Origin of the sequence: Staphylococcus sp. HMSC13A10, from assembly GCF_001808005.1 — a bacterium.
Lineage (GTDB): Bacteria > Bacillota > Bacilli > Staphylococcales > Staphylococcaceae > Staphylococcus > Staphylococcus pasteuri.
Window position 1 is genome coordinate 1 of the sequence record NZ_KV791856.1, and the last position, 42,221, is coordinate 42,221.

The window sequence follows — 42,221 nt, forward strand, 5'->3', positions numbered from 1 at the left end:
ATATCCAATACTTCGTATTGTATGGCTACGCTATGCCCAACTTGCTTTGCTTGTAGAAACTGATTTAATCAGTTTCTCTGTGTTGGGTCCCTTCCGATGGTACAGTTTCAGCCAGAAATTCTACACAGATAAATCTGTGGGAATTTCTAAGGTCTTCAACTTGTACTGTTCCCTCAGGAGTCTTGCCATAAATACTACGTATTTATATGTAATTTTACGCTAATATACTCAAAAAAACTCTTTCGTATAATTTAGTAAACACAACTAAACTTAATTAACGAAGAGTCTTCTGTATAAAGACTAAAACAAGACTCAACTTACATTACCAATGGGAACTTCAATTATTATTCCCACACATGAGTCTAATTAATTGGTAATCATAGATGAATTTAATCAAACATCATTGATAACTTATGGCATGTTTATTAAAGGTAAAGCTAAAAATATAAAAGTTACATGTTTAATACTCAAAATTGGGACTATAACGAAAGTAATCTATAGTCAAAGGAAAATAGATGTAGAACCATTTTTTGGATTAATGTAGTAGCTCAACGAGCTGAAAATAATCAAAAAAACAATGAAAAAGGTAATTTCTATATTATTTCAATAGAAATTACCTTTTTTCATTTGTCCAAGAACTTTATGTCCCGGACCTTTTTTGCATTTTATAAACTGTTAATCAGAGTACGGTGTCATTACTTTAGTGCTTTATTACCAATATCGTTTCTATAGAATAAATTATCACTATTAATTTTTTCAACATTTTTATAGGCTTCTTGTTGTGCTTTAGCTAAATTGTCTCCTTGTCCTATAGCTAATATGACACGACCTCCTGAATTAACGTATTGATTATTTTCTTTTTTCAAGCCACTTACATAATAGTTCTGATTCAATTCGAATCCACTTACTTTATGCCCTTTTTCATAATGACCTGGGTAGCCTTTAGAGGCTAACATCACACCAACTACAGATTCATCTTTCCATTCTAAATGAATCTCGTCACCTTTATCTAGAGCGATGATATGATCCATCAAATCACTTTTCATACGTGTTAATAATACTTGTGCTTCTGGATCGCCAAATCTTGCATTAAATTCAATGACTTTTGGTCCATCTTCGGTAAGAATAGCTCCGATATATAACAAACCGAAGAAATGATAACCTTCTTCAGCCATTGCATTAGCAATAGGTTGAGCTATTTCATCATTCGTTCTTTTTATTATATCTTGGTTAATATGTGGTACTGGACAATATGCACCCATACCACCCGTATTAGGTCCTTCGTCATTATCATATGCACGCTTATGATCTTGCGCAATACAATCAAAAGGTATAGCTCTTTTACCATTAACAAAGGTCATGACTGAGAACTCTTCACCTTCTAAGAACTCCTCAAATACTACTGTACCAGAGTCCTCACTAAACATTTGATTCACAGCTTCTTTAGCATCATTTCGATTGGTAGCTATAACTACCCCTTTACCAGCTGCTAAACCATCTTTTTTAATCACAATTGGTAAATCGCAATGATTAACATATGTTAATGCCTCGTCTTTATTATCAATTTCTCTATATTGAGCTGTTGGAATATGATATTTATCCATAATTCTCTTTGCAAAAGACTTAGATCCTTCTATTTGAGCAGCATCACTATTAGGCCCAAATACTTTAATTTGATGTTCTCTTAATAAATCAGGCAGACCATCAATCAGTGGTTGTTCAGGCCCAATCACGACCCATTCAATTTGATGTTGAGTTACAAATTCTAAAATACCTTCATTATCATTTTCCTTAATATCTGTATGAATTTGTGCAACATTTACCATAGCTTCATTACCAGGTATAACATGCACCTGATCAACTAATGGAGATTGATTTAATTTATTTGCTAATACATGTTCACGACCACCAGCACCTATAACGAGTACGTTCATGAATTTACTCCCTTCATGTTTTAACTTTTAGTGTTTAAAATGACGCATACCTGTCATTACCATTGTAATTCCATATTTATTTGCCATATCTATCGACTCTTGATCTTTAATTGAACCACCAGGTTGAATAATTGCTTTAATGCCATTTTTAGCAGCTAATTCTACTGTATCGTCCATCGGGAAAAAGCCGTCAGATACTAAAGCTACATTCTCATTAATTTCTATTGCTCTTTCTAATGCAATTTTAGCTGATCCAACTCGGTTCATTTGGCCCGCACCAATACCTACTGTTTGTTTTTCATTACTTAAGATAACAGCATTACTTTTAACAGCACTTACAACTTTCCAACCTAATAACATTGCATTCCACTGCTTTTCTGTGGGTTGAACTTCAGTTGCAACCTTCATGTCTTCACGACTAACTTCGTAATTATCTTTATCCTGTACTAAATATCCACCAGATACTGATACAAATTCCTCTTCTCTACTATCAATCGTAGTATCTATTTCTAATAATCGAATATTTTTCTTTTGAGTCAAAATTTCTAGCGCTTCATCTGTAAATTTTGGTGCGATAACTACTTCTAAAAAGATTGAATGTAACGTTTGAGCTAATTCTGCCGTCACTGCACGATTTAGCGCAATAATACCACCGAATATCGATTGATTGTCTGCATCAAATGCATTTTGAAAAGCAAATTCTATAGATTTTCCAATTCCGACGCCACACGGATTCATATGTTTAACAGCTATTGTAGCTGGTTCTTCAAATTTCTTTACTAATGACAGTGCTGCATCTGCATCTTTAATATTGTTATAACTTAATTGCTTACCATGTAATTGTTTAGCACCTGCAATAGTATGTTTAGCATTAGATGTTCTTACAAAATAAGCTGATTGTTGTGGATTTTCTCCGTAACGTAATGTTTCTTTATTATCTTTGAAGAAATTAACAATTGCTTCATCATATTGAGTCGTATGTTCAAATACTTTAATCATTAGTGATTTACGGTATGCTTCATCCAATTGGTTGTTTTTTATTCTATTAATCACTTCATTATAGTCTGACGGATGAACAATTGTAGTGACATGTTTGAAATTCTTAGCTGCAGCTCTTAACATCGTCGGACCACCAATATCTATATTTTCGATTGCATCATCTTCCGTTACATCAGGATTTTCAACTGTTTTTTGAAATGGATAAAGATTAACAACAACTAAATCTATAAGATCAATATGTTGCTCTTTTAATTGATCTAAATGTTCTTGTTTATCTCTATCAGCTAATATGCCTCCGTGAACTGCAGGATGCAATGTTTTAACACGACCATCCATGATTTCAGGAAATTGTGTGAGTTCTGAAACAGATTTCACATCAACTTGAGCTTCTTCTAAAATTTGTTTTGTACCACCTGTTGAATAAAGTTCATAGCCTAAAGAGTGTAATGATTTTGCAAATTCAACAATATCGCTTTTATTTGAAACACTTAAAATTGCTTTTTTCATTGTTTTGTAATACTCCTCTATTGAATGATTTTTGCAATAACGCTCGGATATAATTCGTATTCTAATTGTTTAACTCTTTCTTCCAAGTCTTCTTTAGTATCGTCCGTTTTAATATCACATTGTCTTTGTTCAATAATTTCTCCCGTGTCCATACCGCTATCAACATAATGTACTGTAGATCCTGTTACAATATCTCCACTACGATATGCCTGTCCTATTGCATCAATCCCCTTAAATTTCGGCAATAATGAAGGATGGATATTTAAAATTTTATGTGGAAACGCATTTAATATATCTTGTCCTATTAATCTCATATAACCTGCTAATATTATCCATTGAACCCCTTCTTCAGATAATAATGTCAGTAAGTGTTTTTCATATTGTGATTTAGATTCAAAGTCTTTCGGTTCATTGATATGTACTTTGATGCCTAATGCTTTCGCACGATCGATGCAGTATGCGTCATTATGGTCTGTATATAGTGCTGAAATTTCAATATGCGATAAATTTCCATTTTGTACTTGTCGTACTATATTTTCAAAATTGCTACCAGAACCAGAAGCAAAAATCGCTACTTTAATCACATTTATACCCCCTGAATGTGAATTGGTTTACGGTCATCTTTGATAATACGACCAATCTCATACGCATCTATATTTTGTTCTTTTAACACTTTTAAAGCCTGCTCTTTGTCATTTTCATTCACAATGACAGTGTAGCCAATACCCATGTTAAAAATGTTATACATTTCATCTGTACTTATATTTCCTTCTTTTTGCAACCAGTCAAAAATAGCTGGCGTTGGAAAAGCATGACTATCTATGTCCGCTGCAAGTCCTTCAGGTAATGATCGTGGAATATTTTCATAGAATCCACCACCTGTAATATGATTCATGGCTTTAATTGAGACATGTTTCTTCAATTCAAGAATCGGTTTAACATATAATTGAGTAGGAGCTAAAAACGTTTCTAAATAGGTACTATCTCCAAACGAATCGTTTAAATTAATACCTGACTTTTTGATTAATTGTCTAACAAGACTATAACCATTTGAGTGTATACCATTCGAAGCTAACCCGATGATGACTTGTCCAGGTTTGACTGCTGATCCATCAATATAATCTTCTTTTTCAACTGCACCAACAGCAAATCCGGCTAAATCATATTCACCTTCGTGATACATTTCGCCCATTTCAGCTGTTTCTCCACCTATTAATGCTGTATTGGTTTCTTCACATCCATCGCTGATACCTTTTACTATTTGTTCAATAATTTCAGGCACGACTTTATGTGTTGCAATATAATCTAAGAAGTATAGTGGTTCGGCACCCGTTGTTAAGATATCATTGACACACATTGCAACTGCATCTATTCCAATAGTGTCATGTTTGTCGTTGTCGATTGCTAATTTTAATTTGGTACCAACACCATCTGTACCCGATACGAGTACAGGTGCTTTCATATTAAGTTGGGACAAATCAAATGTTGCACCGAAACCACCCAATCCTCCAATAACTTCTTTACGCAATGTTCGTTTAACATGACTAGACATTCTTTCTACCGCTTCATAACCTGCGTGAATATCAACACCTGATTGTTCGTATGCTTTAGACATTTATATTTCCCTCACTATCAAAATAATGTTTATTTTTAGTAATATATTCTTTTTGGCGTTTACTTAAATGCTTTTTATAATTTTCTTCATAATCAAACAATCCTGCTGGATAATCTCCGGTGAAACTTTCTACACATAAGCCATGATATGGTGCATCATAATCTAAACCAATAGATTCAATTAATCCATCTACGCTAAGATAAGCAAGTGAATCAGCACCAATATACTCACAAATTTCTTCAGGTGATTTACTAGCTGATATGAGTTCAGCAGTTGTTGACACATCAATGCCATAAAAACTTGGAAACATGAATTCAGGAGAAGCAATTCTGACATGGACTTCATTTGCACCTGAATCTTTTAACATTTTGACAATTCGTTTAGATGTAGTACCTCGTACGATTGAGTCATCGACTAATATAATATTTTGACCATCTACGATATCTTTAACTGCAGATAATTTAACTCTTACACCTTGCTCACGTAATTGTTGGGTAGGTTGTATAAACGTACGAGCAACATATTGATTTTTTACAAGTCCCATTTCATATGGAAGTCCAATTTCTTCTGCATAACCAGTAGCTGCTGACAATGAAGAATTAGGTACACCAATAACCATATCTGCTTTTACAGGACTTTCTTGTGCTAAACGCTTACCAGATGCTTTACGAACGGCATGAACATTTTTTCCAGCAATAGTAGAATCTGGTCTTGCAAAATAAATATATTCCATAGCTGAAATAGCCGTATTAGTGTGTCGTGTATAAGATTTAACATGAACCCCTTCATCGTTAATAATGACGTATTCTCCTGCATGTATATCTTGAACAAATTCAGCACCAAGTACATCAATGGCACATGTTTCGCTAGCTATAATATAAGTATTATCCTGCATTTTCCCAACTACTAACGGTCTAATTGCATTAGGATCAACAGCCCCATACAATCCATCTTTCGTAAGGATAGCAAAAGTGAATCCACCCTTAATTTGACGTAAGCTTTCTTTAAGTGCTTCTTCGAATGTTGGTGCTTTACTTCTTCGTATTAAATGCATGATTACCTCTGTATCAGAAGAAGAATGGAATATCGCACCATGTTTTTCTAAATTTTGTCTTAAAGATTTAGCATTAATCAGATTACCGTTATGACATATCGCAACACTCATATCATAAAAGTGATATAAAAATGGTTGTATATTTTCAATGCCTTTATTTCCAGAAGTTGCATATCTGACGTGACCTATGGCGTGATTATAGTCTTTTAATCTAGCTAATTGATTATCTTTAATTGCTTCCGTTAGTAAGCCAAGACCTCTTTCACCAACTAATTTTTCGTGATTAGAAGCTACAATACCGGCGCCTTCTTGTCCTCTATGTTGTAAACTATGCAGCCCCATATAAGTTAATTGTGCTGCATCAGGATGATCCCATATGCCAAAGACACCACATTCCTCATTTAATCCTGAGTAGTTAAACATTGGTGAATTGCTCCTTCCCAAACATGTTTAATATCCGTTACTTCTTTGGTAATTTTAGTTTGTTCATTTGATACGTTAAATTGATTTGTATGTGTTAACTGACCAATTTCAATAGCACCATCAATATTTAAAGATTGATTTGCTTTAACCGCTACAATATATCTACCTTGAGATTCACTAAATAATTGTGGATTAGATACATTTACATGAGCTTCAAGTCCTAAATCATAATAAGCACTCATTTTAGCTAATGTAATTAATAGGCCACCTTTACCTACTGTTTGCACATGTGATGCAATTCCATTTCTAATGGCTTCTTTAATGGCTTCTCCTTTTTCAACTTCTTTACTTAAATCGATAGATTCAAATTCGTGATTGACTGAACCATATATTAATTTTTCAAGTTGACTGCCACCAAAATCATTACGGGTTTCTCCAACTAAATAAAGTTTATCTCCAGCTTGAGGTTTAAAATCAGTTAAGTAATCAATATTTTCAATTAAACCAACCATACCTACTACAGGTGTTGGGAATATAGAGGTACCTCTAGTTTCGTTATAAAGAGAAACATTTCCTGATACAACTGGTGTATTTAATACGTCACATGCTTCTGCCATACCTTTAGTAGAATCAATTAATTGTTGATAAATTTCTTTTTTCTCTGGTGAACCATAATTCAAGCAATCTGTCATAGCTAATGGCGTCGCACCGACAGCAATTAAATTGCGATACGCTTCAGCAACCACCATTTTCCCGCCTTCATAAGGTTGATTGAATACATAGCGTGCTTCCCCGTCAATTGTTGAAGCAATGGCTTTATTCGTTCCTTCTACTCTAACAACTGAAGCTTGTAAACCTGGCTTAACAATCGTATTTGCACCGACTTGTTGATCGTATTGTTCATACAAATGTTTTTTTGAAGCAATTGTAGGATGATTTAATAATTGATTGAATGTAGATTCAACATCAATTTGACTGTAATCATTTTTAGAAGTGTTGTATTCCTTTTCTTCACCTTCAAGTACATAAACAGGAGCTTCATCAGATAATGGTTGAACAGGTATATCCGCAAATACTTCATCTTCATACGTTAATACAAAACGATCAGTGTCAGTTACTTCTCCAATAATTGCACTATCCAATTCATGTTTTTCAAATAAATCTAGGAATTTTTGTTCTGTTCCTTTTTCTACAACTAGTAACATTCTTTCTTGTGTTTCAGATAGCATCATTTCATATGGAGAAATACCTGGTTCTCTTGTGGGAACTTGATCCAATTTTAAATGAAGACCGCTTCCACCTTTAGCAGCCATTTCTGAAGATGATGAAGTTAATCCAGCTGCACCCATATCTTGTATACCAACTAATTCATCAAAAGTGATAGCTTCTAAAGTTGCTTCCATTAATTTTTTACCAACAAATGGATCGCCAATTTGTACAGATGGTCTTTTACTTTCACTTTCTTCTGTCAATTCTTCAGACGCAAATGTAGCACCGTGTATACCATCTCGTCCTGTTTTCAATCCTACATAAATAACAGAATTTCCTACACCTTTAGCTGTCCCTTTTTGCACCATGTCATGATCGATAATACCTACACACATCGCATTAACTAACGGGTTGCCATCATAGCGATCATCAAATTCAATTTCTCCGGCAGTCGTTGGTATCCCAATACAATTACCGTAACCACCAATACCACTAACGACACCTTTAAGTAACCTTTGATTTTGTTTATTTGATAATTCACCAAAACGTAAACTATTTAATAAATTAATTGGACGAGCGCCAATGGAAACAATGTCTCTGATGATGCCACCTACGCCAGTTGCTGCACCTTGATACGGCTCTATAGCAGATGGATGGTTATGAGATTCAACTTTAAATACTACTGCTTGTTTGTCACCAATATCTACAACCCCTGCACCTTCACCCGGTCCCATTAATACATGTTCACCTGATGTTGGGAATTGTTTTAAAAATGGCTTCGAATGTTTGTATGAGCAATGTTCACTCCACATAACTGAAAAGATACCTGTCTCAGTAAAATTAGGTTCTCTACCTAAAATCTCACAAACTTTATCATATTCTTTATCGCTTAATCCCATATCTTGGTATAACTTTTCTAACTTAATCTCTTCAATACTTGGTTCGATAAATTTAGACATTTTGTTCCCTCCAACTATTTACCATTGCTTCAAATAATTTGACGCCACTATCAGTACCTAATAATAATTCCATTGCTCTTTCTGGATGAGGCATCATACCACAAACATTTCCTGCTTTATTAACTATCCCTGCTATATCATCATATGACCCATTAGGATTATCAGTATATTTCAAAATAATCTGATTATTTTGGCTTAAATCCTTATAAATTTCTTCATTACAATAGTAATGTCCTTCTCCATGTGCCACAGGATAAACAACAATTTCGTCTTCGTTATATAAATTAGTGAAGGGTGTTTGATTATTAACTACACGTAGTGATTCATTTCTGCTAACAAACAAATGTGAATCATTATGAAGTAATGCACCAGGTAGTAAACCAATTTCAGTTAGAATTTGGAAACCATTACATACCCCGAGTACTGGTTTACCTTCATTTGCTAATCTTTTCACTTCATTGATGACTGGAGCTACACTTGCCATAGCACCTGATCTTAAATAATCTCCAAAAGAGAATCCACCAGGAATAAGTACACCATCGAACCCTTCTAAAGAGGTAGTTCTATAATCAACATATTCCGCTTCAACACCTGATTTAATTGCAGCATTATACATATCTCTATCACAGTTTGACCCTGGAAATACAAGAACAGCAAATTTCATGTTATGCATTCTCCTTTTCATCAATCACTTTATAGCTATATTCTTCAATAACTGTATTAGCAAATAATTTTTCACTTAATGTTGTAATAATGTTATCAACAGCCTCATCAGTTGCTTCATCGACAGTCATATATAATAACTTTCCTACTCGAATATCATTCACTTGGTTATAACCTAAATCATGAACAGCTCTGTTTAATGCTTGTCCTTGTGTATCTAATACCTGTGGTTGTAACGTTACGTGTAATTCAATAGTTTTCATTATTTTAAATCCTCCAATTTATTTAAAAATGATTGATATGTTTCAATTAGTGATCCAGTGTCATTTCGATATACATCTTTGTCAAAATTTGTATCAGAATATTTGTCCCATATTCTGCATGTATCTGGGGAAATTTCATCAGCTAATAAAATATTTCCAGTTTCTGTAATGCCAAATTCAATCTTGAAATCAACAAGTCTTAATTCCATTTCATTCATTAATTTAGATAATATTGTATTAATATCTAATGCCATTGATTTTAAAGTGTCGATTTGTTCGTTATTAGCAATATGCATTAATTTAATGTGATCCTCAGTGATAAGCGGATCATTTAAATCATCATTTTTATAGAAGAATTCGACTAATGGCTCATCAAAAACGTAACCTTTTTCAAAACCTAATCTTTTAGTAATTGAACCTGCTGCTATATTTCTAACTACGACTTCTAATGGAATAATTTTTACTGATTCTACAAGTTGCTCTGTTTCTGATAATTGTTTTATAAAATGACTTTTCAATCCATTTTCGTTTAAATAATTAAATATAATAGAAGTAATTTGATTGTTTAATTTCCCTTTGCCTAGCATCGCATCTTTTTTAGCACCATTACCGGCAGTGACCTCGTCTTTATATTCCACTCTTAATTCATTAGGTTTATCAGTAGAATAAATTCGTTTTGCTTTACCTTCATATAGTAATGACATTAACCTTCTCTCCCCTCAAAACGCTTTAACATATCTTTTTCAGTTTCATCGATATCATTAGTTAGTATTGTCATATGGCCCATTTTTCTATTTGGCTTACGTTCAGATTTACCGTATATATGTACATGCCATTCTGGATGTTCTCCAAATTCATGTTCTAATAAATCTAAATCTTTACCTAATAAATTCATCATTACTGCTGGTTTTAAAACTTCAATTTGCTGGGGTAATGATTGTCCAGTTACTGCTAATATATGTGTATCAAATTGTGAATAATCACATGCTTCAATAGAATAATGTCCTGAATTATGTGGTCTAGGTGCAATTTCATTAACATATAAGTGATTGTTTTCATCAATGAAAAATTCAACAGTAAAAGTGCCGACAAAGTGAACTACGTTAGTTATCTTCTCTACTTCTCTCTTTGCACTTTCAGTTTTATCAGATCTTGCTGGAACAATTGTTTTAAATAAAATTTGATTTCTATGTTCATTTTCTTGTAGTGGGAAATAAGTGATTTGTTGATGATTACCGATTGTAACAGTAAGTGAAACTTCTTTATCAATTTCCAGAAATTTCTCAGCTACACATTCTTGTTTCGATATGATAGTTTCTGCTTCTTCTAAATCTTCTTCTGTCTTGACCAATACTTGTCCTTTTCCATCATATCCACCAAAACGCGTTTTAACTATAAATGGATAACCTAATTCTGATACGGCATTTGATAAATCATCTTTATTTTTTATAGAGGTATAAGGAACAATTTGTGTGCCCGCTTGCTCCAAAGTTTGCTTTTCAGTTAATCTATCTTGAAGTAATTCAATCGCTTGATAACCTTGAGGAATATTATATTTATCTGTTAGCGATTTAAGTTGGTTAGCTGATATGTTCTCAAATTCATAAGTGATGACATCTGCACTATCTCCAAGTTGTTGTAACGCTTTTTCGTCATCATACTCAGCATGTATAAATTCATGGGCAACATATCTACATGGACAATCAATATTAGGATCTAAAACAATAACTTTATATCCCATTTTTTGTGCTGATTGTGCCATCATTTTACCTAGTTGGCCGCCTCCGATGATGCCAATAGTAGCGCCAAATGATAATTTATTGAAGTTCATTTTGCATTTCCTCCACTTTTTGTACGAGAGATTTTTCATAATTTTCCAAATTTTTACGAACTGAAGAATGACTAATACCGAGAATTCTCGCTGCTAATATACCTGCGTTTTTAGCGCCAGATTTACCAATTGCTGTTGTCGCTACTGGAATTCCACCAGGCATTTGAACAATTGATAGTAAAGAATCTAAGCCCTTTAAACTTTTCGATTCTATAGGTACGCCTATAACTGGCAATGTAGTCATTGAAGCAACCATACCTGGTAGGTGTGCTGCTCCACCTGCACCAGCAATAATTAAGTCGTAGCCGTCATTAACAGCATGACTTGCAAAATCTACCATTAAATGTGGCGTACGATGTGCTGAAACTACTTTCTTTTCATACGGAATTCCAAATTCTTCAAGCATATTGCAACTTTCTTTCATAATTTCCCAATCGGAAGAACTACCCATAATGACTGCAACTTTCACAATGTACACCCTTTCAAAACTTTGGATTTATTTGTCTTTAAGTTGTATATTACAGATATAGCATAACAATCATTATATGCTTTTTCAATCAAAAATCGAACTTTGATTGAAAATTTTAATTAAATTTACGTCTTTTAGCTATTAAATGACGTATTATTAATGTTAAAGTTAAGTTATTAAATTATTAGGAGGAGATATTGTGGTAGCAAAGCTATTAGATGGTAAACAAATCGCAAAAGATTATAGACAAGGATTAAAAGAACAAGTGGAAGAGCTTAAAACAAAAGGTTATACACCAAAATTGTCTGTAATAATAATTGGTAATGACGGTGCCAGCCTAAGCTATGTGAAATCAAAAAAGAAAGCCGCTGAAAAGATTGGTATGATTTCTGAAATTATTCATTTAGATGAAGATACATCTGAACAAGACGTGTTATCTGAATTAGAACGTTTGAATAATGATGATTCTGTCAGTGGCATTCTTGTTCAAGTCCCTCTTCCAGAGCAGGTAAGTGAACAAAAAGTATTAGAAGCTATTAATCCTGAAAAAGACGTAGACGGTTTCCACCCTAGTAATATTGGTAAGTTATATATTGATGAACAAACATTTGTACCATGTACACCACTTGGTATTATGGAAATTTTAAAACATGCAGATATTGATATTGAAGGCAAAAATGCAGTAGTAATCGGTAGAAGTCATATCGTTGGTCAACCTGTTTCTAAACTGTTATTACAACAAAATGCTACAGTGACTATTTTGCATTCTAGATCAAAAGATATGGCAAGTTTTGTTAAAGATGCAGATATTGTCGTAAGTGCAGTTGGTAAACCTGAATTAGTAACAAAAGATATGGTTAAAGAAGGTGCTGTCATCATCGATGTAGGTAATACACCTGATGAAAATGGAAAATTAAAAGGCGATATCGATTTTGAAGAAGTTAAAGAAGTTGCTGGCGCTATTACTCCAGTTCCAGGAGGCGTTGGTCCATTAACAATCACTATGGTATTAAACAACACTTTATTAGCAGAAAAAATGCGCCGTGGTATTAAATAAGTTTTGACTTTTAACATATAAATAAAAGCCGAAGAAAATGTTTCTTCGGCTTTTTTAATGTTTTGTTTTTATTAATATTTTATACTTGGAAACTTAATTTAGGGATAAATGTTTCATAGTGAATTTTATTTGTGTCTATATCAAGTTCTTTTATAGATTTAATAATTGATTGAATGAATGATTTACCACCACATACATATATTTCTGTATTTTCATCGATCCATTCTTTTAAATCTTCGCTACCAATATATCCATTTTTAGTTTTATCATGTAGCATATATGTTGCATTGTCACTGCCATTAGCAATTGTTTTTAGTACAGAAGAGAATGGCGCATCATTAATATCATTTGTAACTTGTACAAAACGAGTAGTGCTATCATTATTAACTACTTCATTAAACATAGATACTAGTGGTGTTACACCAATTCCTGAACCTAAGAATAATTGTTTATTGTCTTTTTCAACTACGTGGAACGGACCAACTGGTGCAGATAAATTGATGTCGTCGCCTTCTTTAAATTCGTCATGTAATATAGTAGAAACTTCACCTTCATGTTCAGTAGTTACATCACGTTTAACTGCAAATGTTAAATAATTTTCGTCACCTTTAACTATTGAATAGTGTCTTTTTGCTCTATATGGCATTTTTTCACTACCTACATCAACAGTAATATATTGACCAGGTACAAATTGGCTTAAATCATAGTCTTTTGAAGATACTGTAAATGCTTTAATATCAGAAGAAACTTCTTCAATTGTTTCAACTTTAAATGGTTGGAATCCATCCCATAACATTTCTGCATAAATATCTTTTTCAACTGAAATAAACACATCTGCAATTTCTTGATATGCTTTTTTCCATGTTTTGATAATTTCATGATCATCATCTAGACCAACAACTTGTTTAATTGCTTCGATCAAATTTTCACCAACAATATCATATCCAGCTGGTGGTACTTGTAAGCCACAGTGTTTATAGGCAATTCCTTTAACTACAGGTAAAATAGCTCCAAGATTATCTATATTTACAGCTGCTGCTAATACAGATTGAGCTAATGCAGTAGATTGTAATCCTGTTTTTTGGTTTGTTTGGTTAAACATATTTCTTAATTCTGGATGTTGATTTAACATACGACCATAAAATTTCGAAGTAATTTCTGTACCTTTATCCTGCAATACAGGCACCGTTTCTTTGACGACTTCTTTTTCTCTTTCACTTAACATAATTTCCACTCCCACTAATCTAGAATTAAAATTAATTCAATTTGCATATTCATTCTAATCCTATGTTAATTGTATATGCAATATAATGTAGAAATGTTCACATATCGTTCAATTTACAAAAGCTTAATTAAATTTTTTCTTATTATATGTTTTAAATAATTAATCAATCAGGTATATTAAGACTATAGTATGATGTATTATTCTGAAAATTAAGGTATATTATAAATAAATCATAGTCGACTAATATTCGGAGGTTACTTTATGAACAAACTAATACAGTCATTATCAGCTATCGGAGTATCTGCTACTTTAGTCACACCGAATTTAAATGCCGAAGCTACAACTAATTCTGAACCTCAACTTAGAGGTGTTAATGATATGATTATTGAACAAGGCGAAGATTATAATTTATTAAAAGGAATTAGTGCTTATGACAAAGAAGATGGCGATTTAACTCATAAAATTAAAGTCGATGGCGATATTGATACTAATAAACCTGGTACATATAAAGTTAAATACAAAGTTACTGATTCAGATGGAGCACAAAATACAACAGTTAGAAATATCAAAGTTAAATAACAAGATACTTAAGTTGAGATTATTTCTCAACTTTTTTTATTTTTCTGAATTATTGCTTTTTTAGACTAAAAACGCTTTTATTTATTGTATTTTCACAAATTTGTCCTTTTTCACAAAATGTACACATAATTTTAACAAATCTTACAATCCCCGTCATATCTCAAACTTTTTAAAATTTTTGGCTTATATTAATAATTTTTTTCTTCTAGGTACTTGTAAATATTGTGTAATAACTTAAAATTAGTGGTAAGCCCTACATTTGTAGTATTAGGAGGTCAAAAAAAGTGTCAAAATTTAAGTCTTTGCTTCTAATGGTCGGAACCCTAATTTTACTTAGTGGTTGTTCGAACATTGAAGTTTTTAATGCAAAAGGGCCAGTAGCAAGTAGTCAGAAGTTCTTGATCATCTATTCAATTATCTTCATGCTTGTTATTGTTGTCGTTGTTCTTTCCATGTTTGCATTCTTCATCTTTAAGTACAGTTATAGTAAGAATGATGAATCTGGTAAGATGCACCACAATTCTTTAATTGAAACAATTTGGTTTGTGGTACCTATCATTATCGTTATTGCTTTAGCAATTCCAACTGTTAAAACATTATACGATTATGAAAAACCACCAGAGAAAGACAAGGACCCACTTGTGGTTTACGCAGTAAGCGCTGGTTACAAATGGTTCTTTGCCTACCCAGATCAACACATCGAAACTGTTAATACGTTAACAATTCCAAAAGATCGTCCAGTAGTATTCAAGTTACAATCTATGGATACTATGACAAGTTTCTGGATTCCACAATTAGGTGGTCAGAAATATGCCATGACTGGTATGACTATGAATTGGACATTAACAGCAGATCAAACAGGTACTTTCAGAGGTAGAAACTCTAACTTCAATGGTGAAGGTTTCTCACGTCAAACATTTGATGTAAACTCTGTAAGCCAAAGTGATTTCAACAAATGGGTGAAAAAAGCTCAAAGTAAGAAAACGTTAGATCAAGATACATTTGATAAACAAATCTTACCAAGCACACCTAACAAAGAATTAACGTTTAATGGTACGCATATGGCGTTCGTAGATCCTGCAGCTGATCCTGAGTATATCTTCTACGCATACAAACGTTACAATTACGTTCAAAAAGATCCTAACTTCGTTGATGAAAAAGATCTTTATAAAGACGTAAAAGATAAACCAGTCAAACCAGCTCGTAAGGTTACAATTTCAAATGCTAACTATAAACGTCACGGTATGACACCAATGATTCTTGGCAACAATGAAAAATACGACAATGAATTCAAGAAGAAAGAAAAACACAATTCTAAGGAAATGGAAAAAATTTCCAAAGAAGCTAAAGACGGTAATGCGTCTAAAAACAAAGAAAATGATGATCATGGAGGTGGACATTAATGAATTTTCCATGGGATCAATTACTAGTTAAGGGTAACTGGATGATTACGATGGCACAAATCGGTGCACCATTCTTAGTTATCGGCCTTATCGCAGTAATTACTTATTTCAAATTATGGAAATATCTTTATAGAGAATGGTTCACATCCGTAGACCATAAAAAAATCGGTGTTATGTATTTAATCTGTGCCGTATTAATGTTCGTCCGTGGTGGTATTGATGCGTTAATGCTTCGTACTCAATTAACTGTTCCAGATAACACATTCTTAGAATCTAACCACTACAATGAAGTATTTAGTACACACGGCGTTATCATGATTATTTTCATGGCTATGCCTTTCATCTTTGGTTTATGGAATATTGTTGTTCCTTTACAAATTGGTGCACGTGATGTTGCCTTCCCTGTAATGAACAACGTAAGTTTCTGGCTATTCTTTGCTGGTATGATTTTATTCAACCTATCATTTATCGTAGGTGGATCTCCAGCTGCTGGTTGGACAAACTATGCACCACTTGCTGGTGAATTTAGTCCTGGACCAGGTGTCAACTACTATCTAGTTGCTATCCAAATTTCCGGTTTAGGTACGTTAATGACCGGTATTAACTTCTTTGTAACGATTTTAAGATGTAAAACACCTACAATGAAGTTTATGCAAATGCCAATGTTTACTGTAACTACATTCATCACTACATTAATCGTTATCTTAGCCTTCCCTGTTCTTACAGTGGCTTTAGCGTTAATGACAGTCGATAGAATATTCGGAACAGCGTTCTTTACAGTAGCTGATGGCGGTATGCCTATGTTATGGGCTAACTTCTTCTGGGTATGGGGGCACCCTGAAGTATATATCGTTATCTTACCTGCATTTGGTATTTACTCTGAAATTATTCCAACATTTGCGCGTAAACGCTTGTTCGGACATCAAAGCATGGTCTGGGCAACTGCTGGTATCGCGTTCTTAAGTTTCTTAGTTTGGGTTCACCATTTCTTCACAATGGGTAATGGTGCTTTAATTAACTCATTCTTCTCAATTTCTACAATGTTAATCGGTGTACCAACCGGAGTTAAGCTATTCAACTGGCTATTAACATTGTATAAAGGTAGAATTACTTTCGAGTCACCTATGTTATTCTCATTAGCATTTATCCCTAACTTCCTATTAGGTGGGGTTACAGGTGTAATGCTTGCGATGGCATCAGCTGACTATCAATATCACAACACTTATTTCTTAGTAGCTCACTTCCACTATACATTGGTTACTGGTGTAGTATTTGCCTGCTTAGCTGGTTTAATATTCTGGTATCCAAAAATGATGGGCTACAAATTAAACGAAACGTTAAACAAATGGTGCTTCTGGTTCTTCATGATCGGATTTAACGTTTGTTTCTTACCACAATTCATTCTTGGATTAGATGGTATGCCACGTCGTTTATACACTTATATGCCTTCTGATGGTTGGTTCTTATTAAATGTTATCTCAACTATCGGTGCTTTATTAATGGCAATTGGTTTCTTATTCTTAGTGGTAAGCATTGTTTACAGTCACATTAAAGCACCACGTGAAGCTACAGGCGATAACTGGGATGGACTTGGTCGTACTTTAGAGTGGACTACTGCATCAGCAATTCCACCTAAATACAACTTTGCTATCACTCCAGATTGGAATGACTATGACACATTCGTAGATATGAAGGAACATGGTCGTCATTATTTAGACAACCATAATTACAAAGATATTCACATGCCAAACGACACACCAGTTGGTTTCTGGATGGGAATATTCTTTACAATCGGTGGTTTCTTCTTAATCTTTGAAACAATCATTCCAGCCGCTATCTGTTTAGCAGGTATCTTCGGTACAATGATTTGGAGAAGTTTCCAAATTGACCATGGTTACCATATCCCTGCTTCTGAAGTAGCTGAAACTGAAGCACGTTTAAGAGAAGCACGTATTAAAGAAAGGGAGGCTGTAAGTCATGAGTCATGATACTAATACAATTGATTCACGTACGCATGAAGGCGAATTAAATAAACTTGGCTTTTGGATTTTCCTTACAGCCGAATTCGCGTTATTCGGTACCCTATTCGCAACGTTATTAACTTTGCAACATGGTGGCGATTACGCTGGCAAGATGACTACAGAGTTATTTGAATTACCTTTAGTTTTAATAATGACATTCGCGTTATTATTAAGTTCATATACATGTGGTATTGCAATCTACTACATGCGTAAAGAAAAACAAAACTTAATGATGTTTTGGATGATTCTTACTGTACTACTAGGGCTTGTATTCGTAGGATTTGAAATCTACGAATTCGCACATTATGTTTCTGAAGGTGTCAACCCTACTATCGGTTCCTTCTGGTCTAGTTTCTTTATTCTATTAGGAACACACGGTTGTCACGTTTCAGTTGGTATTGTTTGGATTATTTGCTTATTAATTCAAATTGGAACTCGTGGTTTGGATTCATATAATGCTCCAAAATTATTTATAGTAAGTTTATACTGGCACTTCTTAGATGTTGTTTGGATCTTCATCTTCACTGCCGTATATATGATAGGGATGGTGTATAGCGGATGAATACAATCGTAAAACATACAGTCGGATTTATTGCTTCTATCGTATTGACGCTTTTAGCAGTTTTCGTAACACTATACACATCAATGAGTTTCCATGCTAAAGTAACAATTATTTTTGGATTCGCATTTATCCAAGCTGCACTTCAATTATTAATGTTCATGCATTTAACTGAAGGTAAAGATGGACGTGTCCAAATGTTTAAAGTTATCTTTGCAATTATCATAACTCTAATTACTGTTATCGGTACTTATTGGGTTATGCAAGGTGGTCACTCACACCACTTATAAAAAGTATAAAGTTCATACTTTTAGACCTACTAGCATTGCTAGTAGGTCTTTTTTACGTCAAAATAGAACTAATGATAAATGAGAGGAGTTGGTATCAGTGGTCATACCTATTATTATAGATACTGATCCAGGTATTGATGATGCAGCTGCCATCAGCTTGGCATTGAGTCATCCTAATATAGAAGTTAAAATGATTTCTACTGTTAATGGAAATGTGAATGTTGATAAAACAACGAACAATGCACTTAAATTAGTTCATTTTTTCGATAGTAAAGTCCCAGTTTATAAAGGTACAGCTCGTCCTTTAATTTCCGATCCTGTTGATGCAGCCGAAGTACATGGCGAGTCAGGAATGGACGGCTATGTTTTTGAATCATTTGAAAATCATCATATTCCACAAACAAATTCAATAGAAGCAATCAAAGATGAAATTATGAAGAGTTCTTATCCAATAACTATTGTTGCTATTGGACCATTAACAAATATTGCATTACTTTTAGCTACTTATCCTGAAGTAAAATCGAATATCAAACAAATTGTTATTATGGGTGGTAGTAGCGGTAGAGGCAATGTCACACCTTTAGCAGAATTTAATATATATTGTGATCCAGAAGCAGCAAACATTGTTTTTAATGCACAAATACCAGTTGTGATGATTGGATTAGATTTAGCAAGAAAAGCTATGTTCTCACATGATTTTATAAAAGAAATTAAACAAGTTAATCAAACAGGAAATATGTTATATCATTTATTACAACATTACAGAACTGAAAATGTTCACGAAGGTATAAAGTTATATGATGTATTTACAATTTTATATTTAATTAATCCAGATATATTTAACGTTTATGATGCCAATGTACAGATTGAGCTTCATGGTTTATTAACTAAGGGTGCCACTGTTGTTGATTTTGAGTCGCTAGAACCAAATTGTAAGGTAGTACATTCCCCTATTTCAACACACTATCAAGATTTATTTTTAAACGCCCTTTCATATTGTAAATAAAAATAGAACGCACATATTTAGTGTCTCAACAGACAATATATGTGCGTTCAGTTGTTTAATTTATTATAATTTTACTTTAACACCAGGAACGTTATATTCCTTTTTTTGATGAAGCATATTATAGAAAATATGTTTCATTTTGTTTTCATTCGCTTTTTCATTTTCTGTAATTAAATTACTTGCTAAAACAACAGTATATTTATCATTATAGTAAACAGTAAATATTTGTCCGAAGAACACGCCATTAATCCTATTCATTGTAGGAGTAACGTAGAAACCATATCTATATTCAATTGGATATTCTTTAGTACCAAATTCATGTAAAAATGGATTAGCTGTATCTGCATTAAATATCTTATACTGTTGCAGTGCATTGACTAATTTGCCCATATCATATGGAGCCATATATAAATTACCAGCGCCATAATATTGGTTTAATATTTTAGGATGCATCAAAGAAAATTTATTATGAGTCAATTTGTATCCATTTGCCATATTTTTACGATATAATTTTTCATCAAAGAAAGCTGTATGTTGTAATTGATATGGATTACCTAATCTATTGTAATAATTGGCAACATAAGGCTTATTTGTAACCTGCTCGATAACTTTCGCAAGCACTAAATAATTCCCATCATTGTAATGATCTTTATGGTAATAATTTTCATCTATACCTCTTTGTTGAATTGTTTTGACTGCTTGATCTAAATTTTTAATATTTGTTGATGCTTTATATTTGTATAACCCACTTCGATGTAACATCAAATCTTTTAATGTGATTTCTTTACTTGTTTTAAACCAAGGTAAATATTTGGTTACTGGATCATTGATATTCACTTTATTTTCTAATTCAAGTTGTTTTAACATTAATCCAGTAGTGAATTTTTGTGATGAACCGATAAGATACATTGTATTAGCTGTATTCTTTTTACCAGATTCAAAGTTTTGAAAGCCATAACCTTTATTCAACTTAATCTTACCATTTTCAAATATAGCAGCAGTACCATTAAAATTTGTATCTTTTAAATAGTTATCAATTTCTTTATATATAGGTTTTTTCTTATTAACAACGGTTTTTAGCTTTTTAGGTGCTTTCTCATGTTTATCTTTTTTAATAATATATGTAGCATTATCATTTTTTTGGAAGTACCGACTATCCATGTGCAGATATTCGTTCCATTTTTTTCCAAAAATTACCATTAATATGATTAGTATAATTAACACAATGATGAAAAACACAATCTTAATCTTGTTTAGTTTCATTTCGAAATTTGCCTCACATAATAATATCAATATTTTTCTTAGAAATATAAACATTAGATATCAAGGTCTTACTTTTATATCCATAATACTCGCTGAAAAATATATCTATTTGTCTTTTATTTTGTCTTGAACGTATCTATCAATTTAATTTCTATTATCTTACTTTAAATTTAATCCTCCCTTTTTTTATTAATTACCTCTATAAAGATCTTAAAAAATTATAAAGCTATTGTGATTACTACGATGTTACTCAATAAATATGATATGCATAATTATAAATCATTTTATGCATAAAATCACTTTAATTATATAGTACACCTTTAACAGAAAGATTACATAGTACTTTAGTACCATAAATAATAATATCTTAAAAAATTTTATGAAACTGACAACACAGTATTTTAACGCCAGTCAATTTAATAAAAATGGAAATGAATTGTTTAGATAAGATCATAATAGCAAATAGTTTCAACATAAATTAGCATAAGTATAAATATGCATAATAATAATTGTTGAATTTGAATTGTTATATTGGTTATTAAAGTGTCACAATAAATGTAATCAAATACTCACATTTCTTACCATCAATCATTTATACTATAAGATATAAATAAAATTTTAGAATTCAATACTATTTATTGATATATGAGTTGTAATTTTTACTATAAAGTAATACAATTTAGGGCTATAGTGTGAAAAATTATAGACAACAATACGAAGAAACTACATAAATTTTAATCATATATTTAAAAATAAGTTAATAATGTTTAGGAGCAACAAATATGAATAAATTCTTTAAATACTTTTTAATTCTACTGACTTTCGCTCTTATTGCTATTCCTGTTGTTTTTGCTAGTAACCTATTCAAATCTTCAGAAAAAGCGTTTGAATCTTCTCAAGATAAAAGTAACGCAGATCGTCAATCAAATCTAAGAAGTTCAAAGGTCAACCCTGAAAAAGATCCAATTTCTATATTATTTTTAGGAATTGATGATAATGAAGGACGAGAAAAAAACGGACAAAGCTTGGAACATTCAAGATCTGACGCGATGATTTTATCTACTTTTAATCAAAAAAAACATCAAATTAGAATGTTGAGTATCCCCCGTGATACGATAAGTTACATTCCTAAAGTAGGTTATTATGACAAAATCACTCATGCCCATGCATACGGTGGCCCAATTGCTGCAATGGATTCCGTTGAAGCAACAATGAATGTGCCAGTTGATTACTATGCACGTGTTAATATGAAAGCATTCGTTGAAGCTGTCGATGAACTTGGTGGCATTTACTATGATGTTCCATATAATTTAAACGAACCAAATAGTGATGATACAGGTAGAATTAAAATTAAAAAAGGCTATCAAAAATTAAATGGTGATGAAGCATTAGCAGTTGCTAGAACGCGCCACCATGACTCAGACTTAAAACGTGGACAACGTCAAATGGACTTAATTAAAATATTATTCAAAAAAGCACAAACACTTGATTCATTTGATAAATTAGATGAAGTTATTAATATTGTAGGTAAAAATGCTAAGCATAATTTAACTAAATCTGAGATTAAATCATTATCTAGAATGTACCTATCTGACAGTGTTAAAATGAAAAAATCACAACTAGAAGGTGATGATGATATGTTAGATGGCGTTTATTATTACAATCCTAGCATTAGTAGTATCCAGAAATATTCAAACATCTTGCGTACTGATTTAGGATTATCTAAAATTACTGATAAAGATGATTTCTTAAATCAAAGAGTTATTGATCATTATGGCTCTCTAGTACCATTAACTGAACTAGATGATTCTCTTTTAAGAAAAGGTCAAAATGATACAACTGATGACAAAAAAGATAAAGATAATAATGATAGCAGTAATGACAGTAATAATGATGATCAACAAAACAGTGGAACTAACGATCAAACTCAAAACAATCAACAAATGGATAATCAAAACAACGGTATGAACACGCAACAAGATAATACCGTTAATAATCAAAATTACCAACAACAACAAGATACTACTGCTTATTAATTTTAATATATTATTTAATGAGAGGAGCTGCTTAAATGTCACGAAAAACGTATGAAAAAATTGCTAATATAAATGGTATGTTTAACGTTTTAGAACAACAAATTATTCATAGTAAAGACATGGCTTTATTTAGAAATGAATTCTTTTATGTAAACCATGAACATAGAGAAAACTACGAGGCTTTACTCATTTATTATAAAGAAAGTGCAAATAATCCTGTTGTAGATGGAGCGTGTTATATTGTAGCCCTACCAGAAATATTTAATAAAGTAGATATTTTCGAATCTGATTTACCATTTACTTGGGTATATGATGAAAATGGTATTACTGAAGAAATGAAAAGTATTAGCGTACCGTTACAATATTTAATTGCTGCTGCACTTGAAGTAACTGATGTAAATCTATTTAAACCATCTGGTTATACAATGGGAATGAATAATTGGAATATCGCTCAAATGAGAATTTTTTGGCAATACACTGCAATTATAAGAAAAGAAGCATTATAAAATATTAAATATCACTTAAGGAAGAAGTCATCAAATAACCGGGCTTCTTCCTTTTTTATAATAAAGGAGACTAAATATGTTCTATAAAGTTACGAATAAAGAAATGTTAGAAGCGTGTTTTGAAATTAGAAAAGAAGTGTTTGTTAAAGAGCAAAATGTGCCAGAAGATCATGAAATTGATGAATATGATGAGAATGCAATTCATGTCATTGGCTATGACAATGATAACCACCCTATTGCAACAGCACGAATACGCTTATTGAATGAAACTACTGGAAAAGTCGAACGCGTAGCAATTTTAAAAGATTATAGAGGTCGAGGCTTAGGATTAAAATTATTGAATTTTGTTGAACAAACAGCTAATGAAAATCAATTAACATTTTTAACAATGAATGCTCAACACTACGCAATCCCCTTTTATGAAAAATTAGGTTACAATGTTTTAGGCGAACCATTTGATGAAGAAAATATTAAGCATATCGTTATGGAAAAACATTTGTAACATATAGTATTCTCAAATTATTTTCTTTGTCATACTTTGTAATATTTCATTAACCACAAATTAATTTTTTATATGAAATTACTTGCGTACTATCAATGTTTAAACCCCTTACATCGCAATAAATTTAAAAGATTATAGGTTAAAGTTCTATTACAAATCTGTTAAAAACAATACACTTTTATTTTCGCATATTATAATTAATACAAATTCATAACATACAAGGAGTAATTATAATAATGGCGAAAAAATTCAATTACAAATTACCGTCAATGGTTGCACTAACTTTATTTGGAACAGCATTTACGGCTCACCATGCAGATGCAGCAGAAGCTACTCAAGACCAAACTAAAAACAAGAATGTACTGGATGACCAAACAACCTTAAAACAAGCTAACAATGCTAAAAAAGAAGTGAGTAACCCAACACAAAATATTTCTGGTACTCAAACTTATCAAGATCCAACTAAAGTAAAACCTGTACAGACTACTTCTACAGAAGATAATGATACATCTAAACAAAATGATACTGCAGATGTAACAAATATTACTAATACAACAAGTGATAGTACAAATTCTGATAAAGAATCTAAACAAAATGATACTGACAATCAAAAAGATGTGAGTACTGATGCTACTGATAATCAATCAACAACTAACGTTGACTCTGATAAATCAACTAACGATAATAATGAAGCTGTTAAAGAACAAACTGACAATAACACTAATGCTCAAGCTCAACAGCAAACTCAAGATACAGATAATAATGTAAAAAATAAAACTAGCCAAGAAACTAGTCAAAATGAAAACACTGAATCTACTAACCAATCAACTAAGCAAACAGTTAAAAATAATGGTGGTTATAGTTTAATTGATGATGAAGATGATGTTGAGAGTGAAAATGTGTCAGATAACAATTCAAATGACACTACTAAACAAACAGTAACAACTGCACAATCTGAAAGTAATAAAACAGATAAATCAGCTATCTCTAATCAAACTACAAAATCAACAAACACTAATACAACAAACACTAAAAATGATACTAAGGAATCAGCTAAAGTTGAATCAGCTAAAGTGAACGATTCATCAAATAATCAAGTGTCTACTTTTAGATCAGTAGCCAAACCAAGAATGATGTATGCAACTGCTAAAAAAGCAACATCTTCTTTACCAAAATACAAACCAGCAGTGAAATCTTCAATAAATGATTATATTCGTAAAAAGAATTTTAAAGCACCTCAGATTGAAGAAGATTATTCAACTTACTTACCTAAATATGGATACAGAAATGGTGTAGGTAAACCTGAAGGAATTGTTGTCCATGATACAGCTAATGAAAATTCAACAATTACGGGCGAAATCAATTACATGAAGAACAATTACAACTCAGCTTTCGTACATGCGTTTGTAGACGGCAACAGAATCATCGAAACTGCCCCTACTGATTACTTATCATGGGGAGCTGGTCCATACGGTAATGAACGTTATATAAACGTTGAAATTGTTCATACACATGACTATGATTCATTTGCACGTTCAATGAACAACTATGCTGATTACGCTGCAACACAATTACAATATTATGGTTTAAAACCTAATAGCGCTGAAAACGATGGTAGCGGTACTGTTTGGACACATTCAGCAATTAGTAGATGGTTAGGTGGTACAGACCATGCTGACCCACATGGTTACTTTAAACAACATAATTATAGTTATAATGAATTATACGATTTAATCAATGAAAAATATCAAATTAAAATGGGACAAGTTGCACCTTGGGGTACTACTTCAACAAGTACAACTAAACCTTCTAGTGGAAGTACAACAACTAAACCTACTACTAAACCTTCAACTAGTAATAGTAAATTAACAGTTGCTGCAAATAATGGTATGGCTCAAATTAACACAAAAAATAGTGGACTATACACAACTGTTTATGACAAAAAAGGTCACTCTACTAAAGAAGTACAAAAAGCATTATCAGTAACTAAAACTGCAACATTAGGTAATGATAAATTTTACCTTGTACAGGATTATAATACTGGGGAAAAATTTGGTTGGGTTAAACAAAATGAAGTAATTTATAATACAGCTAAATCACCAGTAAAAGTTAATCAATCTTATAATGTTAAATCTGGTACTAAAGCTTATACAGTACCTTGGGGTACTAGTAAACAAGTAGCTGGTACAGTTTCAGGAAAAGGAAATCAAACTTTTAAAGCTACTAAACAACAACAAATTGATAAATCAACATATTTATATGGTACAGTTAACGGTTTAACTGGATGGATTAGTAAAGCTTATTTAACTACACCTACTAACACTACTAAACCAGCTACAAAACCAACAACTAAGCCTACAACTACTAATAATAAATTAACAGTTGCAGCAAATAATGGCGTAGCTCAAATCAATTCTAAAAATAGTGGTTTATATACAACTGTTTACGATAAATCTGGTAAAACAACAAAAGAAGTACAAAAAACATTAGCAGTTTCTAAAACAGCTACATTAGGTAATGATAAATTTTACTTAGTTCAAGATTATAATACTGGCAAAACTTATGGTTGGGTTAAACAAGGAGATGTAGTCTATAATACGGCTAAATCACCTACTTCTGTAAATCATTCATATAGCGTTAAACCTGGTACAAAAGCTTATACAGTTCCTTGGGGTACTTATAAACAAGAAGCAGGAACAGTTTCAGGTAACGGTAACCAAACATTTAAAGCTACTAAACAGCAACAAATTGATAAAGCTACTTATCTATATGGAACTGTAAATGGTATCACTGGTTGGATTAGTAAGTATTATTTATCTGAACCAACTTCAACTAAATCAACTGTTGCTAAACCTAAAATGGCTTTTAAATCATATGCTGTAACAAACGAAGAAACACCTAAAACTCAAACTACGGCTAAAACTAACATTACTCAAACTACTAAAAAAATTGGTCAAGTAAAACTTAACAACTCTGGTATTCGTAGTTCTGTATATGATAAAACAGCTAAAAGTGGTACTAAATACGCAAATCGTACTTTCACAATTTCTAAACAAAGAACTGAAGGTAATCAAACTTATGTGTTATTACAAAACACAGTATCAAACACACCATTAGGCTGGGTTAACATTAATGATATTAATGTTCAAAACCTAGGAAATGAAGCTAAAGAAACAGGTAAATATAAAGTGAATAGCAATAATAATGGGCTTTATTCAATTGCATGGGGAACTAAAAACCAACAATTATTACCTACAAGTCAATTAGTAAATCAAACTTTTAACGCTTCAAAAGCTGTATATGTAGGTAACGAAAAATATTTATATGGTACAGTTAACAATCGCACTGGTTGGATTGCAGCAAAAGACTTAGAACAATCTAATACTAACAATCCTGCAACGCCATATAATTATACTTTCGTTATCAAAAATAATAATGGTTATTATTATGATGATCCTGCTGCAAAGAACGGTTATTCATTAAAAACTTATTATGAAAAACCATTTGTAGTCATTAAACAAAAACAACAAAATGGTGTTACTTGGTATTACGGTAAATTAACTAATGGTAAATATGCTTGGGTTAAAGCAAACGATTTAACAAAAGAATTGGTTAAGTATTCAAATACAGGACGTACATTAAACCAAATGGCTTCTATTCAAAGTAATTTAAGCTATGGCCCACAAGTTCAAAGAACTCCTGGCGTATGGTCAAATGCAACTTACTATGAAACAAAAAATGCTATGGATTCTAATAAATTAGCTAAAAATCCTGTATCTAAATATCAATTTTTACGTTTAGATCAACCACAGTATTTATCTGAAGCTACTTTAAATAAATTACTTAAAGGTAAAGGCGTACTTGAAAACCAAGGTGCAGCATTTAGTCAAGCGGCTAAAAAATATGGCTTAAATGAAATTTACTTAATTTCACATGCTTTATTAGAAACTGGAAATGGACAATCTCAATTAGCTAAAGGTGCTAACATTACAAACGGTGTAGTAAATACTCGTTCTGCAACTAAATATCATAATGTATTTGGTATTGGTGCTTATGACTATAATGCTCTAGGCGAAGGATTAAACTTTGCTAAAGCGTCTGGTTGGAATTCAGTTTCAAAAGCGATTATCGGTGGAGCTAAATTCATAGGTAATTCATATGTGAAAGCTGGACAAAACACGTTATACAAAATGCGTTGGAATCCTGCACACCCAGGTACACATCAATATGCAACAGATATTAATTGGGCAGATTCAAATGCACAAGTATTAAAAGGATTATATGATCAAATCGGAGAAGTTGGTAAATTCTTTGATATTCCTACATTTAAATAATTCTTATTTCGACTAACAAGATAATTCTTGTTAGTCGATTTTTATTACGTCCCCCTTCTCTTTTCTATGATCCTATAACCTTTAAAAGGAAATTTTCTTGTTAATATTATTCCGATATAAATAAAGAAAGCAATTTCTATCTTATTTCAATAGAAATTGCTTTCTTTATATTTATTAAATCTATAAATCATTGACTCACGACATTTTTAATATCTTTATCATCCATTAATGAAAACTATGGCGACTATTTAACTTGTTTAATAATTGATTTAAACTTTCGATTTCGTTTTCTGATAAGCATTGACATCTAGCCTCTATTAATTCACATCGAGCAGTATTTATCTGCTTAATTAATGCTCGTGCTTCCTCTGTAAGAATTAATTCCTTACATCTTAAATCTTCATGTGACTGCTGACTTGTAATATATCCTTTCAATACAAGTTTTTTAATCCATCGTGACACAATCGATTGTTCTCGACTAATCTTCATTGTTAAATCATATTGTGATAAACGGTCGTAATTATACAGTATTCGTAATAACTCTAATTGTTCTGATGTAATGTCTGTTCTTTGTCCAAAGCGTCGGTTAACTATATTCAAATCGTTGTTAGTAAGTGTAATAAGTTTTTCAAGTTGTTTATACATGCTGTTTCTACTCCACTTTATTTAGTTGATAATATTATATGCTTTTTTTATAAGATATACAATAGAATTTTATATTGTAGTCAAAATCGTTGCATTATCGCCATAAAATATAATAAATTAAGTACAGTTAAACAATAAAAAGGAGACATATTTATGCCTTCCATTAAGGACAGGGATTATTTTTTTGATAATGCCCGAGCGATACTTATATTTTTAGTAGTGTTTGGACATCTATTACAGCCGTATACTTCAGAAGATAAAAATTTATCAGCACTATATCTAGTTATTTATAGTTTCCACATGCCAACATTTTTATTTATATCAGGTTACTTTGCTAAAAATTTAGACAAACCTTATTATTTAGAAAATATTGCTAAAAAATTATTATTACCGTATTTCATATTTTTCGCATTTTACTCGGTGTATTATTTTTTAACTGGAAAAAGCGATAGTTTACAATTAGATCCATTCAACCCTGTATTTGCATTATGGTTTTTATTAACGTTATTCTTCTTCCATGTCGTTTTAGTTATTGTAAGAAGATATAATCCATGGATTGTTCTTACTATTTCCATTGTTTTTTCAGTATTTGCCGGTTATTCGGCTAACATTGATGAATACATGAGTATTTCTCGTACCATTGTATTCTTCCCAATTTTCTATTTAGGTCATTTATTTACTAAAAACCAAAGTATGGTGTTAAGAAGTAAAAAATGGGTGCCTATCTCCATTTTAGTATTTATCCTTTACTTTGTAGGTTATTATTTACATCCAATTAATTCTGATTGGTTATTAGGTAGTACGCCTTATACTTCATTAGAACAAAATGCCGAAGACGTATATAGTCCACTGAAACGTTTACTATTGTATGTAGTTATTTTAGTGTCGATGTTTGCATTCTTAAATTTAACATCTCAAAAATTACGTTTTTATACCTATATTGGTAGTAGGACAATGTATGTCTATTTATTACATGGTTTAATTATTGGTATTATTCGTGGATTTGAACTCTATCCATTTAAATCGCCAATTTCTGTATTTACTTATCTATTTTTATTTATTACATCTGGCATTATAGTTTATATCTTATCGAACCGGTGGATATGTAAATGGACAAATCCAATCATAAACTTAAAATCCCCTTCTAAATTCAAAGGGTAATGTTTATTATAAAATTAATTCGTATACCAAAATGTAGTGCTTAAAATATGTTATGATTGTAATAATTTGAAAGAATTATACGACATTTCAAACATTAAAAGTACTATATTTTGGTATTTTTTAGAGGAGTAATGATTTATGAAATTACAATTAAATGAGCAGTCAAAATTTTTAAAAGCACCTAGTATTCGACAATTTTCAAACCGTATGAAAGATATTGATGATTGTATCAATTTAACAATTGGGCAGCCTGATTTTCATATGCCAGAAGTGGTAAAAGACGCTTACATCAAAGCCATTAAAAATGACCAAACAAGTTATTCTCACAATAAAGGGATCATAGAAGCTAGACAGGCTATAAGTAATTATTATCAAAATAAATATGGTTTCGAATATAGTGTTGATGAAATAATTATGACTAATGGTGCTAGTGAAGCTTTAGATACTACATTGCGTAGTATTATCAATCCAGGAGATGAAATTATCATTCCAAGTCCTACATATGCGGGCTATATCCCTTTAATTCAAACTTTAGGTGCTGTGCCAAAATTTATTGATACTACCGAAACATCTTTCAAAATCACACCAGAATTGTTGAATCAATATATCAATGAAAATACAAAAGCTGTTTTACTTAATTATCCTACAAATCCTACAGGCGTGACATTAAATCGTGAAGAAGTCAGCGATATTGTAAATACATTGTCTAAATATAATGTATTTATCATTAGTGATGAAATCTATGCAGAAAACACGTTTAATGGTGTTCATACTTCTTTCGCTGAATTAGATGAGATTAGAGATCAATTAATACTCATCAGTGGTTTAAGTAAATCACATTCAGCAACTGGTATCCGTGTTGGATTTTTAATTGGACCAGAATATTTAATTGAAAAATTAACTTTCATGCATGCATATAATTGCATTTGTACAAATGTTCCAGCTCAACATGCATGTATCGCTGCATTAAATGAAGGTTTAGAAGCGCCAAAATATATGAATAAAGCTTATATTGAGCGTCGTGACTATTTAATCGAAAAACTTCAAGACCTTGGTTTCGAATTAAATGCTGTACCTGAAGGCGCATTTTACATTTTCCCAAGTATAAAAAATTATACAGATGATGATTTTAATTTTTGTGTTGATGTGTTAGAAAAAGCTCACGTTGCTATGGTACCTGGTTCGTCCTTTACAGATATTGGGAAAGGCCATGTAAGAATTTCTTATGCTTATGATATGTCATTACTCAAAGAAGGTATGTCACGTTTAGAAGATTATTTAAAAGAGCAATATCCGGAACAATTTCCAACTAATAAATAAATCATAAACACAGTAAAAAACCCCTTAAAGTATGATGGCTTTAACACCATACTTTAAGGGGTTCGTTTATATCAAATCTTATGGGAATTTAGGGAATTGGTCAAAGTCAGGGTCACGTTTTTCTTTAAATGCGTCACGACCTTCTTTAGCTTCATCAGTTGTATAATAAAGTAAAGTTGCATCTCCAGCCATTTGTTGTAAACCTGCTAAGCCATCTGTATCTGCATTCATAGCTGCTTTTAAGAAACGTAGTGCTGTTGGTGAATGTTTCATGATATCTTGACACCAAGCAACTGTTTCGTCTTCTATTTGATCTAATGGAACGACAGTATTAACTAATCCCATGTCTAATGCTTCTTGTGCATTATATTGACGACATAAGTACCAAATTTCTCTTGCTTTCTTATGTCCAACAATTCTTGCTAAATAACCAGAACCATAACCAGCATCAAATGAACCTACTTTAGGACCAGTTTGTCCGAAAATAGCATTGTCTGCTGCAATAGTTAAGTCACATACTACGTTTAATACGTTACCTCCACCAATAGCATAACCACGTACCATTGCGATAACTGGTTTTGGAATAACTCTGATTAAACGTTGTAAATCTAATACATTTAAACGAGGAATGTCATCTTCGCCAACATAACCACCGTGTCCACGTTTCTTCTGATCTCCACCAGAACAGAATGCTTTATCTCCTTCACCAGTTAAAATAATAACTGATATTTTTTGATCATCACGCGCACGTGAAAAGGCATCAATCATTTCAGCTACTGTCTTAGGTGTAAATGCATTACGTACTTCTGGACGATTAATTGTTACCTTTGCAATTCCATCGTAAAATTCATATTTAATTTCATCATATTCTCTAAGTGTTTCCCACTGTCTAGTCATTTTGCTCCTCCTTTAAAAAACCTAATATTATTGTATCAAATTCCGCGCTATCTTCCACGTGAATTGTATGACCTACTTCAGAAACTATTGTTTTTCTACTATTAATAATTTGTTCATTCATCTTTTGGGCAATATTTACAAATTTCTCATCTTTTTGACCAGCTAATATAATTGTCGGTATTTGAATGTTAATAAGTGATGGCCATAAATTTGGCATTTGCCCTGTACCATAATCTCTCAAAGCTTTTGCTAACTTACTAGGATCTTGATTCATTCTGTTTTGACGAATTTGTTTTTTAACTGATTTATCTAAATCATATTGGGATGCAAATAACGGTAATCTTTCCCAATCGTTAACAAATATTTCCAGTCCAGCAATTTCTAATACTTTCGCTCTAGCATTATCAACTTGTTGTCGTTCTATCTGATCTTCTTCTTTTTGTATACCGGGCGACGTGCTTTCTAATATTAAACCTGACAATTCATTAGTACCATGTAATGCATAGTAAAGTGATACTCTACCACCCATAGAATAACCTAATAAATATTGATGATATTGATGATATTCACTTAATATTTGGTCTAATTTTTGACTTATATATGAAAAGTTCCATTCTTGGTTCATAGGTGAATCATCATTACCATGTCCTGGCAAATCAACAGTCAATACATTAACTTGTTTAGTCAACGTATCTATATGACTATCAAATGTTGATCCATCACTAATAAAGCCATGTAACATAATCAACAATTGATTGGATGGTTTGTTGGATGAATAAAATTTATGATGTAGCATTAATTATTTCACTCAATTTCTTATATAAAATTTGATGTTGCTGTAAATTGTCTTCTCTATCAGTAATGATTTCATATACGATAGCGCCGGATTGTGAAAGCGTCATATCTTTAAATTCAGATAAAGTATTAAAACGTTTGAAATTAAATTCATATAATAATGCGGCATGTTCAAAATCCAACCCAGTTGGTGTACCAAATAAACGCTCAAAGTATTCTGATGCAGATGATTTTTGAGGTAAATATGAAAAGATACCTCCCCCATCATTATTCAATAAAATTACATTTAAGTGTATGTTATTTAATTTTGACATGAGTAGTCCATTCATATCGTGGTAAAAAGCTAAATCTCCAATTAATAAAGTAACATGTTTATGAACTGCCATACCTAATGCTGTAGATACAACACCATCAATACCATTGGCACCACGATTGGCATAGATTTCAGCTTCACTATTAAATAATAGATTATCAACATCTCTTACTGGCATACTATTACTTACAAATAATGCATCTTGTTTAGTTAGTTTTGAAATCAATTCTCCTACATAAGCCCCTTCATCAGTAGCATGTTGTAGATAATCATTTATTTCAATACGAGCTTGCTTTTCTAATGTTTGCCATTTCTCTATCCATGCTTTTCTATTAATAGGTTGGTTATTCTTTAAAGATCTGAAAAAGTCATTCGCAGATATTTCATAAGAAACATCAGGCGGTACTGGAAATACATCAATTTTATCATTATTTTGAACTAATATTTGAAACGCTGATGTAGCCTTCAACCATTGATTTAACTTTTTAGATATAACAGGTTTACCAACTCTAATTACAAAATCGACTTCCCAATCCATACCAGCTCGATACAATAAATCATACGTTGTAATAACATTAGGATGATTATTACGTCTTAACTGACTTAGCGGATCGGCTAACACAGGTAAATCATTTTCAGTTGCATAAGATAATATTTGGTCAACTTCTTGGTGTTGCATATCACCTACTATGATTAAACCTTTATCTTTTTCTATCTTTTCTTTGATTGGCATAACATCAATCATTTTTTGATAATGTGGTAGTGTCTTAGATTCTGATTTTAATAATTCTGTTCTATCTAAATTAGGTGTTAAAGGTTCTCTAAATGGTAAATTAAAGTGAATTGGTCCTTTGTGTGGTCCAAATAAATACTGACTAGCAATTTGCATTTGATAATGAATAGTATCTAGCATATTTGTTGTTCCATCAGCAATTGGCATATCAAATTGGAAATTCACATAGTTACTAAACATATTCACTTGATTAATTGCTTGTGGCGCTCCTACACTTCTTAGTTCATGAGGACGATCACTAGTTAAGACAATAAGTGGTATACGACTAATCTGACTTTCAGCAATTGCTGGTGTATAATTAGCTGCTGCTGTACCAGAAGTACATAATATAGCTACAGGTCTCTCGCTACCTTTTATTAAACCTAGTGCAAAAAAGGCAGCGCTTCGTTCATCTGGATGAATCCAAGTTTTAATGTTTGGATGCGCTTCTAATGCGATAGCTAATGGGGTCGAACGAGATCCCGGACTAATTACAACTTCTCTTACGCCATAAGCATATAATTCTGATGCAAATGTAAATACTTGAGTTGTTAATGCTTCATTATAATTACTCATTTTCATCTACTCCTAATGCATTCATCATTGGTGAAAATTTTACTGCTGTTTCAGCAATTTCACTATCTGGATCAGAGTCTTTCACTATTCCACAACCTGCAAATAATGTTGCTTGATCGCCTTTAATTAACATCGAACGAATAGCTACTATAAATTCACAATCATCATATACATCAATAAAACCTACTGGTGACCCATATAAACCACGTGTTCCAAATTCTTTTTTCTCAATAAATTCTAATGCTTCATCTTTAGGGTATCCACCTAATGCAGGTGTAGGATGCAAACGATCGATTAAACTAATATATGAATGATCATTTAACTTACCTTCTATTTGTGTATATAAGTGATATAAATGGTCATTTTTTAAAATATTAGGTGTTTCATTGTAGTCTACATCTTCAACATAAGGTTGAATATCATTTAAGATACTTTCAACGACAAATTGATGTTCACCTAAATTCTTTTTGTCATTTAGAAAAGCATTTATATTCGCTTGATCTTCCTGTTCATCATGAGATCGTTTAATTGTTCCAGCAACAGCTTTAGTAGATAGAACTTGATTCTCAACTTTGATTAATTGTTCTGGTGTTTGTGAAAAGAAGACAGATTGATTTGATTCAAGTAAAAAGATATAACTGTTTTTTTCATTTTTTAAAGCTTTAGATAAAACATATGGAATGCTGATTTCTTCATCAAATTTAATTAAACGTCTACGTGCTAAGACAATTTTCTTAGAATAATCTATACTTTCGATGGCTTCTTTAACCAAGTCACGCCATTCGTCTAAATAAATATCTTCCATTCTTGTCACATTACCTATATGCTCATCGTATGAATCTACATTGACCTGCTCAAATTGACTAACTAATGTTTTAAAAGCATCTATATCAAATTTATCTCTTTCTGTTGTGTAAGTGATAAAATGACGTTGTCCCTCTGTTGAGATTAAAACTTCAGGTAATACAAAATGATTTAAACCGTATTCTCTCCACTCATCATCTGATTTATGTTTTGAAAATTGAAAACCACCACATAAACGTAAATGGTGTTTTTCACTATCTGGATGTATTAATTCTATATCTTTTTTTAAGGCTTCCCATTCTTTAAAGATAGACTGTTTATTTTCGAAATTATTTTTGAACTTTCGAATTGCATGATATCCGAAATATGAAGATTGATTATCGTTTAGACGTAAATAAAAACGATCACCTGCTTGTGATTCAGTTAAATGAAATAACGTACTTGGATCTATACTTTGGTTGATTTCAACTTCTACTGAGACCCAATCTTTAGAGCTTCCATATAACTTATTGACAATCTCATCTTCTTTAACGTTAACAGCCATTCATTTCACTTCTTTCTTCTATATTTACTCATTAGTATATTGTATCATTTTTCAAACTTAATTTTAGTGGAATTGCTTAATAAAGTAATGCAATTTTTCACGTGAATTGACCTTTATTAATAATTACTTTAAAATATTAATGTTAAAACTATAAAAAAATAAGAGGTTATAAATTATGGCAGATCAATATCAACAATATTCAACTGTGAAAAAATATTGGCAATTAATGAGACCTCATACTTTAACTGCTGCAGTTGTTCCCGTGTTAGTGGGTACTGCATCGGCTAAACTATATCTTCTAGGAAGCGAAGATCATCTAAAATTTAGTTTATTCTTAGCAATGTTACTTGCTTGTTTGTTAATTCAAGCAGCTACCAACATGTTTAATGAATATTACGATTTTAAAAAAGGTCTAGATGATCATACATCCGTAGGTATTGGTGGCGCTATTGTACGTAATGGTATGAGCCCTAAATTAGTTATGAACATCGCAATTGCCTTTTACATTATTGCCGCTTTACTAGGTATATTCCTCGCTTTCCAAAGTTCATTTTGGATTATTCCTATTGGGATTGTATGTATGGCGATTGGTTATTTATATACTGGCGGTCCAATTCCAATTTCTTGGACACCGTTTGGTGAATTATTCTCCGGCTTGTTTATGGGTATGATTATTATTCTTTTATCATTCTTTATTCAAACTGGAAATGTACAAGGATTAATTGTATGGTTAAGTATTCCTATCGTTATTACAATTGGTCTTATTAACATGGCTAACAACATTAGAGACCGTGTTAAAGATAAAGCAAGCGGACGTAAAACTTTACCAATTTTACTTGGTAAACGAGCATCTGTTATCTTTATGGCAACTATGTATATCGTTGCGTATTTAATTGTCATTTTCACTGCATTATTTAAATCTGGTGGATCACTCTTCTATTTATTAGTATTATTGTCATTCCCAATGCCAATTAAAGCTGTTAGAAGATTTAATAAAAACGACACACCAGAAACAATGATGCCAGCAATGGCTGCTACAGGAAAAACAAATACTATTTTCGGTATTTTATATGCATTAGGCATTTATATTAGTGCATTACTTGGCGCAATTTAATTAAATATATAGATAGTCGACAATGAACATGTTCATTGTCGATTTTTTTATTGTTTAATCATATGTTGATATATATGACCGTATAGATCAATATCACTAACTGTTTTAAAACCTAGTTTTTCGTATAATCTTTGTGCTCTAGTATTACCATAATCGCAATTTAAACTCCATTTTTTATCGGAATGATTTTCAATCACATACTTTAATAAACTTGTGGCTATTCCTTTACCTCTATATTCCGGGAAGGTAGCAACTGTTTCGATATACATTTCATCATCTTCTGCTTCTTTAATAGGTAATGGTGTACCAAATGCTCTGATATCTTCATCGAGTGGAAGTTCAAGCCATTTCTTTTCATATTCAAGTTCATTTTCACCATCATATGCAATTAAACAACCTGCTACTTCGCCATCTTCCTCATAAACCCAAACGTTCTCATAATAACTACGATATTTAACATTGACCACACTCAATTCTAAAATATGAATAATTCGTTCTTTACTTATTTGCTTCACCATATCTAATTCCATGTCTTCCCATATCATATAACATAATTCCGCTATTCTTTTATTATCACTAGGATGCGTTTGTCTAATCATCAAATACCCTTCCTTTATTAAGTGTCTTAATTTAATTATATAGAAACTAAGCTACGATATAAACGAAAGTCATCATCTAATTTCCAATAGTTATCATGACTCATTTTAAAATGTCTTTGTTGATATCATAATATATAACACATACCTATAATTACAGTTTAATTGAATAACTAACCCTTAATTGTTTAAAATAAAAATTAAGGAGGCAGTCAATCATGAAAGTGAACAAACTTATTTATATACTTGTAGCAATCTTTTTAGGCGGCGTGGGTGTCCATAAATTTTATGCCGATAAAGTTGGTCAAGGCGTACTACATCTCGTTTTCTTTTGGACAGGAATTCCTAGTATTGTAGCAATTGTACACGCTATTATCGTTGCATTTACTAAAAAAGCTGATAAAGATGGATATATTGTATTCGAAAGGTAAAAAACGATTATAATATTCATATAAAAATCATATCTTACATTTAAAATGTTGAAATTTGGGTATATATAACTTAAATAGAACAAAAATAAAGGGAGATTTTTTAATGATGAATATTATTAAACGCGCAATTAGAATAGTTATTACAGGTTACATTGTAAAAGCTATCCGCAATTTAATTTCAGGTAAATCAAACGGTGGAAAATAAATATTTGAGTTATGTGAAAAAGTCAGTCCTAAATGGGCTGACTTTTTGCTTTACTATAATTTTTTAAGTTCACAAGCTAAATCTTTATCATTTAATTGATCGCTTTGACTAAGATGTATGATAATATTTTCCTTTTCAGATTGAGTTCTATTTTGACTCATTTTAAATGCTGCTTCAAGTTTGTTAATTTTAACTTTAAATCCAACAATACCTTTAATTTGTTGTTTTGCTTCTTTAGATAAATTATTCCAAGTTGCACCATTAGGTCGATGATTTTCATATTTATCAAGCATTTTAATTAATTCACTTTCTAATTCTTCAGTTGTTAATAATTGTCCTGTTCCATATGCATGAACGCTTTGGTAATCCCAAGTCGGCACATCTTCAGTATCATACCAAGTTGAAGATATATATCCATGAGACCCTTGAAAAATGATTAATACTTGCTGATTCTGATCGATCGTTTTCCATTGTTCATTACCTTTAGCAAAGTGACCCGAAATGTATAATTCATTATGTTTTTCTTCAATATTTACTGGTAAATGAGTAGCAATTGGTGTCGTTCCATTATAAGTAACTATCGTGACAAAATTATGTTCATTCATAAATGATTTAATCATTTCATAATCATGGATTTGATATTGCTTTGGAATATACATATAATTCTCCTCCCTTTTATATAGCAATAGACATTATTTCATCAATTTGTTTATCTTCTCCCATATAAAAAGCATGTTCCCCTATTTTTTCAAAGCCAAGTTTTTTATAAAATTGAATTGCTTTTAGATTGTGTTCCCAAACGCCTAACCATATTTTGTTGTATCCATGTTCTCTTGCAACCTTTAAAGCATGATTATAAAGTTCTCTTCCAACACCCATTTTTTGATAATGGTTAAGTACGTAAATTCGTTCAATTTCAATATATTCATTACCAAAATCTTCGGTTTGTGCCTTGTTAATATTGAGTTTTAAATACCCAGCCAATTGATCTTCAACATAAATAAAATATATAAATGAATCTTCATTTTGCAATTCTTTAAGCACATTATTATCAGTGAAAGTTTGTTTCAAATAATTATCAATATCTTCATCTTTATTTTGTGGTCTAAATGTTTCATTAAAAGTCTTATATTCAATATTTTTTAATTTTTCTAAGTTCTCTTCATTACATTGTCTTATTAACATAGTAATAACCCCTTTTTAATATATTCGCTTGTTACCATTTTTAACATTTTTCCAATCCTCAGATATATTATGTTTAACTCTATTCAACATTTTTGATAATTCATCAATTTCTTTATTATTGAATCCCTCTAATGCCACTTCATTGGAATGATTGTTTTCCCTTATAATAAATGGATATAATTTCTGCCCTTTTTCAGTAGGATATAACAATTTGTTCTTTTTATTATTTTCATTATAGGTTTTATATATAAAATTGTTCTTTTCCAAATTTTTAATTGATCTTGATGCTGTAGCTCTATCAATTTTCAACATATCTACAAGTTGCTCTTGTATCATACCTGGATTTTCACAAATTCTTACTAAATAGATAAATTGACCTTTTGAAAGTTTCAAATCTTTAAATTCAATATTACTGATTGAATCTAATGCTCTTGCTATTATTCCTATATCTCTTAAAATATCTTGCAAATTCTACACCTCTTTTTATTGCATTTGCAATAATTTTACAAACTAAGAATAACACATTTATGGTATATTTACGAATTTAATATGATTTTTAGTACATGTTTCTGCGTATCTCTGAATTATTTTAAACTACCTTACCAAATGAATACTAAGTGACAAGAAATAAAAATCAATATATAATAAAATAAATTTTATAAGTAATAATATTTATAACTATATCTAGAGTTTCCTTATTAATATACATGTTAGATTAGTAAACTTATAAAGTTTAATTTTAAATCTTTATTGTTGGAGGTCATGTATCAATGAGAATTGGCATATTATTAATTAGATGGATGTTGGCAGTGTCTTTCTTAGTACATGGAACACTAAAATTCCATGATTTAAATGGAACTATTCATTTCTTAGGTTCATTGGGGCTAACACCTACAATTGCTATTTTAATGTCTATTGGTGAAGTCATTGGTGGAGTTTTTTTAATATTTGGTATCTTAACGCCTTATGTTAATGTTTTTTATATTTCTGTCATGCTTGGATCAATATTCACTTTAAAGATTACACGAGGTTATGTAAGCGGTTATGAGTTTGAAGTTATACATATTGTGATGAATATAGCTGTAATGATGAGTTATAGTTGGAAAAAATGGATTCAATTTTATTAAATAAATTAACTTGGCTGTTGTGATTTTAATATATCAAAACAAATTATTTAAGCAAAAGGAGAATTGATTTTGCAGACACCTGAAGATAAATTGATTGAAAAAGTAAAAGAGCTACGCAAAGAATATGAAGAAAATGAATTGATGACTGAACTCATTCTTGAGTTTTTAGTTAAACAATACGTTAAAGAAGAATATAGGAAGTAATATAACTTAGTAGTGTATTTTAAACGATTAAATTTAGAAACATTTTGATTAGAATCGAATTGAGTTGAAATAATTAACCAAATTTAATAGATTAAAGCCACGTATCAAAAGGATAACTAATAATTTTATAATTATTAAATAAATAAGATAGACTAACTGAATAGTCTATCTTATTTTTTTATTTTTTATCTTTTTTAGTTGGTGATAAAAAATATAATGGTATTAGTATAGCTAATGACAACATTAAATATCGTCTTATTATTTCATAGGTATCTGTCCAAGGAATACAAATTAGGGCAACCCCTACTAATATAATTAATATGAGATAAATATGTTTTTGTCTAATAATACCACCTCTTATAAGACTGCAATAACAAATACTTGGTCTAAAAAATAAATGTTCACTAAAACAATGCTAAATATAAAGTAAATCTTATGATTACTGAATTTCTATTTTTATTATAAAGGCTTATTTGTAAACAAAAAATAAACCTGGAATGGATTTAGACCATTCTAGGCTTTTGAAGTCTAAGCCGACAACCAAACCGACAATATTGAATGAAAATTTAAATGTTGTCGAATTCGTTGACATTTTAATTCAAAACAGATTTTCACCAAAATAAAAAAGAACGTTGATTTAACAACGTTCTTCGGAAATAGTGTTAATCAGATTTTCACTGATTTTTACTAAAATACGGAAACGGAGGGATTCGAACCCTCGCGCCGCTCTCGCGACCTACACCCTTAGCAGGGGCGCCTCTTCAGCCAACTTGAGTACGTTTCCATGGCTCCGCAGGTAGGACTCGAACCTACGACCGATCGGTT

General features: G+C 31.5%; 40 protein-coding genes, 2 tRNA genes and 1 pseudogene (1 of these 43 running past the window's edge). 19 read left to right on the forward strand and 24 right to left on the reverse strand.

Going from position 1 to position 42,221, the window contains the following annotated elements; translation table 11 throughout:
• Window positions 1–370: 370 nt before the first annotated feature.
• Window positions 371–732: pseudogene (locus HMPREF3125_RS12455) on the forward strand (hypothetical protein); the annotation flags it as partial.
• Here HMPREF3125_RS12455 and purD read toward each other — a convergent pair.
• The 11 genes from purD to purE are packed head-to-tail and all read right to left on the reverse strand — an operon-like array spanning window position 696 to window position 11,926.
• Complete coding sequence (purD, locus tag HMPREF3125_RS04470) at window positions 696–1,934, reverse strand: phosphoribosylamine--glycine ligase (protein ID WP_070452190.1); 1,239 nt, start codon at window positions 1,932–1,934, stop codon at window positions 696–698. The pseudogene HMPREF3125_RS12455 and the gene purD overlap by 37 nt on opposite strands.
• Window positions 1,935–1,961: 27 nt before the next feature.
• On the reverse strand, window positions 1,962–3,440 hold the full coding sequence (gene purH / locus HMPREF3125_RS04475; RefSeq protein WP_070452193.1) for a bifunctional phosphoribosylaminoimidazolecarboxamide formyltransferase/IMP cyclohydrolase: 1,479 nt from the start codon (window positions 3,438–3,440) through the stop codon (window positions 1,962–1,964).
• 17 nt (window positions 3,441–3,457) lie between these two features.
• Window positions 3,458–4,024 carry a phosphoribosylglycinamide formyltransferase gene (purN, locus tag HMPREF3125_RS04480; RefSeq protein ID WP_017637042.1) on the reverse strand — a complete coding sequence of 189 codons (567 nt, stop codon included), beginning with the start codon at window positions 4,022–4,024 and terminating at the stop codon, window positions 3,458–3,460.
• A 2-nt stretch (window positions 4,025–4,026) separates the two neighbouring features.
• Window positions 4,027–5,055: a phosphoribosylformylglycinamidine cyclo-ligase gene (gene purM, locus HMPREF3125_RS04485; RefSeq protein ID WP_029055540.1), complete on the reverse strand. Its 1,029-nt coding sequence runs from the start codon at window positions 5,053–5,055 to the stop codon at window positions 4,027–4,029.
• Window positions 5,048–6,532 carry an amidophosphoribosyltransferase gene (gene purF, locus HMPREF3125_RS04490; RefSeq protein ID WP_070452198.1) on the reverse strand — a complete coding sequence of 495 codons (1,485 nt, stop codon included), beginning with the start codon at window positions 6,530–6,532 and terminating at the stop codon, window positions 5,048–5,050. Before purF ends, purM begins: the two co-directional genes overlap by 8 nt.
• Window positions 6,511–8,700 (reverse strand): phosphoribosylformylglycinamidine synthase subunit PurL, encoded by a 2,190-nt coding sequence (purL, locus tag HMPREF3125_RS04495; protein WP_017637039.1) that lies wholly within the window; start codon window positions 8,698–8,700, stop codon window positions 6,511–6,513. The genes purF and purL overlap by 22 nt, the downstream gene beginning before the upstream one ends.
• The gene (purQ, locus tag HMPREF3125_RS04500; protein ID WP_017637038.1) at window positions 8,693–9,364 is read right to left on the reverse strand and encodes a phosphoribosylformylglycinamidine synthase I; all 672 of its coding nucleotides are present in this window, start codon (window positions 9,362–9,364) and stop codon (window positions 8,693–8,695) included. Before purQ ends, purL begins: the two co-directional genes overlap by 8 nt.
• Before the next feature lies 1 nt (window position 9,365).
• Window positions 9,366–9,626 carry a phosphoribosylformylglycinamidine synthase subunit PurS gene (gene purS / locus HMPREF3125_RS04505; RefSeq protein WP_017637037.1) on the reverse strand — a complete coding sequence of 87 codons (261 nt, stop codon included), beginning with the start codon at window positions 9,624–9,626 and terminating at the stop codon, window positions 9,366–9,368.
• Window positions 9,626–10,330, reverse strand: coding sequence for a phosphoribosylaminoimidazolesuccinocarboxamide synthase (purC, locus tag HMPREF3125_RS04510; protein ID WP_017637036.1), 705 nt, complete (start codon window positions 10,328–10,330; stop codon window positions 9,626–9,628). The genes purS and purC overlap by 1 nt, the downstream gene beginning before the upstream one ends.
• Window positions 10,330–11,457, reverse strand: a complete 1,128-nt coding sequence (gene purK / locus HMPREF3125_RS04515; protein WP_017637035.1) for a 5-(carboxyamino)imidazole ribonucleotide synthase — start codon at window positions 11,455–11,457, stop codon at window positions 10,330–10,332. The genes purC and purK overlap by 1 nt, the downstream gene beginning before the upstream one ends.
• Entirely contained in the window at window positions 11,444–11,926 is a 483-nt protein-coding gene (purE, locus tag HMPREF3125_RS04520) for a 5-(carboxyamino)imidazole ribonucleotide mutase (RefSeq protein WP_017637034.1), read from the reverse strand. The genes purK and purE overlap by 14 nt, the downstream gene beginning before the upstream one ends.
• 199 nt (window positions 11,927–12,125) lie before the next feature.
• Between purE and folD the strand changes: the two genes are divergently transcribed.
• Window positions 12,126–12,983, forward strand: a complete 858-nt coding sequence (gene folD / locus HMPREF3125_RS04525) for a bifunctional methylenetetrahydrofolate dehydrogenase/methenyltetrahydrofolate cyclohydrolase FolD (protein WP_070452201.1) — start codon at window positions 12,126–12,128, stop codon at window positions 12,981–12,983.
• Between the two features lie 79 nt (window positions 12,984–13,062).
• On the opposite strand, the gene HMPREF3125_RS04530 is transcribed toward folD, so the two are convergent.
• Window positions 13,063–14,208: a globin domain-containing protein gene (locus HMPREF3125_RS04530; protein ID WP_017637032.1), complete on the reverse strand. Its 1,146-nt coding sequence runs from the start codon at window positions 14,206–14,208 to the stop codon at window positions 13,063–13,065.
• Window positions 14,209–14,469: 261 nt separating this feature from the next.
• Between HMPREF3125_RS04530 and HMPREF3125_RS04535 the strand changes: the two genes are divergently transcribed.
• The 6 genes from HMPREF3125_RS04535 (at window position 14,470) to rihC (ending at window position 20,066) form a co-directional block, all read left to right on the forward strand.
• Complete coding sequence (locus HMPREF3125_RS04535; protein WP_029055545.1) at window positions 14,470–14,787, forward strand: DUF5011 domain-containing protein; 318 nt, start codon at window positions 14,470–14,472, stop codon at window positions 14,785–14,787.
• Window positions 14,788–15,071: 284 nt separating this feature from the next.
• The gene (gene qoxA, locus HMPREF3125_RS04540; RefSeq protein ID WP_017637030.1) at window positions 15,072–16,190 is read left to right on the forward strand and encodes a cytochrome aa3 quinol oxidase subunit II; all 1,119 of its coding nucleotides are present in this window, start codon (window positions 15,072–15,074) and stop codon (window positions 16,188–16,190) included.
• Window positions 16,190–18,178: a cytochrome aa3 quinol oxidase subunit I gene (gene qoxB / locus HMPREF3125_RS04545; protein WP_017637029.1), complete on the forward strand. Its 1,989-nt coding sequence runs from the start codon at window positions 16,190–16,192 to the stop codon at window positions 18,176–18,178. The genes qoxA and qoxB overlap by 1 nt, the downstream gene beginning before the upstream one ends.
• A complete protein-coding gene (qoxC, locus tag HMPREF3125_RS04550; protein WP_017637028.1) occupies window positions 18,168–18,773 on the forward strand; it encodes a cytochrome aa3 quinol oxidase subunit III in 606 nt (201 codons plus the stop codon). The genes qoxB and qoxC overlap by 11 nt, the downstream gene beginning before the upstream one ends.
• Window positions 18,770–19,060, forward strand: coding sequence for a cytochrome aa3 quinol oxidase subunit IV (qoxD, locus tag HMPREF3125_RS04555; protein ID WP_017637027.1), 291 nt, complete (start codon window positions 18,770–18,772; stop codon window positions 19,058–19,060). The genes qoxC and qoxD overlap by 4 nt, the downstream gene beginning before the upstream one ends.
• 97 nt (window positions 19,061–19,157) lie before the next feature.
• The gene (gene rihC, locus HMPREF3125_RS04560; protein WP_070452204.1) at window positions 19,158–20,066 is read left to right on the forward strand and encodes a ribonucleoside hydrolase RihC; all 909 of its coding nucleotides are present in this window, start codon (window positions 19,158–19,160) and stop codon (window positions 20,064–20,066) included.
• A 63-nt stretch (window positions 20,067–20,129) separates the two neighbouring features.
• On the opposite strand, the gene HMPREF3125_RS04565 is transcribed toward rihC, so the two are convergent.
• Window positions 20,130–21,329: a serine hydrolase domain-containing protein gene (locus HMPREF3125_RS04565; protein ID WP_070452207.1), complete on the reverse strand. Its 1,200-nt coding sequence runs from the start codon at window positions 21,327–21,329 to the stop codon at window positions 20,130–20,132.
• A 782-nt stretch (window positions 21,330–22,111) separates the two neighbouring features.
• Here HMPREF3125_RS04565 and HMPREF3125_RS04570 point away from each other — a divergent pair.
• The 4 genes from HMPREF3125_RS04570 to HMPREF3125_RS04585 all read left to right on the forward strand — a co-directional run bounded on the left by HMPREF3125_RS04570 (window position 22,112) and on the right by HMPREF3125_RS04585 (window position 28,707).
• Window positions 22,112–23,365: an LCP family protein gene (locus HMPREF3125_RS04570; RefSeq protein ID WP_017638082.1), complete on the forward strand. Its 1,254-nt coding sequence runs from the start codon at window positions 22,112–22,114 to the stop codon at window positions 23,363–23,365.
• A gap of 35 nt (window positions 23,366–23,400) precedes the next feature.
• The gene (locus HMPREF3125_RS04575; RefSeq protein ID WP_017638081.1) at window positions 23,401–23,871 is read left to right on the forward strand and encodes a DUF2538 family protein; all 471 of its coding nucleotides are present in this window, start codon (window positions 23,401–23,403) and stop codon (window positions 23,869–23,871) included.
• A 76-nt stretch (window positions 23,872–23,947) separates the two neighbouring features.
• On the forward strand, window positions 23,948–24,373 hold the full coding sequence (locus HMPREF3125_RS04580) for a GNAT family N-acetyltransferase (RefSeq protein WP_070452210.1): 426 nt from the start codon (window positions 23,948–23,950) through the stop codon (window positions 24,371–24,373).
• A gap of 236 nt (window positions 24,374–24,609) precedes the next feature.
• Window positions 24,610–28,707: a glucosaminidase domain-containing protein gene (locus HMPREF3125_RS04585; RefSeq protein ID WP_070452212.1), complete on the forward strand. Its 4,098-nt coding sequence runs from the start codon at window positions 24,610–24,612 to the stop codon at window positions 28,705–28,707.
• 225 nt (window positions 28,708–28,932) lie between these two features.
• Here the strand turns inward: HMPREF3125_RS04585 and HMPREF3125_RS04590 are convergent, their stop codons facing one another.
• Complete coding sequence (locus HMPREF3125_RS04590) at window positions 28,933–29,352, reverse strand: MarR family transcriptional regulator (RefSeq protein WP_029055549.1); 420 nt, start codon at window positions 29,350–29,352, stop codon at window positions 28,933–28,935.
• 153 nt (window positions 29,353–29,505) lie between these two features.
• Between HMPREF3125_RS04590 and HMPREF3125_RS04595 the strand changes: the two genes are divergently transcribed.
• The gene (locus HMPREF3125_RS04595; protein ID WP_017638077.1) at window positions 29,506–30,513 is read left to right on the forward strand and encodes an acyltransferase family protein; all 1,008 of its coding nucleotides are present in this window, start codon (window positions 29,506–29,508) and stop codon (window positions 30,511–30,513) included.
• Window positions 30,514–30,651: 138 nt separating this feature from the next.
• Window positions 30,652–31,833, forward strand: a complete 1,182-nt coding sequence (locus HMPREF3125_RS04600) for an aminotransferase class I/II-fold pyridoxal phosphate-dependent enzyme (RefSeq protein WP_070452215.1) — start codon at window positions 30,652–30,654, stop codon at window positions 31,831–31,833.
• A gap of 78 nt (window positions 31,834–31,911) precedes the next feature.
• Here the strand turns inward: HMPREF3125_RS04600 and menB are convergent, their stop codons facing one another.
• Genes menB through HMPREF3125_RS04620 form a run of 4 tightly spaced genes read right to left on the reverse strand, consistent with a single transcriptional unit; the run spans window position 31,912 to window position 36,534 of the window.
• Window positions 31,912–32,730, reverse strand: coding sequence for a 1,4-dihydroxy-2-naphthoyl-CoA synthase (gene menB / locus HMPREF3125_RS04605; protein ID WP_017638075.1), 819 nt, complete (start codon window positions 32,728–32,730; stop codon window positions 31,912–31,914).
• On the reverse strand, window positions 32,723–33,526 hold the full coding sequence (menH, locus tag HMPREF3125_RS04610) for a 2-succinyl-6-hydroxy-2,4-cyclohexadiene-1-carboxylate synthase (protein WP_070452218.1): 804 nt from the start codon (window positions 33,524–33,526) through the stop codon (window positions 32,723–32,725). Before menH ends, menB begins: the two co-directional genes overlap by 8 nt.
• Window positions 33,513–35,186, reverse strand: a complete 1,674-nt coding sequence (gene menD, locus HMPREF3125_RS04615; RefSeq protein WP_070452221.1) for a 2-succinyl-5-enolpyruvyl-6-hydroxy-3-cyclohexene-1-carboxylic-acid synthase — start codon at window positions 35,184–35,186, stop codon at window positions 33,513–33,515. Before menD ends, menH begins: the two co-directional genes overlap by 14 nt.
• Entirely contained in the window at window positions 35,179–36,534 is a 1,356-nt protein-coding gene (locus HMPREF3125_RS04620) for an isochorismate synthase (protein WP_070452224.1), read from the reverse strand. The genes menD and HMPREF3125_RS04620 overlap by 8 nt, the downstream gene beginning before the upstream one ends.
• 175 nt (window positions 36,535–36,709) lie before the next feature.
• Between HMPREF3125_RS04620 and HMPREF3125_RS04625 the strand changes: the two genes are divergently transcribed.
• Window positions 36,710–37,648: a 1,4-dihydroxy-2-naphthoate polyprenyltransferase gene (locus HMPREF3125_RS04625; RefSeq protein WP_017638071.1), complete on the forward strand. Its 939-nt coding sequence runs from the start codon at window positions 36,710–36,712 to the stop codon at window positions 37,646–37,648.
• A 47-nt stretch (window positions 37,649–37,695) separates the two neighbouring features.
• Here the strand turns inward: HMPREF3125_RS04625 and HMPREF3125_RS04630 are convergent, their stop codons facing one another.
• Window positions 37,696–38,247 (reverse strand): GNAT family N-acetyltransferase, encoded by a 552-nt coding sequence (locus tag HMPREF3125_RS04630; protein ID WP_070452227.1) that lies wholly within the window; start codon window positions 38,245–38,247, stop codon window positions 37,696–37,698.
• A 215-nt stretch (window positions 38,248–38,462) separates the two neighbouring features.
• Between HMPREF3125_RS04630 and HMPREF3125_RS04635 the strand changes: the two genes are divergently transcribed.
• Both HMPREF3125_RS04635 and HMPREF3125_RS12995 read left to right on the forward strand, forming a co-directional pair.
• Window positions 38,463–38,675 carry a TM2 domain-containing protein gene (locus HMPREF3125_RS04635; RefSeq protein ID WP_017638069.1) on the forward strand — a complete coding sequence of 71 codons (213 nt, stop codon included), beginning with the start codon at window positions 38,463–38,465 and terminating at the stop codon, window positions 38,673–38,675.
• 103 nt (window positions 38,676–38,778) lie between these two features.
• A complete protein-coding gene (locus tag HMPREF3125_RS12995) occupies window positions 38,779–38,880 on the forward strand; it encodes an SAR1012 family small protein (RefSeq protein WP_017638068.1) in 102 nt (33 codons plus the stop codon).
• Window positions 38,881–38,933: 53 nt separating this feature from the next.
• Here the strand turns inward: HMPREF3125_RS12995 and HMPREF3125_RS04640 are convergent, their stop codons facing one another.
• Genes HMPREF3125_RS04640 through HMPREF3125_RS04650 form a run of 3 tightly spaced genes read right to left on the reverse strand, consistent with a single transcriptional unit; the run spans window position 38,934 to window position 40,533 of the window.
• Window positions 38,934–39,539, reverse strand: a complete 606-nt coding sequence (locus tag HMPREF3125_RS04640) for an FMN-binding negative transcriptional regulator (RefSeq protein ID WP_070452231.1) — start codon at window positions 39,537–39,539, stop codon at window positions 38,934–38,936.
• A 16-nt stretch (window positions 39,540–39,555) separates the two neighbouring features.
• On the reverse strand, window positions 39,556–40,065 hold the full coding sequence (locus tag HMPREF3125_RS04645; protein WP_070452234.1) for a GNAT family N-acetyltransferase: 510 nt from the start codon (window positions 40,063–40,065) through the stop codon (window positions 39,556–39,558).
• A 15-nt stretch (window positions 40,066–40,080) separates the two neighbouring features.
• The gene (locus HMPREF3125_RS04650; protein ID WP_070452237.1) at window positions 40,081–40,533 is read right to left on the reverse strand and encodes a MarR family winged helix-turn-helix transcriptional regulator; all 453 of its coding nucleotides are present in this window, start codon (window positions 40,531–40,533) and stop codon (window positions 40,081–40,083) included.
• A 302-nt stretch (window positions 40,534–40,835) separates the two neighbouring features.
• Here HMPREF3125_RS04650 and HMPREF3125_RS04655 point away from each other — a divergent pair, with 302 nt between their 5' ends.
• Window positions 40,836–41,192 carry a DoxX family protein gene (locus HMPREF3125_RS04655; RefSeq protein ID WP_017638419.1) on the forward strand — a complete coding sequence of 119 codons (357 nt, stop codon included), beginning with the start codon at window positions 40,836–40,838 and terminating at the stop codon, window positions 41,190–41,192.
• Window positions 41,193–41,261: 69 nt separating this feature from the next.
• Window positions 41,262–41,396, forward strand: coding sequence for a hypothetical protein (locus HMPREF3125_RS13000; protein ID WP_256219674.1), 135 nt, complete (start codon window positions 41,262–41,264; stop codon window positions 41,394–41,396).
• A 695-nt stretch (window positions 41,397–42,091) separates the two neighbouring features.
• Here the strand turns inward: HMPREF3125_RS13000 and HMPREF3125_RS04660 are convergent.
• A tRNA-Ser gene (locus HMPREF3125_RS04660) sits at window positions 42,092–42,180 on the reverse strand.
• Between the two features lies 1 nt (window position 42,181).
• Window positions 42,182–42,221, reverse strand: a tRNA-OTHER gene (locus HMPREF3125_RS04665); it runs 52 nt beyond the window's last position.

Excerpts from the sequence above, each read along its gene's own strand:
- qoxB (WP_017637029.1), top strand. The coding sequence starts at position 16,190 with ATGAATTTTCCATGGGATCAATTACTAGTTAAGGGTAACTGGATGATT.
- HMPREF3125_RS04620 (WP_070452224.1), bottom strand. The coding sequence starts at position 36,534 with ATGGCTGTTAACGTTAAAGAAGATGAGATTGTCAATAAGTTATATGGA.
- HMPREF3125_RS04590 (WP_029055549.1), bottom strand. The coding sequence starts at position 29,352 with ATGTATAAACAACTTGAAAAACTTATTACACTTACTAACAACGATTTG.
- purS (WP_017637037.1), bottom strand. The coding sequence starts at position 9,626 with ATGAAAACTATTGAATTACACGTAACGTTACAACCACAGGTATTAGAT.
- menD (WP_070452221.1), bottom strand. The coding sequence starts at position 35,186 with ATGAGTAATTATAATGAAGCATTAACAACTCAAGTATTTACATTTGCA.
- menB (WP_017638075.1), bottom strand. The coding sequence starts at position 32,730 with ATGACTAGACAGTGGGAAACACTTAGAGAATATGATGAAATTAAATAT.
- purF (WP_070452198.1), bottom strand. The coding sequence starts at position 6,532 with ATGTTTAACTACTCAGGATTAAATGAGGAATGTGGTGTCTTTGGCATA.
- purC (WP_017637036.1), bottom strand. The coding sequence starts at position 10,330 with ATGTCATTACTATATGAAGGTAAAGCAAAACGAATTTATTCTACTGAT.
- HMPREF3125_RS04535 (WP_029055545.1), top strand. The coding sequence starts at position 14,470 with ATGAACAAACTAATACAGTCATTATCAGCTATCGGAGTATCTGCTACT.
- HMPREF3125_RS04585 (WP_070452212.1), top strand. The coding sequence starts at position 24,610 with ATGGCGAAAAAATTCAATTACAAATTACCGTCAATGGTTGCACTAACT.
- purL (WP_017637039.1), bottom strand. The coding sequence starts at position 8,700 with ATGTCTAAATTTATCGAACCAAGTATTGAAGAGATTAAGTTAGAAAAG.
- HMPREF3125_RS04595 (WP_017638077.1), top strand. The coding sequence starts at position 29,506 with ATGCCTTCCATTAAGGACAGGGATTATTTTTTTGATAATGCCCGAGCG.
- HMPREF3125_RS04645 (WP_070452234.1), bottom strand. The coding sequence starts at position 40,065 with ATGTTAATAAGACAATGTAATGAAGAGAACTTAGAAAAATTAAAAAAT.
- HMPREF3125_RS12995 (WP_017638068.1), top strand. The coding sequence starts at position 38,779 with ATGATGAATATTATTAAACGCGCAATTAGAATAGTTATTACAGGTTAC.
- purD (WP_070452190.1), bottom strand. The coding sequence starts at position 1,934 with ATGAACGTACTCGTTATAGGTGCTGGTGGTCGTGAACATGTATTAGCA.
- purQ (WP_017637038.1), bottom strand. The coding sequence starts at position 9,364 with ATGAAATTTGCTGTTCTTGTATTTCCAGGGTCAAACTGTGATAGAGAT.
- HMPREF3125_RS04565 (WP_070452207.1), bottom strand. The coding sequence starts at position 21,329 with ATGAAACTAAACAAGATTAAGATTGTGTTTTTCATCATTGTGTTAATT.
- HMPREF3125_RS04575 (WP_017638081.1), top strand. The coding sequence starts at position 23,401 with ATGTCACGAAAAACGTATGAAAAAATTGCTAATATAAATGGTATGTTT.
- qoxC (WP_017637028.1), top strand. The coding sequence starts at position 18,168 with ATGAGTCATGATACTAATACAATTGATTCACGTACGCATGAAGGCGAA.
- HMPREF3125_RS04570 (WP_017638082.1), top strand. The coding sequence starts at position 22,112 with ATGAATAAATTCTTTAAATACTTTTTAATTCTACTGACTTTCGCTCTT.
- HMPREF3125_RS04635 (WP_017638069.1), top strand. The coding sequence starts at position 38,463 with ATGAAAGTGAACAAACTTATTTATATACTTGTAGCAATCTTTTTAGGC.
- qoxD (WP_017637027.1), top strand. The coding sequence starts at position 18,770 with ATGAATACAATCGTAAAACATACAGTCGGATTTATTGCTTCTATCGTA.
- HMPREF3125_RS04625 (WP_017638071.1), top strand. The coding sequence starts at position 36,710 with ATGGCAGATCAATATCAACAATATTCAACTGTGAAAAAATATTGGCAA.
- HMPREF3125_RS04640 (WP_070452231.1), bottom strand. The coding sequence starts at position 39,539 with ATGTATATTCCAAAGCAATATCAAATCCATGATTATGAAATGATTAAA.
- HMPREF3125_RS04530 (WP_017637032.1), bottom strand. The coding sequence starts at position 14,208 with ATGTTAAGTGAAAGAGAAAAAGAAGTCGTCAAAGAAACGGTGCCTGTA.
- menH (WP_070452218.1), bottom strand. The coding sequence starts at position 33,526 with ATGCTACATCATAAATTTTATTCATCCAACAAACCATCCAATCAATTG.
- HMPREF3125_RS04580 (WP_070452210.1), top strand. The coding sequence starts at position 23,948 with ATGTTCTATAAAGTTACGAATAAAGAAATGTTAGAAGCGTGTTTTGAA.
- purH (WP_070452193.1), bottom strand. The coding sequence starts at position 3,440 with ATGAAAAAAGCAATTTTAAGTGTTTCAAATAAAAGCGATATTGTTGAA.
- purK (WP_017637035.1), bottom strand. The coding sequence starts at position 11,457 with ATGAACTTCAATAAATTATCATTTGGCGCTACTATTGGCATCATCGGA.
- purM (WP_029055540.1), bottom strand. The coding sequence starts at position 5,055 with ATGTCTAAAGCATACGAACAATCAGGTGTTGATATTCACGCAGGTTAT.
- HMPREF3125_RS04600 (WP_070452215.1), top strand. The coding sequence starts at position 30,652 with ATGAAATTACAATTAAATGAGCAGTCAAAATTTTTAAAAGCACCTAGT.
- HMPREF3125_RS04655 (WP_017638419.1), top strand. The coding sequence starts at position 40,836 with ATGAGAATTGGCATATTATTAATTAGATGGATGTTGGCAGTGTCTTTC.
- HMPREF3125_RS04630 (WP_070452227.1), bottom strand. The coding sequence starts at position 38,247 with ATGATTAGACAAACGCATCCTAGTGATAATAAAAGAATAGCGGAATTA.